Source organism: Pseudodesulfovibrio pelocollis (assembly GCF_030282845.1).
In the GTDB taxonomy this organism is placed as follows: Bacteria; Desulfobacterota; Desulfovibrionia; order Desulfovibrionales; family Desulfovibrionaceae; genus Pseudodesulfovibrio; species Pseudodesulfovibrio pelocollis.
On the sequence record NZ_JASTWE010000022.1, the window covers coordinates 1 to 55,428 of the forward strand.

Here is a 55,428-nt window from a genome sequence, read left to right on the forward strand (position 1 = left end):
CTAAAGGGGGGGCCAACGTATCCTTTTTCCAGGGCATCAAATACGATTCTTCGCGCCCTTTCGATGATAGCCTGTACAGGATCAGCGCCGTTGGCGAGCTTTAGCACCGAACGATTTCTCCAAACGGCCTTTGATTCGACCACAAAGCCTCCAGCTTAACTGCTCAATATTGATAACAAAAAGTGTTGAATTATTATTGCATACCAACGAAATAAAGTCAAAAAGTTCACGAGCGTCAAGATTGCCTTTTCTGCGCACTGTGAAAGACATTCAATATTTCAACAGCATCGCCCGTGATGCGGTAGGGAAAGACGTAAGGAGGGATGACCAGTTCGCGGGTCATGGGGATACGGCCGGGGCGGCCGCTTTCTGGGAATTGCCGGAGGCGCTGGCAGCCGTGCCAGATGCGGCGGGCTTCGGAGCGCATGGTTTCGGAATCGGCCCGCTCGGCGAGGTAGGCGCGAACCCGATCAAGGTCCTGGAGCGCGGCCGGGGTCCAGCGGATGTCAGTCGGCATCAACGTTCAGGCCCCACCTGGAGAAGGCTGCCTTGACCTCTGCGTCTGTGGCGAAGTTCCCGGCATCGGCCTGGGCGACGCTTTCGTTGATCCGGGCCACCTGCCATGCCTGCTCTTCGAGAAACTGCTCCAGGGCGCTGGCCACGAGGAACGACTTGCTGCGGTTGGTGGCCTTGGCAAGCTCGCTCAACTTCTGGGCGGTCTCGGCCGGGATGCGGGCGGTAACGGTACTCATGGGTGACTCCTCTCATACAATGTACACAGTGTATACATTGTGGTCAACGCCCATCCGCTTCGCTGATTCGGGGTGGATGTTCGTTGAGCCCAGTGCAAAACGCCTGCGTATTGCCGAGTGTGGCTGCCCTGTCTTTCCCGGGTCAGCGGCTGACCGAGAGCAGGCCGTTGAGGGCGGCCATGACGGCCTGGGCCTTGACGGCCTCGCGGGTGCCAGTGAAGGTGTAGAGCCGGGAGCGGGTGCCCGAGGGCCAGGCCCAGGCCATCCAGACCGTGCCCACGGGCTTGTCCGGGGTTCCGCCGGTTGGCCCGGCGATGCCGGAGATGGACACGGACACGTCCGCGCCCACGGCCGCGAGCACGCCCCGGGCCATGGCCAGGACCACGGGCTCGGACACTGCGCCGTGTTCGCGGAGCAGGGCCGGGTCCACGCCCAGCAGCTTTTCCTTGACCGGGTTGGCGTAGGCGACCACGGACCCGGCGAACCAGTCGGAGCTGCCGGGCGTGTCGGTCAGGGTGCTGGCCAGCAGGCCGCCGGTGCAGGATTCGGCCGTGGCCAGCAGGCTGCCGTTGGCGCGCAGGTTTTCGCCGAGTTCGGTTACGGCAAGGGAAATGAGGCGGGTGTCCATGGACGTCCTCCTGATGGGTTCGGACATGGTGGCGTGCTCCGGGTTTTACAGGATGGCGGCAACGGTTGCAATCCTTGCCGCAAGGCCAGTATGATGCGCCAAGGAGAGCCCATGACCGTCACCCCGTCCGAACTGTTCGCCCTGGCTCTGAGCCGCCATCGGCAGCCGTGGAATTTCACGGTCCAGCTCGCGGCTCTGGCGTGCTTCGCCCTGGCCCTTCTCCTGCACAGCTTTCTGCTCTTTGCCGCTGGCCTGATTCTGCTGGGCTTCGGATTCTTCGAGCTGGACCTGCCCGAGATGCCGCAGGGGCGCTGGCGCAGGCTGGTGCATGCGGCGGTGGAGTGGGAAAAGAACTGGTCGGTCCTGCCCTGGACCTTCCGCAAGGTGGCTCGGCTGTGCTTTGTCCTGCTCCTGACGGGTTTGCTGATCTGGGCCTTGTGGACCCGCGATCTGGCCGTGCTGGCCCTGTTTGTCGCCTTCGCCTATCTGGCCCGCGTGGTGGCGGAGAACCGGGCCGGGGGCATCGACCCCTAGCAGACTGTTGAAAAACGGCGATCTGCTGTCGTTAAGTGACTGTAGGCGAGTCTTCGAGCCGTACAGAGAACTTATTCAAAAAGTTCACAAATCCGCAGGACAGCGGATTTGGACGTCGGCTCCTGCCGACGCCCCGAAGGGGTGAGCCCCAGGACGGGGCGAATCAAATCCTCGCGTACAGGAAGTACGCTTCGGCCTTGACCTTGTTTCGCGCCTAGCATCTCACCATTTTTGAACAGTCTGCGATTATGAGATTGTCAACGGCTGGCAGAGACATTCCTCGCGGTCCGCAGGGCAAAATCGTGGACGGACGCGGTGGCGGCTGGTAGGGTGGGGCGACCCAAATTCATCGGAGGAATTCATGAGCGACGACACCAACGCCTGCAAGCAGTGGCTGAACGAAGTCACCTGGGACATGATTCACGAGGACGCCGTCACCCTGTACCTGGAGTGGGGCAACAACAACTACCGCGACGCCATGCGCTCGCCCGTGACCACGAGCGGCGAGTATTCCATCTACTTTGCCGTGGATACCTGGGAAGAGCCCAAGGTGGTGCTCATGCGCATGGACAACTACGGCTCCACCATCCTCTGTTCCAAGAAGCTCCCGCCCGCCCTGGCCAAGGAGCTGCACGACGACATCAAGGGCATCAAGGGCATCCTGGAGCTGCCGCCCTACGTCAAGGAATGGCTGATCAAGGAACTCGAAAAATAGACCGGCCCGTCATTTGCCCGAGGGCCGCTCCGGCGACGGGGCGGCCCTTTGCCGTCCATGCCTCCCTGTTCGGCGACAACCCGGTTTTCCCCTTTTCAGCCGGGCCGCCTTGGAGTATGGCAATGGGTCTTGGCGGGCACTGAGGCCCGCGATCACGACATCATCGGAGACCAGCCATGCATATACCAAAAGGATACCGCTTCGCCGCCGTCCAGGCGGGGCTCAAGAAGCCGGGCAAGTTCGACCTCGGAGCCATTGTCAGCGATGTTCCGGCAGTGGCCGCGGGCGTGTTCACCACCAACAAGTTCAAGGCCGCTCCGGTCCTGCAATGCCGCGAGATGCTGGCCGACGGCCGGAAAATGAGCGGCTTCCTCGTCAACTCGGGCCAGGCCAACGCCTGCACCGGCGACCTAGGCCGCGCCAATTGCCGCGAGACGCTGAATCTGGCCGCCCGGGCGCTGGACGTTCCGGCGGACGAGCTGCTGCCCGCCTCCACCGGCGTCATCGGCGCGCAGTTCGACCTGGCCAGGTGGGAGGCGGCCATGCCCGCCCTGGCCCAGAGCCTTGAGACCGGCACGCCCGAGCTGGTGGCCCGGGCCATCATGACCACGGATACAGTGCACAAGCTGGCCCATGCGCGCTTCGGGATGCCCTCGGGCGAGGTGCGGCTGCTCGGCATGTGCAAGGGCGCGGGCATGATCAGCCCCAACATGGCCACCATGCTCAGTTTCATCCTCTGCGATGCGGACATCTCGGCCGAGGCGTGGCAGACCATGCTGGCCGATTGCGTCAACCTGACCATCAACCGCATCACCGTGGACGGCGACATGTCCACCAACGACTGCGTCATGGCCCTGGCCAACGGCGCGTCAGGGGTGGCCATCGAGAGCGAGGACGACTACATCGCCCTGCGCAAGCATCTGCTGGGCGTGCTGGAAGAACTGGCGTACAAGATAGTCATGGACGCCGAGGGCGGGACCAAGGTGGCCTTCATCCAGGTCTCCGGTGCCAAGAGCGACGCCGATGCCGAGAAGGTGGCCCGGGCCGTGGGCAACTCGCCCCTGGTCAAGACCGCGCTCTTCGGCTCGGACCCCAACTGGGGGCGCATCGTCTGCGCGGCAGGCTACTCGGGCGCGGCCTTCAAGCCCGAGGATCTGGTCCTCAAGATCGGCGGAATCCTCGTGTTCCGCAACGGCACGCCCGAGCCCGGCGACATGGACGGCCTGCTGAAACCGATCATGCAGGAGCGCGACATCGTCATCCACATCGACATCGGCGACGGCCCGGGCAGCACCCTGCTCCTGGCCTCGGACCTGAGCCGGGACTACGTGTCCATCAACGCGGACTACCGGTCCTAGACAGGCTGTTGAAAAATGGCAATCTGCGTCGTTGCTTCAAAAGGTTCAAATCCTCGCGTACAAGGAGTACGCTTCGGCCTTGAACCTTTTTCGCGCCTAGCATCTCACCATTTTTGAACAGCCTGTTGGTTCTGACGTTTCAACGGCCAGATGGGCTGGCATGGGAGTTTTGAATGGCTGACATGGACGGACGCGACAGGCTGAAGCGGCTGGCGGATTTCCTCTTCGAGTGCGGCATGCTCAGGAAGACGCCGCGCACGGGCTATCAGTTTCTGGGCACGGGCAGCGAGAACGTGGCCGAGCATTCGTTCCGTACCGCGGTCATCGGCCATGTGCTGGCCCGGATGGCCGGGGCCGACGTGGCCCGCACCACCTATCTGTGCCTGTTTCACGACCTGCACGAGGCGCGCACTGGCGACTACAACTACGTCAACCGCATCTACAACTCGTCCACGCGCACCCTGGCCCTGGAGCACGCCCTCAAGGGCACCGGCCTTGAGGAGGACGTGCTCGGCTACTGGAAGGAGCTTGAGGAGACCGCCACCCTGGAGGCCCGGCTGGCCCAGGACGCGGACCAGCTCGACTTCATCCTCAACCTCAAGGAGCAGGCGGACCTGGGCAACCCCTACGCCGCCAAGTGGCTCGAGATCGCGGTGCAGCGGGTGCGCACCCAGTGGGCTCGCGAGCTGGCCGAGACCATCGCCGTCACCGACCACTCGGACTGGTGGTTCCTCGGCCCGGACCCCTCCTGGTGGGAGCGCAAGAACGGCAGCAAGGACAGGAAGTGACCTCTGGGAGGATGTCACGATTTTTCTCTCTTTCGTTGCGTTTGCCTTGCCGTTTCCAGATATTTTAGGTAAAGACCCTAATCCACGATTTTCATGCGGGTTTCGCGTTATTCCGAGGTGTGATACGGGGAAATCTTCGGGAAACCACAATCCACAATAAAGAAGAGGGCCCCTGCGGGGATGCCCCCGGGGGTGGAGTAGTAGATGGCCGAAAAGGCTCAGGGCGGTGTGTTTTTCCTGGCCCTTCCGGGTCGGGCGTTCGGGAGGGTGCTGAGCGAGTTGGGGGGGACTTTCCTGTTCTTCCTGCAAGCTGTCGCGCTCATGTTCGCCGGATGGGGCCAGTTTGCCAAGACGGTTCGCCAAGTGTACTTCATCGGCGTCCAGTCGGTCACGGTCATCGCGCTCATAGGACTCTTCACGGGCATGGTCATGGGCATGCAGCTTTATTACGCCCTGTCGGTCTTCGGAGCCGACGGCTTCCTGGGCACGGGCGTGGCCCTGTCCATGGTGCGCGAGCTGGCCCCGGTGCTGACGGCCATCATGCTCACGGGCCGGGCCGGGTCGGCCATGACCGCCGAGATCGGCGTCATGCGCATCTCCGAGCAGATCGACGCCCTGACCATCATGGACATCAACCCCATGCGCTATCTCGTGGCCCCCAAGATGGCCGCCTGCCTGATCAGCTTCCCCATCCTGACCGCCTTTTTCAACCTCATCGCCCTGTGGGGCGGCTGGCTCACAGGCGTCAAGCTGCTGGGGGCCAACGAGGGCGTGTACTGGTCCAGGGTCCAGGGCTCACTGGACTGGAGCGATATCGAGGGCGGGTTCATCAAATCGCTGGTCTTTGCGGTCCTGGTCTGCACCATCTGCTGTTTCGAGGGCTACAATACCCACACCCGCTCGGGCCACGCAGGCCCCGAGGGTGTCAGCCAGTCCACCACCAGCGCGGTGGTCAAGTCCTGCGTCGTCGTTCTCGCGGCCGACTACATCCTCACGTCGCTGCTTTGGTAGGGGGGGCATGGGCAACGCACCGAGCATCCGCCTTGAGGGGCTGAGCATAGGATACGGCAGCACCGTCGTGGCCAGGAATCTGGACATCGAGTTCCCGGGGGGCAAGCTGTCCATGGTCGTGGGCGGTTCCGGCTCGGGCAAATCGACGCTGCTCAAGCACATCCTCAAGCTCCAGCCCACCAAGGAGGGCAGGGTGTTCATCGGCGGCCACGACATGAGCGGGCTTTCCGCCCGGGAGCAGCGGTGCATCCGCCAGCGCACGGGCGTGCTCTTTCAGGACGGCGCGCTGCTCGGCTCCCTGCGCCTTGGGGACAACATCGCCCTGCCGCTGCGCGAGCACACCCGGCTGACCGAGGGCGAGATCATGCGCATCGTGAACGATCGGCTGGCCATGGTCGGCCTTGATCACGCTGCCAACCTGTTCCCGAACGAACTTTCCGGCGGCATGCGCAAGCGGGCCGGTCTGGCCCGGGCGCTGGTCATGGACCCCCAGGTGCTTTTTTGCGACGAGCCCACCTCGGGGCTCGACCCGGTCATGTCGGCCGAGCTGGATCAGTTGATGCTTGAGATGATGTGCCAGTTCGACATGACCATGGTGGTGGTCACCCACGACCTGCGGAGCATGCACGCCCTTGCGGATTTCGTGGTGGTGCTCGGCGACGAGCGGTGTCTGTTTCAGGGCACCATCGAGGACCTGGACGCCACCAAAGACCCCTATCTGCGCCGGTTCCTGGATCGCTCGGCCGGGGAGCGGGCCACCTCGCGCCTGACCCTGCCACCCATCAGCCAGGACAAGATGAAACTCGACTGCGCCGACATTCTTGGCGCAAAAGCCACAGGCCGAAAGGATGGACGATGTTCAAACTGAATAAGGAAACCGCCGTCGGACTCTTCGTGCTCGTCGGGCTGATCGCCATCACCTACATGAGCATCAAGCTGGGCAACGTCCAGCTCTTCACGGACAGGTATTACTCCGTGCACGCCAATTTCTCGGATATTTCCGGCCTCAAGATCAACGCGCCCGTGCAGATGTACGGCGTGGACATCGGCTACGTGAAGACCATCTCTCTTGACCAGGATAAAGGCATGGCCAGCGTGACCATGATGATCGACAGGCAGGTCAGGCTGACCGACGACGCCATCGTCGGGGTCAAGACCAGCGGGCTGATCGGCGACAAGTTCCTCAAGATCGCGCCGGGCGGCCTGGGCGACCCCATCGAGGACGGGGGCTCCATCTTCGACACCAACCCGGCCATCGACCTTGAAGACCTCATCAGCAAGTTCGCCTTTGGCAAGGTGTAAACGCTCCAACGCAACAGGACGGAAATATGCTTTTCAAGCGACTGGTTCTTCCCATGTTCCTTGTCTGCCTCCTTGCGGCCCCGGCCCATGCGGACGTCTCGCAGACGCCCACCAGCCGGGTCAAGGAGGGGGTGGACCTGCTCATCTCCGTTTTGAGCGACCCCAAGGCCGAGGACCCGGCCCATCGTGACGAAATGGTCCAGAAACTGCGCGCCGAGGCGGAAAAGTTCATCGATTTCAAGCTGGTAACCATGTATGCTGTGGGCAGACCCTGGACCACCATGACCCCGCAGATGCAGGACGACCTGACCGAGGCCTTCATTCAGCTGCTTGAACGTTCCTATCTGAAACAGATTCCGTCCTACGGCGGTCAAGACGTGAACTACACGGGCGAGCAGGTGGAGGGCAACCGGGCCAAGGTATTCACCGAGCTGGTGGACAAGGACAAGAAAATAATAGTTGAATTCCGGTTGAGAATCGTTCAAGAACAATGGATGATTTACGATGTGGTCGCCGAGGGCGTGAGCCTGGTGGCCAACTATCGGAGCCAGTTCTCGCAGGTGCTGAACACCGGAACCCCCGAGGACCTGTTGAAGCAGATACGCGACCGGATAGAGAAACTGGACAGCGGCCAGGACGACGGAAGCCAGGGCGATGGAAGCCAGGTAACGGCCGAACCGCAACAGGGATAGATACGACATGACCGCACGGATTGCAGTCTGCCTCATGGTCACGGCCCTTCTCCTGATGGGAGGCGGGGCTGTTTTTGCGTCGGATACCGACCGGAATGGCTCCCTCAGCGTGGCCCAGCTGACCGACATGCGGGGTGCCGGGGCCGCGTCCGACGCCAAGGCCGCCGAGGCATCCGGCGATTACGACGACTTCGACGATTTCGACGAATACAGTGATGCCGAAGGGCTCGTGGCCGACCCGTTCAAGGGGTGGAACATGGTCTGGTTCCACTTCAACGACGCCATGTACCATGGCGTGTTCAAGCCTGTGGCCACCGGGTACGCCTGGGCCATTCCCGCCAAGCCGCGCCAGTGGGTGCGCAACTTTTTCACCAACATGCTCTTCCCGGTCCGCTTCGTGAACAACGTCTTCCAGGGCAAGTTCGACGCGGCGTACATGGAAACCTCCAAGTTCATCGCCAACACCAGCTGGGGCCTGCTCGGCTTTGCCGACGTCACCTCGGGCATGAAGCGCAACTGGGCACCCGAGCGGCCCACGGCCGACGGCTTCGGCCAGACCCTGGGCAAGGCGGGTTTCGGCCACGGCGTGTATCTGGTCTGGCCCTTCCTCGGTCCCAGCTCCATCCGCGAATCCGTGGGCTGGGTGGGTGACACCTTCCTTGACCCGCTGACCTACGCCGACCTGAACTTCATCGAGTACGTCGGTATCCGCGCGTACAAGAATGTCAACCAGCTCTCCCTCGAACTCACGGGCAACGAGTACGAAACCCTGACCGATGGGGCCATCGACAAGTACGCCGCGGTGCGCGATGCCTACATCCGGTTCCGGGCCAAGAAGGTCAGGGAATAGTTCGAATCCCCATGAAGATAGCGGTCATTTCCGACACCCACCTGGGCGAAGCGCCCGCGTGGCTCGATCGGGTTTACGAGCAGTGGCTCGGCCCGGCCGATGTCCTTGTCCACTGCGGCGACATCACCTCCTACCGGGTCTGGGCATACCTCTGCCGCCACGAGCGTTTCCTGTGCGTGCGCGGCAATTGCGACTGGGACGCCCTGCTGGCCCAGGAGCTTCAGCCCATGCTCACGGCCACCGTCGGCCCGCTGACCGTGGGGGTGGCCCACGGCTGGGGGCCGCGCTCCCAGGTGGCCGCCACCGTGACCCACGCCTTTGGCCCCGGCCACGACCTGATCTGCTACGGTCATACCCACCGCCGCGACTGGTCCGTGGTGGACGGCGTCCGGGTGGTCAACCCCGGCTCCCTGGGCGAGTCCGGCTCCCTGGCCCAGATCACCGTGGCCGATGACGGGACCATGGACTGCCGGTTCATCGACGCATTCTGAGATCTCACCGCTTCCACTTATCCTGTTCCTGCCACCCCTCTTTTCAACACATCGCCGCCCGCCCGCCGGGCCGTATCGCCTGGTCGCAACAAGGCCACGAATGTGCCGCGCAGGAGTGCGCATCAAGGGAGCCGTCTGAAAAGCCCGGTTGCACTTTTGTTTCGGTAATGGCATGGATTTGCTGTGCTGAAAAAATTGAAATGTCTCTTCGTTGCGGGAGTTTTTGGCCTGCTGGCCTGTTGCCTGCTTTCGGCCCGGCCGTGCCTTGCGCGGGAGCCGGGCGAGCTTGTTTTCGGCATGTCCGCCCCCTTCACCGGGGTCAACGGCGAAATGGGCATCGAGTTCTATCGCGGGCTCATGGCCTACATCGAGCACTTCAACCGGGACGGCGGGGCCTCGGGCTGGACCATCCGGGTGCTGCCCGCCAACGACGGCTACAACCCCCAGCCCTGCTTCACCAACACGGTGGAGTTCATCTCCCGCGACGATGTCTTTGCCCTGTTCTCCTATGTGGGCACGCCTACGGTCGCGCACATCCTGCCCCTGCTCCAGATATTCAGCCAGCGCCACACCTATCTGCTCTTTCCCCTGACCGGGGCCCAGCCCATGCGCACCGAGCCCTTTGGCCGCCACGTATACAACCTGCGCGCCTCCTATTTTCAGGAGACGGCCGGGCTGGTGGACAACCTGATGGGTGTGGGGCGCAGGCGCATCGCCGTGTTTTACCAGAATGACGCCTACGGCCGCACCGGCTGGGACGGCGTGCGCCGCGCCCTGGAGAGGCACGGCGAGCGCATCGCCTCCGAGGCGGCCTATGCCCGGGGCGATTCCTTTGACCACGACTTTTCCGCCGAGGTGGACCTGATCATGGCGGCCCGGCCCAACGCGGTCATCTGTATCGGCACCTACGCCTCCCAGGGCGCCTTCATCCGCGCCATGCGCGACAAAGGCCACGACATCCCGGTGGCCGGGGTGTCCTTCTCGGACAGCGACAAGATGGTCGAGCTGCTGATGCTCGAAGAACGCCGGTCCGGGCGCAGGTACACGGACAACCTCATCTGTTCGCAGGTGGTGCCCTGCTACGAAGACACAAGCCTGCCCGCCGTGCGCTTCTACCGCGAGTTGATGGACAGCTACCGGGGCGCGCCCCTGGCGGCCGGACAGGGCTACAGCCCCAGGCGCTTCAGCTATGTCAGCTTCGAGGGGTTCCTCAATGGCGTCATGCTCGGCGAGATCGTGCGGCGCATGGCCGACGACCCCCGGCGCGGGCGCATTCCCGAGGTCATGGAATCCATCATCGACCTGGACATCGGCATCGGCGTCAACGTCAATTTCGGACCCGGACGCCAGCAGGGGCTCGACGCGGTCTATTTCACCACCGTGGTGGACGGGCATTTCCAGCCCATCCGCGACTGGACGGAGTGGCGGGAATGAAAGCTCCCAAGCTCTTTTTGAGGCCGCTGCTGTTCATGGTGGTGATCTTCGGGCTGATCTCGGTGGTCACCTCGGCCACCTCGGCCCAGCGGCTCAAGCGCGAGATGACGCGCGAGTACGAGTCCAAGGCCCTGGCCCTGGCCGGGAGCGTGGCCGAGTCGGATCTGGCCACCATCCTCAGCCAGGACGCGGGCAGCGTGCAGGCGCGCATCGACAGGTACCGGCGCATCGCCGGGGTGTCCTACGTGCTGGTGGCCGACGAGCGCGGCGAGATCATGGCCCACACCTTCGTGCCCGGCGTGCCCCGGGTGGTGCGCGAGATGGTGGCTGGCTCGGCCGGGCTGCCCGGCGACGAGTATGTGCTGCGCGACATCGTCCACGAGGGCAACCGCGTTCTGCACGTCACCCGGCCCATTCTCTCGGGGCTGGCCGGGGCCGTGCATATCGGCATGGATTCCGAGACCATCGCGGGCCATATCCGCGAGGCCGTGTTGGAGCAGCAGGTGGTGACCCTGGTCCTGTTCGGGGCCAGCCTGCTCATTGCTTTCATCTTTGTCCTGAATATCTCAAAGCCTCTCAAGCTGCTGGCCGAGTATGCGGGCCGCGTGGCGGCCAAGGATTTCGACAGTGTGCCCGAGATAGACTCGCGCGACGAGGTGGGGCAGCTGGCCCGGGCCATGCGCTCCATGGCCGGGCACATCGCCGAGCAGGTGAACAGCCTCGAGGAGCGGGTGCGCGGCAAGACCCGGGAGCTTCAGGAGGCGCGCGACGCCCTGCGCCAGAAGGTGGACGAGCGCACCAGCGAACTGCTGCGCGCCAACACCCAGCTCAAGATCGAGATCGCCGAGCGCAAGGTCATCGGCGATGCGCTGCGCAAGGCGGAGAAAAAATACCGCACCATCTTCGAGAACGCGCTGGAGGGCATCTACCAGACCTCGCCCAGCGGGCGTTTCCTGAGCGCCAACCCCTCACTGGCGCGCATCCTGGGCTTTGCATCTCCGGAGGAGCTGATGGGCTCGGTCTATGACATCGGCACCCAGATGTACATGGAGCCCGGCCGCCGCAAGGAATTCCTGCGCCTGATCGAGGAGACCGGCGAGGTCAAGAACTTCGTCTCCAAGGTGCGGCGGCGCGACGGGCGCATCATCTGGATATCCGAGAACGCCCGGCGCATCACCGACAGCGACGGCGTGGTCATCTGCTATGAAGGGTCGGTGGAGGACATCACCCTGCGCAAGAAGGCCGAGGACCAGCTCAAGCGCCAGGCCTTCCACGATCCGCTGACCGGGCTGCCCAACCGCGCCCTGTTCCTGGACCATCTGCGCATGGCCATGGAGCGCGGCAGGCGGCGCAAGCACCTGTTCGCGGTCATCTACATGGACCTTGACCGCTTCAAGGTCATCAACGACTCCCTGGGCCACGAGACTGGCGACGAGCTTTTGCGCAGCGTGGCCCGGGTGGTCGAGAAGTGCGCCCGTTCCGTGGATACCGTGGCCCGTTTCGGCGGCGACGAGTTCGCCATCCTCATCGAGGAGATATCCGCGCCCAGGGACGCCATCGCCATCGCCCGGCGCATTCTCGATGGCGTGCGCCAGCCCTTCACCATCGGCGGCAACGAGGTCTTCACCTCGGCCTCCCTGGGCGTGGTGCTCAAGACCGACGGCTACGACCGGCCCGAGGCCCTGCTGCGCGATGCGGACACGGCCATGTACCGGGCCAAGGAGCGCGGCAAGTCGAGCTTCAAGGTCTTCAACCAGAAGATGCACGATCAGGCCCTGCGGCTCATGGCCCTGGAGACGGACCTGCGCCGCGCCGTGGATCTGGGCGAGTTCGAGGTGGCCTACCAGCCCATCGTCTGTCTCGACACCCGGCAGATATGCGGGTTCGAGGCATTGGTCCGCTGGCGGCATGCCGAGCACGGCATCATCATGCCCGGCGACTTCATCGCCCTGGCCGAGGACACCGGGCTCATCTACGCCATCGACAACTTCGTGCTGGCCGAGGCCTGCGGGCAGGTCAAGCAGTGGCAGATCAGCTTCGGCCCCCAGATGGGCGAGCTGCTGACGCTGAACATCAACATCTCGGGCAAGCACTTTGGCCAGCCCATGCTGCTCAGCCAGGTGACGCGCGCCCTGGACGACTCGGGCCTGCACCCCAGCGCCCTGAACATCGAGATCACCGAAAGCGCCCTCATGGACGACCCGTCCATGGCCGAGGAGGTGCTCAGGCAGCTCAAGGCACTCGGGGCCAGGGTGTGCATCGACGATTTCGGCACCGGGTATTCGTCGCTCTCCTATCTACAGCGCTTCCCCATCGACGTGGTCAAGGTGGACCGCTCCTTCATCGACGGGGTGGAGGGCAAGCAGGACAGCCAGGCCATCGTGCGCACGGTTTTCTCCCTGGGCAAGTCCCTGGGGCTCAAGGTGGTGGCCGAGGGCGTGGAGACCCCGGCCCAACTCGCCTTCCTGGAAAACGAGGGCTGCCGCTATGTTCAGGGTTTTCTCTTCTACCGGCCCATGTCTGCGGCCCAGGTGGACGAACTGCTGGCTGGCGGCTCCATCGGCTCGTGACCTGACCGGCATGGCGCCGGGCAGGGCTTGGCGACTCGAAGTTCTTCTCATCGCGGGCGAATCGATGTATGCTGGGCGCAGGCCCGGCTGGGCCTGGCCACAACAACAAGAAGAGCGACAAGCCATGACCACGACAAGTCCCGAAGGATTCATCGAGGGCGTGTTCTCCATAGAGCGCATGGCCCGGATCGGCACCGGCTCCACGGCCAAACGGGTTCGGCAGACGGCCCTGTACTTTGCCCGGCAGGTGGACGAGACCACGGTGGAGATGCAGGGCCTCAACCAGAAGAACGTGCCCTACGGCCCGGTGGAGCGCATAACCAAGGATCAGCTGCTGGCCGACTATCTGCCCATGCCCCAGCTCTTCAAGGAGGTGCTGGGCAACCTGCGCCAGGTGCAAAAGGCCGTGGCCCGGGGCGACAAGTTCCGCAAGCGCGGGGAGAACTTCACCGCCGAATACGAGTACGCCAACGCCTTGAACCTGGACGAGCGCAACGTGCGCGCCAACTTTGGCATCGGGCTGTGCCTGCTGGCCCGCGACGAGACGGACAAGGCCAAGCAGGTCTTTGACCGCATCCTGGGAATCGAGTCCGCCTTTGCCGACGAACACAAGCACCTCTTCAACGAATACGGCATCGAACTGCGCAAGAAGAAGCTCTTCGGACAGGCCGTGGACTATTACCGGCGCGCCATCGAGCTTTCGGACGCGGACGAGAACCTGTGGTACAACATGGCCCGGGCCCAGTTCGAGCGGGGCGACTTCACCAAGGCCCTCGAAGGGGTGACGCGATGTCTTGAACTGGCCCCGGATCATGCCGAGGGCCGGAAGATGCTCGATTACATGACAAGAAAGGACCTGGGCTAGGGGTTTGCCCCGGCTCGGTTCATGGAGTAAACGTGGCGGCCATCAAGGCTTTTCTCATCGCCGGGACACACAGTGGCTGCGGCAAGACCTCGGTTTCGCTTGGCATCATGGCGTCGCTGGCGCGGCGCGGCCTGCATGTGCAGCCCTTCAAGTGCGGCCCGGACTTCATTGATCCCGGCCACCACGCCCTGGCCTGCGCCCGAGGCGGCCAGCCCGTGGCCAGCCACAACCTCGACGGCTGGATGCTGGCAAGCGAGACCAATCGTGACATATTCAACCGCTACGCCGCCGGGTGCGACGTGGCCGTGGCCGAGGGGGTCATGGGCCTGTTCGACGGCATCTCCGGCACTGGCGATGAGGGGTCCACGGCCCAGCTGGCCAAGATCCTCGGGCTGCCGGTCATCCTGGTGGTGGACGCGCGCTCCATGGCTCGTTCCGCCGCTGCCCTGGTCTCGGGCTACGCCCGGTTCGACCCGGCCGTGCCCATCGTCGGGGTGGTCTTCAACCGGGTGGGCGGCGAATCCCACGCCGAACTGCTCAGGGAGGCCATGACCCTGCTGCCCGATGTCCCGGTCCTCGGCTGCCTGCCCCGGGACGAGTCCTTGGCCGCGCCCTCGCGCCACCTGGGGCTGGTCACGGCCGGAGACGACCAGGAGGGGCCGGACCGCTACCAGCGGCTGGCCGATTGGGTGGACTCGGGCATGGACATGGACGCGCTGCTGGCCGGGCTGCCGGCGGTGGAGGCCGTGCCCCCCTTCGAGCCCATACCCGAGCTTGGCACCGTGACCATCGGCGTGGCCCGCGACGCTGCCTTCTGCTTTTATTACGAAGAGAACCTGCGCTTGCTGCGCGAGGCCGGTGCCCGGCTGGCCGAGTTCTCGCCCATCGAGGACGAGCATCTGCCCGCAGGCATACAGGGGCTGTATCTCGGCGGCGGCTATCCCGAGCTGTACTCCTTCGAGCTGGGGCAGAACACCCGGCTGCGCCGGGAGATCAGGGAGTTTTGCGAGGCCGGGCATCCGGTCTACGCCGAGTGCGGCGGGTTCATGTACCTGATGAATGACCTGGCCACGGGCCGGGGGCGCTACGCCATGGCCGGGGTCTTTCCCCTGCGCGCCGAGATGGACGAGAACCACCGCGCCCTGGGCTATCGCGAGATATCCACCCGCGCGACCACGCTCCTCGGCCCGGCCGGGGTGACGGCCAGGGGCCACGAGTTTCACTATTCCTTCATCCGCGAGGGGCTGGACGACCCCGTGCTGACCCCGGTCTACACCATGCGCGGCCGCAAGGGGGTCATCGACAGTCCCGAGGGGTTTGTCGCGGGCAACACGCTCGGCTCCTATGTCCATCTCCATTTCGGCAGTTGTCCGTCCCTTGCCGGTGCCTTTGTCCGGGCTTGCGGTGGCGTGACCGGGGGGACGTCAGGGGAGGGCGCGGATTCCGGCCCCGGTCCCTTGGGCCCTGAACCCGGCTGGACCGGCTAACGGGCCACGCGCCATGCAGAGTGCCCATCATCCCCGAGACGCTGCGCGGCCAGACCCTGCATCCTCGCGCTCCCTGTGGGCCTGGGCCTTCTACGACTGGGCCAATTCCGGCTTTGCCGCCCTGGTCCAGACCTTTGTCTTCGCCGCCTTCTTCGCCCGGGCCGTGGCCGAGAACGAGACCGTGGGCACGGCCCTGTGGGGCAACATGATGGGCGCGGCCGGGCTGATCATCGGCCTGGGCGGCCCGCTGCTCGGCGCGGTGGCAGACCGCAGCGGGCGGCGCAAGCCCTGGCTGGCGGTCTTCACCGCCCTGTGCATCGCGGCCACGGCCTGCCTCTGGTTCGTCCGGCCCGACCCCTCCTATATCTGGCTGGCGCTGCTGCTGGCCGGGCTGGGCACCATCGGCTCGGAATACGCCATGCTTTTCTACAACGCCATGCTGCCCGGGCTGGCCAGCCAGGAGGCCATGGGCCGCTGGTCGGGCTGGGGCTGGGGCCTGGGCTACGGGGGCGGGCTGGTGCTGCTGATCATCGCCCTGTACGGATTCGTGGAGCCCGACGCCTGGTTCGGCCTGCCGCGCGGCGAGGCCGAGCATGTCCGGGCAGTGATGCCCCTGACCGCCCTGTGGTATCTGGTCTTCTGCCTGCCCCTGTTCCTGCTCTGCCCGGATGCGCCGTCCAAGGGCGTGAGCCTGGGCCGGGCCGTGTCCGAGGGGCTGGCCCAACTGCGCGATTCGCTGCGCCGGGTGCGCGAGTACCGCGACATCGCCGTGTTCCTGCTGGCGCGCATGCTCTACAACGACGGGCTGACCACCATGTTCGCCTTTGGCGGCATCTATGCGGCGGGCACCTTCGGCATGACTCCGAGCCAGGTCATCATCTTCGGCATCGGGCTGAACATCACCGCAGGGCTCGGGGCGGCGGCCTTTGCCTGGCTCGACGACCGGGCCGGATCGCGGGCGACCATCATCGTCTCCCTCATCGGGCTGATCGTGCCCGGCACCTGCATGCTGCTGGTGGAGAGCCAGACGTGGTTCTGGGTCTTTGGTCTGAGCGTGGGCATTTTCGTGGGGCCGGTCCAGGCGTCGAGCCGCACCTATCTGGCCCGGCTGGCGCCCGAGGCGGTGCGCGGGGAGATGTTCGGCCTGTTCGCCCTTTCGGGCAAGCTGACCTCGTTTGCCGGGCCGCTGCTGGTGGGCTGGCTGACCCTGGCCTCGGGCAGCCAGCGCGTGGGCATGGCCTCGGTCATCGTGCTCTTCGTGCTCGGTCTTGTCGGCATGATGTTTGTGGCCCCGGTCCATTCACCCAAGGAGGAATGATGGCAAAGGAATTTCGATTTGCCCTCACGGATGAGGAGCAGGGCTTCCTGCGCGATCTGGTGCGGCTGTCCATCGCCTCGCGCCTGAACCCGGCCAGCGAGCCCGGCGAGCCACCCGAGCCGCCCAGTCCGACCCTGCGCGAGCGGCTGGGGGCCTTTGTCACCCTGAAGCTCGGCGGCTCGCTGCGGGGCTGCATCGGCAATGTGCGCGGCACCGGCGAACTGTATCGCACGGTGTGGGACATGGCCCGGTCCGCAGCCTTTGAGGACCCGCGTTTTCCGCCGCTCACGCCCGGCGAGTTCGAGGCAGTGGAGTACGAGATTTCCGTGCTCGGCCCCATCGAGTCCTGCCCGGATTCGGCCCTGGTGGAGGTGGGCCGCCACGGGCTGATCATGTCGCGCGACGGCCGCTCGGGGCTGCTGCTGCCCCAGGTCCCGGTGGAATGGGGCTGGGACCGCGAGACCTTCCTGGCCCAGACCTGCGTCAAGGCGGGGCTGCCGCGAGACGCCTGGCGCGAGCCGGCAACCACCATCCTCTGGTTCGAGGCCGTGATTTTCTGAACCCTGGCGTGAGATGAGGCGGATTCTTCTGTCGACAACAAGACGTTGGACACGGTATATTGATCATGTCCTTCCTTTCCACGGACCGGGAAGACGCGGCGTCAGACAGGACACGGACGGATACGACCAAATGCTGATCGGCGGACGGCGAGAGGCCAGAATGGACTTGGTGCTTCACGAAATCATGGCGGCTGACCCGCCGCGAGACCGGGACCGGAGGCGGCCCGCATGATCAGGAAGGTTCCGGTGGAAGAGCTGCGCCCTGGCATGGAGGTGGTCAAGCTCTCAAGCGAGATCTGGGAGCATCTGCCTTTTCTGTACACCCGGCCGGGGGTGATCGAGTCTCGGAGCCAGGTGGAGCGCATCCGCGCCGAGGGCTATCTGCATGCCTTCATTCAGGTGGGCGAAGGGGGCGAGGCCATGGATCGGCGGCTCGACGGGCTGCTGGCCGGGCCGGATTCCCTGCCGCCGCCCAAGCCCCGGGTGCCCTTCGAGCAGGAGATGGAAGTGGCCCGCGTCACCTACGACAGGGCCATGCACCACGCCAAGCGCATCATCCATGACGTCAAGCTCGGCCGAAAGGTGGACTACGAGGCCTCGGTGGAGACAGTGGACGCCATCGTCAACTCCGCCATCCGCAACCCCGACACCCTGCTGTGCCTCTCCAAGCTCTCGGACTACGACGACTACACCTACGCCCACTGCATCAACGTGGCTGCCATCGCCGTGGTCTTCGGCGAATACATGGGCCTGGGGCGCGAGGAACTGGTCAGGCTTGGCCTTGCCGGGATGATGCACGACCTGGGCAAGACCGCCGTGCCCTCGCGCATCATCAACAAGCGCGCCCGGCTCACGGATGTGGAGTTCGAGGAGATCAAGCGCCACCCGGAATACGGCTGCGACATCCTGGTCCGCCAGCGCGAGGTGACAGACGACGTGCTCGAAGCCGTGCGCGACCACCACGAGAAGTTCAACGGCTCGGGCTACCCGGAGCGGCTGGTCAACAGGGACATCGCGCCCTTTGCCCGGATCATCAGTCTGGCCGACGTCTACGACGCCCTGACCAGCGACCGCTCCTACAAGGACGCCATCCTGCCCAACAAGGCCCTGGCCATCATGTATGGCATGCGCGGGCAGGATTTCGACCCGGTGGAGGTTCAGATGTTCATCAAGTGTCTGGGCATCTTCCCCTCGGGCAGTCTGGTCAAGCTCAATACCGGCTTCTACGGCGTGGTCTACGAGTCCAACCCGTCCCTGCCCCTGATGCCCAAGATCAAGATCATCCTCGACGAGGACCTGCGCCCCATTCCGTCCGAGCTGGTGGACTTGGCCGCAGCCCAGGCCCTGGGCAACCGGAACCTCGAAATCCTCGAATGCGCCGACCCGGCGTCCTATCGCCTGAATCTCAGACCGTACCTGACACGCAGTGGATGAATGAAATGAAGAGAAAACACGAAACAGGGCGGTTGGCCGCAATCGGCCCCACGGTGTCCGGCCGGTCCGGCCGGGCCCGATGCCTCGTGGCGGGGAGGCGGGCATGATGGATACCGACACCTGGCTTCTCCTGGGCGCCGGGACCGCTGCCCTGCTCATGGTCAAATGGTTCGTGGGCAGCCGCAAGGTCACGGTCTACCGCATCAGCCCCGGCTCCCTCAATCGCTCCAAGAATGTCATGCTGCGGGTTCTGCCCCTGGTGGAGGACGGGGCTGAACACCCCCTGGACGAGACCTGTCTTCCCTGCGACAAGACCACGGTCAAGAGCGCGGCCAAGATTCTGGCCTATCATTTCTGGAAGGAGAAGCAGCACGAGGAGCTGGACCGGATCAAGCAATGCTTCATCGCCCTGTCGCGGTTTCAGAACAGGGATCTCGACCCCGAGGCGCGGGAGCGGTTGCAGAGCCGTGAGCGGGCCCGGCTGGCGAGCGAGATCGAGTGTTTCCTGACCAACGCCATGGCGCGCAGGAAGTAGCCGCGCCTGCCCGGCCGCGCAATGGGTGGTGCGTCGGCCGTCTGTCCTTCCTTTCCCATCAGACGCCTGTGGCGTCAGTCGTCTTTCCCCTGCTTTTCCATCGTCTCGCGCCGCATGGCGTCGAACCGCTCCCTGAGTCGGGCCATGATGTGGTCGTAGCCGCCCGGGGCGTGGGGCACCATGCAGCCGGTGCAGTCCTTGATCCCTGACTCAAGCAGCCTGCCGTTACCCCCGCAGTCGCTCAGGAAATAGAGCGGGCAGAAGCAGAAGAGGCAGTTGAATTCGTCGGGCCGGTCAGTGGCGTGGCAGGGGAAGTACCGGCACTCCCGGTTGCAGAAGAAGCGGTGACTGTTCGGCTCGGTCACTTGAAGGTCACCTGCCGCGCCGGTTTTTCCCATGCGTCGTCGTCCGGGAATCGGGAGAAGGGGAAGGGCCGGTCGTTGTCGTTGAGGGTGGTGTAGCGCATGAGCCGGTAAGCGTAGCCCGAGAGGGCGTTGCAGAAGCGGCGCAGGGGCTCGCTGTGCCGCTTGGCCACCAGCAGATAGACGAATTGGAAGAGGGTGGCGATCTGGATGAGCAGGCCGGTTACCTCAAGAAAGATGAGGCAGGCCAGGGTGACCAGGAGCCGCTTGAGGATGTCGCCGCGTCCGGCGGTGGTCGGGATGGTCGGGTCAGCCATGGGGCCTCCGTTGTTTGGGGTTGGCGTCGAAGGAGAGCCTACGCCAAAGGGAGAGGCCCGGCAAACAGCGCGGGGCTATCCTATGACGATCTCGCTGGTCCGGGCGTCCCAGGAGATGGTGGCCGCCTCGGTGCGCCGGGAGATGTCGAGCTTCTTGGAGCCCATGACCACCACCACGCCGGGATGAATGAGCCGGTGGACCCTGATTCTGATTCCGGCCAACTCTTCCTGGCGGGCCAGCGTGCGCTGGTTGATCTCCTCGGACACGGCCTTGCGCCGCTTGATCAGCGTCACCCGGTGCTTGAGGACCTCGGCCACTGCCGCCCGCTTTTCGGGCCGGGTGCGGGTCAGGATGGTCTTGGGCGGGTCGTGGCCCAGGGCGTCGTCGATCTTGCGGATGGCTTCCTTGAGCCGCTTGCGCTCGGCGCGCAGGGTGTCATCGTCGTCGTGTTGTATCTGGATGCCCACTACGGTGTTCACGCCCAGTTCCGAGCCCAGTTCCTTGATCTCCATGCCCTTGCCGGTGATTATTTTGCCCCCTTGCACATGGCCCTTGCCCCGGGTGCCCAGCAGGCGCCCCTCGGCGCGGATGTCCGAGTTGGTGATGTCGTTGGTGATGATCACGTCGCCGCCCGCGCGGATGCGGGCGTTGGTGGCGTAGGCGCAGGATACCGAGCCTCCGGCCCGCACGGTGCCGCCGTCAGGCATGAGGATGCCGCCCGAGACCTCGACGTTGCCGCCCGCCGAGACCGTGGCGCTCTCGATGGACCCGGCCACGATGACGTGCTTGGGCGCAGAGACCGAGAACCCGGCGTGGATGGAGCCGAGAATCTTGACCGAGCCGTACTCGATGATGACGTTGCCGGTGCCAAGGTCCACGTTGTCGTTGATCAGGAGACACTCCGTGGCCGAAAGGATGTTGTCCTCCAGCGACAGCACCCCCTTGGCCCTGGAGATGAAGGTGATCTCGTCGTCGAGGACGTCGATGTTCTCGCCCCGGCGGACCACCATGGGCTTGCCCCGGCTGGCCGGGATGGTCTTGCCGTAGATGTCGATACCGCCCTCGCCCGCGCTGGGCGGGTGCAGCCTGGCCACCACCTGCTCTGCCTCAACCATGGGATGGGTTCCCCGGTCGCGGAAATCCAGGCGGCCCGACTCGTCCTCGGTTCCGGCCAGTTCGCGGGTGGAGACCAGCAGTTCAAGCCAGCCGTCGCGCCCTGGCGACGGGACCCTGCCCGCCACCACCACCTGATCGGGCACGGGTTGGCCTTGGTCCCTGGCCCGGCCGAGCAGGGCCTTGAGGCGGCCCAGGTCGATGTCGATGACCACGCCGAGCTCTCGCAGCTCCTTTTCCACCCGCTCGGCCGAGATGGGCTGGCCCCGGAAATCCTTGTGGTGCAGCGTGGCCTTGACGGTGGTCAGGTCCTCGCTGATGTGCGTGAGCGGGTCCACGGCGAGGGTTCCCTCGCGCAGCCGGGCCATGCCCCACACGGTGGAGACGTAGGCGTTGGTCAGGGCGTCGAATTCCACGTTCTCGCCCATGGTCACCTTGATGTCTTCGGGCTCGAAGTGCTCTCTGGGGTGGATGACGCGGCCGTCGATGGTCTCGCCGTCGCTGGCGTGGCACGGCGGGTGCTTGCGGGCAAAGCGGTCGCCCGGAAAGACGGGAAAGTCGAGATTGCCCAGGGCCACCAGCGAAGCGTGGCGCGGCTCCTGGACCTCGACGCCGCGCACCAGCACGATGCGGCGGATTTCCTCGTCGCGCTGGATGGAGTCCACCACCTCGCGCGCGGCCTGCTCGTCCACGGGCAAGCGCACCCCGGCCTGGGCCACCTGCCGCTTGAGCAGCTTGACCGACGGCCCCTCGCCCCCGCCCTGGGGCGGGAAGTACCGGCTCACTCCGAGCTTCATGCCGTCCTCGGACAGGGCGAAACGGAATTGGGCGTCGCGGCGTTCAGCCATCACTCCCCCCCGTCGCGCCGGGAAACGACGCGGATAGTCACGGTATCAGGGCCGGGTGGGTGGTCCGGTTCCGGGGGTGGGGTGCGGGTGTTTGCGGTCAAGTGTGCCCCTGTCTTCTGCAAAATGTCGCTGACGAGTGTGTAACTTTCGTAACATACGGTGCGAGTGCATGGCAACTTCGCACCGCATCATCGATTGGTCGGGCCGGAGCGCGAGAGCCGCCAGTAAAGCTCCTCCAGAGTTGCCGCCAGGTCGGCGTAGATGCCGCCCGGCTCCGGGGGCAGACCGAACAGGGCGCGCCGCTGCTCGCGCAGACCCTGTGCGGACACGGCGTCGGGCGCGGAGTGGAACATGGTCATGGACAGCCGCTCGGCCAGCAGATAGCCGGACAATCCCCGGGCCAGCAGGGCCATCAGGGTTCCGAAGCCGCGCGCGCGATGGTCCCAGAAGGCCAGGGCCTCGTCGCCCGGCTGGCGGGCCATGGCCTCGCAGATGAGTGAATACAGGGCGTTGATGCCTGCGCCGGGCAGGCCGCGCCGCCAGCCCAGGAGCCAGGGCGTGCGCCAGAAGAGCAGAAAGTGGCTGGTGCCCGTGGCGATGACCCGCTCCATGGCCCGGCGTGCAGCCATGAGCACCGGATCGTCCCAGACCACGGGCAGGGCGGCCACATCCCAGGCCGGGACCGGCCCGCCTGCCTGTCCATGCCCGCCAGCCAACGCCTGATCGAGAATGTGGGCCAGCCAGCGGTTGGCCTGGGGCGAGGCGGGCGTCTCCAGGTGGGCGTAGCTCAGGATGACCCGGCCCGCGCCGAAATCATTGGCCGTGGCGCAGGGCGTGCCTTCCATGAAACCGGGGTCCAGGTGGATGCCGTAGAGGTTTTCCCAGTCGTTCATGGTCCCCTGGGGCAGGGTGGACAGGTTGAGGTCCGCCACCCAGAAGTCCGGCCCGGGCCTGCCGTAGCGGGCCAGCACCGTGACCGAATCGTCCACCGGATCGAACCGGCCCGGCCACCAAACCGGGAGCAGGGGGTCCGCGTCGGGCCCGAGCATGTCAGGCGGCACCAGGGGGGCGCTCCGGTTCAGGGAGGCATGGACATGGCCGGAGAGGAAGTGGTGGAGCCGGTTGGTGTACCCCTTGCGGGTCCAGGGGGAGAGGCCGAGGCCGTAAGGGCCGGTCAGGGCCAGCCCGGCCCCGCCGCAAAAGCCGAGGTAGGTACCGCCGCCATGCACGAACTCGCAGATGGCGTCCATGCCGCGCAGCCCCAGCCTGTCCGCCTTGCCCTTGGCCCGGCCTCCGGGCACGATGAGCAGGCGCGGTACCTCGCCGGACTTGCCAGCGAGCACGCCATCAGCTATCTCGGAGCCGCGCACCAGACGATGGGGAATGCCCCACGCCTCAAGGGCGCGCGCGGCCATCAGGCCCCAGAAGTGGGACTCGTCCCAATATATGTGTATGCTTGACATAATCGGCTCCCTCGACAAGGGTAGTCCGCACGCTACCAACCGGCAGGCGCGACCGCAAGGGGAGAAGAACGAATTTTGGATATCCGGGGGAAACTTTTGAAAAGTTTCCCCCTTGCATCCAGTTTCGCCTTTTGCAACCAGGCATTTCGCGCCACCGTGGCAGCATCGATATCGAACCCCCTCCACGCCGCCGTCCGCCTCTTTGATGACGGCCAGCCCGACAGGCGGCGTGGCACAAAAAGTTTTGGAGGGTCCAGGGAACCTTTTTCAAAAGGTTCCCTGGCCGCCGGAGGCAAATCATGGCCCGCAGGGAACTGGCCAAGGCATACGAGCCTTGGGATGTCGAGGAAAAATGGGAACGCCGCTGGGAAGCGGACAAGACCTTCACCCCGGACCCGGACGGGCCGGGCGAACCGTATTCCATCGTCATCCCGCCGCCCAACGTCACCGGCGTGCTGCACATGGGCCACGCCCTGAACCTGACGCTCCAGGACATCCTGTGCCGCTTCCACCGCCAGCAGGGGCGCAACGTGCTCTGGGTGCCGGGCACGGACCACGCGGGCATCGCCACCCAGAATGTGGTGGAGCGCCAACTCAAGGAAGAGGGCAAGAGCCGCCACGACCTCGGGCGCGAAAAGTTCATCGAGCGCGTCTGGGAGTGGAAGAAGGAAAAGGGCGACCACATCCTCGGCCAGATCAGGCGCATGGGCGCGTCCGTGGACTGGACCCGCGAGTGTTTCACCTTTGACGACCAGCGCGCCCGGGCCGTGCGCGAGGTGTTCGTCGAGCTGTACCGGCAGGGGCTCATCTACAAGGGCGACTACATCATCAACTGGTGCAACCGCTGCCACACCGCCCTGGCCGACGACGAGGTGGAACACGAGCCCAAGCCCGGCCACCTCTACCACATCAAGTATCCCCTGGTTGACGGCTCGGGCCACCTCATCGTGGCTACCACCCGGCCCGAGACCATGCTCGGCGACACGGCCATTGCCGTGAACCCGGAGGACGAGCGCTTCAAACACCTCATCGGCAAGGAGGCCGTGCTGCCCCTGGTGGGCCGCAAGCTGCCCATCATCGGCGACGCCTACGTGGACGTGGCCTTTGGCACCGGCTGCCTCAAGGTCACGCCCGCCCACGACATGAACGACTGGGAACTGGGCCGCAAGCACGACCTTGAAGTGCTGGCCATCCTCGACGAGGACGGCAACATCAACGAGAACGCGCCCGAGCGCTATCGCGGCCTGCACAAGGAAGAGGCGCGCACCATCATCATCACGGACCTCAAGAACGAGGGCTTGTTCGTGGGCGTGGACGACCACGACCACTCGGTGGGCGCGTGCTACCGCTGCAAGTCGGTCATCGAGCCCCATGTCTCCACCCAGTGGTTCGTGTCTATGAAGCCCTTGGCCGAGAAGGCGCGCGCCGCCGTGCCCGCACAGACGCAGATTTTCCCCGAGCACTGGACCAAGACCTACTACGAATGGCTCGACAACATCCGCGACTGGTGCATCTCGCGCCAGATCTGGTGGGGCCACCGCATCCCGGCCTGGACCTGCGAGAAGTGCGGCGCCCTGACCGTGTCCATGGACGACCCGAGCGCCTGCGAATCCTGCGGCAGCCGCAACATCATCCAGGACGAGGACGTGCTCGACACCTGGTTCTCGTCCGCCCTGTGGCCCTTCTCCACCTTGGGCTGGCCCGACAAGACCCCGGAGCTGGCCCGGTACTATCCCACCTCCTGTCTGGTCACCGGCTTCGACATTCTCTTCTTCTGGGTGGCGCGCATGATGATGATGGGGCTCCAGTTCATGGAGCGGGTGCCCTTTGACCATGTCTACATCCACGCCCTGGTCCGCGACGAGAAGGGCAAGAAGATGTCCAAGTCCACGGGCAATGTCATCGACCCCCTGGACATGATCGAAAAATACGGGGCCGACGCCCTGCGCTTCACCCTGACCAGCTTCGCGGCCATGGGCCGGGACATCAAGCTCTCGGAGGCGCGCATCGAGGGCTACAAGCACTTCATGAACAAGATCTGGAACGCGGCCCGGTTCGCCATGATGAACCTGCCCGACGAGATTCCGGCGGTGCCGCTCGATCAGGCCCAAAGCCTCGCCGACACCTGGATTCTGCACCGGCTGGAGGAGGTCAAGGCCACCGTGGCCGAGGCCACCGCAGGCTACCGCTTCAACGAGGTGGCCCAGACGCTGTACAAGTTCATCTGGTCCGAGTTCTGCGACTGGTACCTGGAGATGATCAAGCCCGCCCTCTACGGCGAGGACGAGGCGGCCAAGGCGGCCACCCAGCGGGTGCTGTGGACCGTGCTCTCCGAGACCATGGTCCTGCTCCATCCGGTGGCCCCGTTCATCTCCCAGGAGATATGGTCCGTGCTGCCGCGCCCGGCAGGCGATGACCGCTCCGAGGACATCGCCACCCTGCCTTTCCCGGCACCGCGCCCCGAGTGTCTGAACCCGGACGCCATGGCCCGCATGGAGTTGTTCATGGGCGTGGTCTCGGGCATCCGCAACATCCGCACCGAGCTGCTCATCGAGCCCGCCAAAAAGCTCGACCTGCTGGTGCGCACGGCAAACGACGCGGACAAATCCGTGCTCGAATCCACCCTGGACCTGATTCGTTTCCTGGCCCGGGTCGAGAACGTGACCATCGGCCCCGAGGTGAAAGGCCCCCGGGCGTCGGGCGCGGCCGTGGTCCAGGGCAACGAGCTCTTCGTGCCCCTGGCTGGCGTGGTCGATTTCGAGGCCGAGCTGGCGCGCCTGGACAAGAACCTGGCCAAGCTCGACAAGACCATGAAAGGCGTGTCCGGCAAGCTCGCCAACCCCGGCTTTGTCAACAACGCCCCGCCCGAAGTGGTGGAGGGCGAAAAGCGCAAACTGGCCGAGATGGAAGAGGAACAAACCAAGCTCGCCCAGCTCAAGGCCCGCCTTGAGAGCGTGATGGGGTAGAAAAAACGAAGCCCCTCGTTGGAGGGGCTTCGTATTGAACCTTGAGGACATCACCGGCTTGGAGCCGGGAGGGGTTTCTCTCAAGGACAGCGAAGAAGATATAACAACGATGCGCATGAAAGGCAAGCACCCGGACAATGTCTGATCAGCTACCGACGCAGGGACGTCTTCAGGAATTGGTCAGCGGGTTGTCTGTCGAGCGCCTTCAGCCGTACAGATTGCCCAGAGACATCAGCCCGGACGAGGGTGAATACGATTGGCTTCTTCGGTACATATGGAATATCAAGCTGTGCGAATCGTTGTACCCTGGACTTCAGAACCTTGAAGTCGCGCTGAGAAATGCTATTCATAACACCCTTTCCGAGGCATACGAAACAAGGTTCTGGTTTTTGAAAGAGGGCTTGCTGAAAGTTGGCGAACGCGAGCAGATAAGCCGGGTCGAACGACTTCTCCCGCCAGGGAAAAAGAAGATTGCCGGGAAGTATATCGCTGAATTGGGGTTCGGTTTTTGGATTTCACTTTTCCACAAGCGGTACCATGATTCACTGATGCCCAAGATCATGAAGGCCGCTTTTCCCCGCAAGGCGCATCCTTTGAAAAGATCGCAGGTGGTGAGGGAGCTTGAAGCCATACGCAAATTGCGCAACAGGGTGTTTCATCACGAACCCATCTGGAACAATCCACGCCTTGCGGTTCTGCATAATCATATTTTGCAGTATGTCGCTTGGCTCAACTATGAGTTATTCATTGTCACCAGAGGAGTGGACGGGTTTGAAGCCATCCACCAGTCCGGTACAGCGCCGTATAAAGAAATAATCGCGGAAATCGGTTAACCGCGCATGTCAGGAGAGCATACCATGGCAAACGTCTTTCTCGTCGGAGCCGGTCCGGGCGATCCCGGGCTGCTCACCTTGCGGGCCAAGGAGATCATCGAGACCTGCGATGTGATGATCTACGATTATCTGGCCAATGCGAATTTTCTGAAGTGGTGCAAGCCCGACTGCGAGATCCTCTATGTGGGCAAGAAGGGCGGGGACCACACCCTGCCCCAGGACCAGATCAATGAACTGATCGTGGACAAGGCGCGCAGCGGCAAGACCATCTGTCGGCTCAAGGGCGGCGACCCGTACGTGTTTGGGCGCGGCGGCGAGGAGGCCGAGGAACTGGTGGAGGCGGGCATCGACTTCGAGGTGGTGCCGGGCATCACTGCGGGCGTGGCCGCCCCGGCCTATGCTGGCATTCCGGTGACGCACCGCGACCACACCACCAGCGTCTGCTTCATCACCGGCCACGAGGACCCCACCAAGGGCGAATCCGGCAACAACTGGGCCGTGTACGGCCAGTCCAATTCCACGCTGGTCTTCTACATGGGGGTCGGCAACCTGCCCATGATTGCCGAGAATCTGATGAAGAACGGCCGGGCCGCAGACACCCCGGTGGCCCTGGTGCGTTGGGGCACGCGCTGCAACCAGCAGTCATTCGTCTCCACCCTGGAGAACGTGGCCGCCGACGCGGCCGAGCGCAAGTTCAAGGCTCCATCCATCATCATCGTCGGCGGGGTGTGCTCCCTGCACGACAAGCTTGGCTGGTTCGAGAAAAAGCCCCTGCTGGGCAAGGGCGTGGTGGTCACCCGCGCGCGCGAGCAGGCCAGCGGGCTGGTGGACATCCTGCGCGGCCACGGGGCCTGCGTGCATGAGTTCCCCACCATCGCCGTGGAGCATCTCGACGACTACGCCGAGGTGGAGACGGCCATCCTGCAACTGGCCCGCTACCAGTGGGTGGTCTTCACCTCGGTCAACGGCGTGAAATTCTTCTGGGAGCAGCTTTCGACCATCGGCCTTGACTCGCGCATCTTCTGCGGCATGCAGATCGCGGCCATCGGCCCGGCCACGGCCGAGGAGCTGACGGCGCGCGGCATCATCCCGGACTTCGTGCCCGACAAGTATGTGGCCGAGCATGTGGTGGAGGGGCTCCTTGCGCTGGGCATCCAGGGCCAGGACGTGCTTATTCCGCGCGCCAAGGTGGCCCGCGAGGTCCTGCCCGAGGAGCTGAAGAAGGCGGGGTGCAACGTCACGGTCCTGCCCGTGTACGAGACCCGGCTGGTCCAGCAGTCAGGTGATGAGATAGTGGCCGCCCTGGACAAGGGCGCCATCCAATACGTGACCTTCACCTCGTCGAGCACGGTGGAGAACTTCTTCGAGCTGATCCCGGCTGACACCCTGCGCCAGTACCCGGACGTGACGCTCGCCTCCATCGGGCCGGTCACGAGCAAGACCCTGGCCCGCTTCGGCTTTACCCCGTCCATCGAGCCCGAGGACTACACCATCCCCGGGTTGGTGGCTGCCCTGGTGGGCACCGTGACAGCGGACAAGGGCTGATCGGGGCGCGGCCCCCTCGTGCAATAAAAACCGGTCATGCGGCCTGTGCCGCCAAGCGTTTTTCAGGAGTGCCCATGTCGTTGCCCATCGCCGTCCTTGTCTCGGGAAGCGGGTCCAACCTGCAGTCCATCATCGACCGTATCGAGGAGGGCGTGCTTGATGCCGAGGTCCGGCTCGTGGTCTCCAACAAGCCCGGGGTCTTCGGGCTGGAGCGGGCCAGGAAGCACGGCATCCCCACCAGGGTGCTGACGCATACCGACTACGCCTCGCGTGAGGCGTTCGACGCGGCCATGGCCGAGGTTATCGTGGCCGCGGGCGTGGACCGGCACGGACTGGTGGTCATGGCCGGGTTCATGCGCATTGTCACCCCGGTCTTTCTCTGCGCCTTTCCGCACCGGGTGGTCAATATCCATCCGGCTCTGCTGCCCGCCTTTCCCGGCGTCCACGGCCAGGCCGACGCCGCTGCCCACGGGGTCAGGATTTCCGGCTGCACCGTGCATTTCGTGGACGAGAAGATGGACCATGGTCCGATCATCATCCAGGCCGCCGTGCCCTGCCAGCAGGGCGAGGACGGCGAGGAGCTCGGCCCGCGCATCCTCAAGCTCGAACACCGCATCTACCCCCAGGCCATCCAGTGGATCGCCGAGGACCGGCTGACCATCCGCGACCGCCATGTCGAGCTTCGGGTATCGGGCCGCCCCAGGGCCGAACAACCCCGGGCCGCCGATGTCGAACCGCCGACCAATGCCTTGGTCTGGCCCCCCCTTGAGGCGGGATTCTGAGCCGGGCAGGCCTGCTCCAAAAGGACTGCATGAAAGATTTCCTCAGATTCATCGTTGGGTTCCTGCCCTGGATTTCCTTTGGCGTCCTCGCAGGCCCTTCCCTGCTGCGTCTGGAAATCGCCATCCTTGTCAGTTTGGCTCTCACAGTCATTGTCGGCTTCGGGCAGCTGAAAAAAGGCTTCATCCTTACATGGGGCACGCTGCTGTTCTTTGCGGCTATCGCCGTATTGGTGATTCTCATGAAAAATGTCTGGACCATGACCCACATGGGGTTGCTGGCCCCATCGGGCATGGCCGCCATCGCATGGTTCTCGCTTGCGATAGGCAAGCCGTTTGTGGCGCAGTTTGCTCGTGAGAACGCCCCGGTGGACCGCTGGAATCACCCGCAGTTCATTGCGAGCTGCCGTTATTTGACCATCGTCTGGGGTTGCCTGTTCCTCGTTTCCACGGCTTTGGCTTTTGCCAAATATTTTCATGTTGTTGCGGACTGGGCCAGCACCGTGCTTTCCATCGCCTCGGTGGTCTTCGGAATAGCCTACACGGAATGGTACAAGAAAAAAGCCAGGGAAAACGCCAAGTAAAATAGCCAGATACTGGTATCCAGATTCCCTTTTCAGCCAATCTGAGTGGGCAATCCGCTCAAGCCAGCCTTTCCCCGTCAAAATCAAAGACCGCGTGGTCAACCTCGCACCGGCTGCCGGAAAAGGCGCGGGCCGCCCCGGCCGCTTCGGCCTTGAGCCGGGCGAGCAGGGTGGGCAGGGCCGGGTCAGGCCGCAGCAGGTCGAGCACCTGCCGGGCGGTGTTGGCCGTGCGCACAGTGGGCAGGAGGCCGGGGGCGCAGCCCGCCTCGGCGCAGCGGTCGGCCAGCCGGGCGAAGTCCACGGGATGGCTCTTGGCGTGGGTGGAGGCCAGCCCCTGAGCCTGCTTGACCAGCTTGCCGAAGAACAAAGTCCACGTCACCCGGGCGAAGCCGCGCTGCGCCGCAGCATCCATTGAGAATTCAAAAAAATCAGCAGCCTGTATCAGGGCCGTGGTCGAGGTGTCGGGGTGGGCGTCGAGGTAGAGCCGCTCTGAGCGGCGGCCCGTGGTAAAGACGGCGTGGGTGAGGCCCAGGGCGCGGGCCACGTCGAGGCCCTCGGCCACTGTCGCCTTCCAGGAGTCGTGGGAGTATGGCTTGACAATGCCCTGGGTGCCGAGAATGGAGATGCCGCCGACGATGCCGAGGCGGGGGTTCATGGTCTTGGCCGCCAGCCGTTCGCCGTCCGGCACCTCGATGACGACACGGACGCGACCCGCGAAATCCGGCCCGGTCACGGCGCGCACCCCGGCCTTGATCTGGCGCAGCGGCTCCGGGTTGATGGCTGGTCTGCCCACGGCCACGGGCAGGCCGGGCAGGGTGGTGACGCCAACTCCTGCGCCGCCTTCTATCTCAACAACCATGTATTCAGCGCCGGATTGATGCAATTCGACCAGTGCCTGAATGTCGCAGCCGTGGGTGGCGTCAGGGTCGTCCCCGCCGTCCTTGATCACGGTGACGCGCACCGTGTCGCCGTGGGGCTCATAGCAGGCGATGGGCACGTCGAGGTGGCCTCCCGGGGGGAGCGGAACCGCGACGCTGCGAGGCCGCGCCCCGGTGCGCAGGAAGACCACCCCGGCCATGGCCGCGGCCGTGGCGCAGGTGCCAGTTGTGCGGCCCGTGCGCAGACGGCCCGAGTGTTGGCGGCCCGTGTTTTGGTGGTTGGTCATGACCTTTTTTCGATGCGCTCCGGCCCTGAATAGATATGGGTGCCCGCCTGGGTCGAGATGTTCTGGATCATGTTGCGGAACAGCAGGACATGGAAGGGATACATGGCAAACCAGTAGAGGAGGCCCGCCAGCCCCTTGGGCAGGAAGCGCGCGGTCATGGTGATGTCCACTGCGTTTTCCCAGTGGGTGTCGAGCCGGAATTCGAGCAGGGCTTCGCCCGGCAGCCGCATCTCGGCCAGCAGCAGCAGCCTGCGCCCCGGGTCGCTGGCCAGTACGCGCCAGAAATCCAGCGCGTCGCCCACGCGCACCGTGTCGTCCCGGCGCGGTCGGCCACGGGACATGCCCGGCCCGGCCAGCATCCGGTCGATGAAGCCGCGCAGCCGCCACAGCGGGTCGCCATAGTACCACCCCTGCTCGCCACCGATGCGCTCCACCAGCGCCCAGACCTTGGACGGGTCGCCCTGGAGCCGGGCCTTGTATCCCATCTCGTAGCTCGCGCCGCCCGCGTAGGCCGGGTCGTCCCCGGAGGCCCATTCGGGCAGGCAGGCGCTGCCCACGTCAAAGAGACAGGTCTCCACCTTCTGGTGCTCGGTCTTGTCCAAGGCGCGGCGGATGGCCTCGCCACAGGAGATCAGTTCCTGGGGCACCAGTTCGCGGATGGCATCGTCGCGGCAGATGACCTCGTTGCGCAGCCCCTCGATCAGCGAGCGGGCCAGGGACATGGGCACCGGGGTGATCAGGCTGACCCAGAAGGACGAGAGCCGGGGCGAGAGAAAGGGCGTGGCCAGGATGCGCCGCCTGGGGATTCCGGCCACTTCGGCGTAGAGATGGAACAGTTCGGCGTAGGAAAGGATGTCCGGTCCGCCGATGTCCAGAGTCAGCCCGGAGGTGGCCTCGTTTTCGAGGCAGCCGACCAGGTAGCCCAGGACGTTGCGGATGGAGATGGGCTGGGTGCGGGTCTTGACCCAGGTGGGGGCGAGCATGACCGGCAGCCGGTCGGCCAGATAGCGCACCAGCTCGAAGGAGGACGAGCCCGAGCCGATGATCTGGGCGGCGCGCAGAATGGTCACCCGCGACGGGGCCAGTGTGAGGATGCGGCCCACCTCGGCCCGGGAGCGCAGGTGCTTGGACAAGGGATGGTCGTCGATATCCTCGCCCAGTCCGCCGAGGTAGATGATGCGCTCAAGACCGGCGCCCTGGGCTGCGGCCACCATGTTGTAGGCCGCGTCGCGCTCCTGCTCGGCGAAGTCGCGGCCGGGCTGGGTCATGGAGTGGACGAGATAGAAGGCGGCCCGGCAGCCCCGGCAGGCTTTGCGCAGGCTCCAGGCGTCGTGCATGTCGGCACGCACGATCTCGACATTGGGGTTGTCGGCCCACTGGCGGGCGCGGATCTTTTCCACGCTGCGCCCGGCGGCGCGGACCGTGAATCCGCGTTCGAGCAGCAGGGGCACGAGCCTGCCGCCCACATAGCCGGTGGAGCCGAGCACGAGAACCGGGCGGGTGTCCATCAACTGCCTCCAGTGGCTGGCGCTAGGAGGCTGTTGAAAAACGACGATCTGCGTCGTTGCTTCAAAAAGTTCAAACCCTCGCGTGCAAGAAGTACGCTTCGGTCTTGAACTTTTTTTGCGGCTAGCATCTCACCATTTTTGAACAGCCTTCATTTTTTGACCTTTTCAACGGTAAGTTAGTCCTTGGGGGTGCGGGTGTGGAAGCGGTATTCGCCGTCGCGGATGACCCAGCCCCGGTCGTTCATGCACTGGCTGTACACCTTGTACTGCCGGTTCTTGTCCAGGGGATACTGCTCGCCCGCGATCACGTCGCAGGCCCGGGAATCCTGGTCGAACCGGACACTGGCCTCGTGGGAGTCCTTGATGTCTGGGTTCTCCCACTGCTTGGCGCAGCCTGCCATGAGCGAGGCGGCAGGTAGGACGAAGAGCAGGGCGGCCATCAGGCACAGGGGGCGGAGAATGCGGCGCATGGGGATTCCTTTGGCGGTTATTCGCCCTTTATTCGTCCATTATTCATCTTTGAGCTCGCGGCTCATGAGGTCCTTGACAGCGCAGGCCGGGTCTTTGTCTTCATACAAAATGGCGTGGACCTGTTCGGTGATGGGCAGTTCCACTCCCAGCTTGCGGGCCAGATCGTGCAGGGCCTTGGTGGTCTTGACGCCCTCGGCCACGGCCTTCATCTGGCCGACAATGGCGTCGAGCTTCATGCCCTGGCCCAGTTTGAGGCCCACCTGCCGGTTGCGCGAGAGGTCGCCGGTGCAGGTCAGGACCAGATCGCCCATGCCCGAGAGGCCCATGAAGGTGCGGATCTGCCCGCCCATGGCCTGTCCCAGGCGGCTCATCTCGGCCAGCCCGCGGGTGATGAGGGCGGCCCTGGCGTCGTGGCCGAAGCCCAGGCCGTCGGAGATGCCTGCGGCGATGGCGATGACGTTCTTGACCGCGCCGCCCAGCTCCACGCCGCGATAGTCGGGCGTGAAGTAGACGCGAAAGGCCGGGGTGGAAAAGGCGGCCTGCAACTCGTGGCCCAGCTCGTGGTCCTCGCAGCCCAGCGACACGGTGGTGGGCATGCCCGCGCTGACCTCGGCGGCAAAGGAGGGGCCGGAGAGGGAGGCATAGCGCGGATGCTTGCCGTCCAGCGCCTGGGCCACCACCCGGCTCATGGGGGCCAGGGTTGAAAGTTCTATGCCCTTGGAGGCGCAGACCATGACCGGGTTGTCGGGCAGGATGTCGCGAAAGCCCTCCAGGGCCGGGCGGATGAACTGGCTGGGGATGACCAGCAGGAAATAGTCGGCCCCGGCAAAGGCGGTCTTGGGGTCGGATTCCACGGCCAGGGCGTCGCTCAAGCGCACGCCGGGCAGGAAGGTGGCGTTTTCGCGCGTGTCGCGGATGGCGGCCACCACCTCGGGCTCGCGCGCCCACAGGGTGGTGCTCACCCCGTTTCTGGCCAGCATGTCGGCCAGGGTGGTGCCCCAAGCTCCGGCACCGAGAACGGCTATCTTCATGGAGAAACTCCTTTTGTGCGTGATGGCCCATGAGCATACGTGTGGCCGCCGCCGGTGGCAAGCCCCGAGCGAACAGGCTTGGCCCCGGTTGCATCATCGGGCGCGGGCGGGTATAGAGCACAGCCATGGCAATACGATTCACCCAGACAGAAGAGCGTATTCTGGCCCTGGCGGGCACCGACCTGCCGGACACCGAGCAACCGTTCCTGAGCATCGCCGAGCAGGCGGGCGTGGACGAGCAGACCGTCATCGACCTGCTGGCCGATCTCAAGAAGCGCAAGATCATCCGCCGCTTCGGGGCCACCCTGCGCCACCAGAAGGCGGGCTACGGCCACAACGCCATGGTCGCCTGGCGCGTGTCCCCGGAGAGGGCCGACGAGGTGGGCGAGATATTCGCCGCCCGGCCCGAGATCAGCCACTGCTACATCCGCCGCACCTACCCGGAGTGGACCTACAACGTCTACACCATGATCCACGGCGAGCGGCCCGGCCAGACCGACGAGGTGGTGGCCGAGTTGGAGAAGATCACCGGCATAGACGACCATTGCACGCTCAAGTCGCTGAAGGAACTCAAGAAGACCTCGATGGTCTATTTCAAATAGGAGCCGCCCATGGATTCCAAGTCGCTTTACGCCAAGGCCAAGACCCTCATGCCCGGCGGGGTCAACTCGCCGCTTCGGGCCTGCCGCTACGTCAACGCCGAGCCTGTCTTCATCGACCGCGCCAAGGGGGCGCGCATGTGGGATGTGGAGGGGCGCGAATACATCGACTACGTCCTGAGTTGGGGGCCGATGATCCTCGGCCACCAGGACCCGGCCGTGTCCGAGGCCGCCCACCGGGCCGTGGACAAGGGCTCAAGCTACGGCGCGCCCTGCCTGGGCGAGATCGCCCTGGCCGAGAAGATTTCGCAGCTCATCCCGTCCATGGAGATGATGCGCATGGTTTCCTCCGGCACCGAGGCAACCATGTCAGCCCTGCGGCTGGCGCGCGGCTATACGGGCCGCAGCAAGTTCGTCAAGTTCATCGGCAACTACCACGGCCACGCCGATTCCTTTCTGGCAGCGGCGGGCAGCGCGGCGGCCACCGTGCCCGGCACCCCGGGCGTGCCCGAGGAGATCGTCCGCCACACCCTGCTGGCCCATTACAACGACCTTGCGGCCGTGCGCGCCCATTTCGAGGCCAGCGGTTCCGAGATCGCCTGCGTCATCGTGGAGCCTGCCGCGGGCAACATGGGGCTGATCCTGCCTGCGGACGGATTCCTCCAGGGCTTGCGCGATTTGTGTACCGAATACGGGGCGCTGCTCATCTTCGACGAGGTCATCACCGGATTCCGGCTGGCTCCGGGCGGGGCGCAGGAGCGGTTCGGCATCACGCCCGACCTGACCACCCTGGGCAAGATCATCGGCGGCGGGTTCCCGGTGGGCTGCTACGGCGGTCGCCGCGAGATCATGGAGCACATGGCCCCGGTGGGCGGCGTGTTCCAGGCCGGAACCCTCTCGGGCAACCCCGTGGCCATGGCCGCCGGGCTGGCCACCCTTGAGCGGCTTGAGCAGTGCGACTACGCCGGGCTTGAGGCGCGCACCCAGGCCCTGGCCCGCGAATTGGCGGCCATCATGGAGTCCAAGGGCCAGGCCGTGTCCCTCAACGCCATCGCCTCGGCCTTCACCATGTATTTCTCCAAGGGGCCGGTGACCAACATGATCGAGTCCGGCAAGTGCGACTCGGCCGCCTACGCCAGCTTCTGGCAGCAGATGCTGGCTCAGGGCATCTACCTCGCGCCCGCCGGGTTCGAGTGCGCCTTCACCTCCTTTGCCCACACGGACGAGGATTTCGAGAAGACCCTGGACGCGGCCCGCAAGGTCCGCTTCTGACCGGGGGCGGCCGCCTGTTCCGGTTCGCCGGACCGGGAGCCGGGGAGCGCGGACCATGCCCGAGCCTGTCAAGATCGCCGTCTACGCCCTGACCGGGCAGGGATACCCCCTGGCCGTGCGCCTCGCCCGGGAGATGGGCGGTGTCCTCTTTGCCACCCCCCGGCTGGCCCGGGGGGCGGATGTACCCTTTGATTCCCTGCCTGATCTGGTGGGCGGCCACTTCCATCGCTTCGACGGGCACGTGTTCGTGGCCGCTGCGGGCATTGTGGTGCGCTGCATCGCGCCGCATCTGCGGGGCAAGGAGGTGGACCCGGCCGTGGTCTGCCTCGACCAGGGCGGCCGGTTCGCGGTCAGCCTGCTCTCGGGCCACCTGGGCGGGGCCAACGATCTGGCCTCCCGCTGCGCGGCCATCAGCGGCGGGCAGGCGGTGATCACCACGGCCACGGACTGCGCCGGGCTGCCCTCGCTGGACCTGCTGGCCCGCGACCGGGGCATGGCCATCGGCAACCTCGGCCGGGTCAAGGCGGTGAATGCGGCCCTGCTGCGCGGCGAGGCGGTCCAGTTGCACGATCCGGGCGGGTATCTGCGGGCAGAAGATCCGAAATATTTCAGAGTAGTGGACGATCCGGCCCGGTGGCGGCAGGGCGAGCCGGGGGTCTGGGTCTCCTGGCTCCGGGACTGCCCGGACGAGGCGGCGCTGCGTCTGTATCCGCGCGCGCTCATGCTCGGCGTGGGCTGCCGCCGGGGCGTGAGCGGGGCGGACATCTCGGCCCACATCCGCGAGTCGTTCCGGGCGGCTGACCTCTCGTTCCTGAGCATCGGCGGCCTGGGCAGTGTCGAGGCCAAGGCCGACGAGCCGGGCCTGCTCGACGCGGCCGAGGGGCTGGGCGTGGTGCCCGAATTCTTTGCCGCCGACCGGCTGGGCGCGGTGACCGTGCCCAATCCCTCGTCCGGGGTGCTCCAGCGCATGGGCACCCCCTCGGTGGCCGAGGCGGCGGCCATCCTGCTGGCCCGGGGCGGCCCGCTGATCATGGAAAAGACGCCAACAGACAAGGTCACGCTGGCCGTGGCGAGGAGCGAATCATGCTGACAGCCGTGAGCCTCGGGCCTGGGGACGCGAGCCTGCTGACCCCGGCGGCCCGGGAGGCCATCGCCGGAGCCGACGTGGTGGCCGGGTACAAGGGATACATCGATCTGGTGCCTCCGGAACTGCTGGCGGGCAGGGAGGTGATCTCAACCGGCATGATGGGCGAGGTGGAGCGCGCCCGGGCGGCTGTGGAGGCGGCCCGCGCCGGGCGGCGCACGGTCATGGTCTGTAGCGGCGACGCGGGCATCTACGCCATGGCCGGGCTGCTGCTGGAAATCCTGGAGGCCGAGGGGCTGCTCGACACCGTACCTTTCGCCGTGGTGCCCGGGGTGCCCGCCTTTGCCGCCGCAGCCGCCCTGCTGGGGGCACCGCTCATGCACGACTTCGCCTCGGTCAGCCTGAGCGACCTGCTCACCCCGTGGGAGGTCATCGAGAAGCGGCTCAAGCTGGCGGCTGAGGCGGATTTCGTCATCGCCATCTACAACCCGCGCTCCAGGAGGCGGGACGACCATCTGGCCCGCGCCCTGGCCATCATCGCCGGGAGCCGCGCCCCGCAGACCCCGGTGGGCGTGGTGGGCCGGGCCTACCGGCCGGGCCAGAGCGTGACCCTGACCACCCTTGATGCGGTGGACACGGCCGGGGTGGACATGCAGACCGTGCTCCTGGTGGGTAACTCCGCCACCCGCGCGGCGGGCGGGCGCATGCTCACCCCGCGCGGCTACCACCGCAAATACGCCATGAACCGGGGCGGGCAGGAAGAATGACCGGCCGGGGTGCTTGCCCGGGACCATGTCGGGCCGGGTGTGCGGCCGATGTGGAAACCCCTTGCCTTGCGGGGTGATTTTCAGGTAAACCCAAGCGTCTACGATGGCATCCCCCGCTTGACAGGGGGGGGATACTTATTTATCCCGCACAGTAGAGAGTGTGACGGTTTCTTATTCATGCAACAGGAGGAAGTAGGTACATGAAAAAATCTCTGATGATCTGTCTTATGGTCGCCGCGTTGGTGTGCGTTTTCGCGCTGCCCGCGGTTATCGCCGGTGCCGCGGTGCCGGAAACCGTGACCATGAGCGCCCCCGAAGGCTCCGAGATGACCCGGTCCGCAGTGGTCTTCCCGCACAAGGCCCACGAGACCCTGGGCATCGACTGCTTCGTGTGTCACCACACGAACGATTCCAAGGACTCCATCACCGGCTGCTCCGTGGACGGTTGCCACACCGACAACAGCAAGGAAGCCAAGAAGGACCCGACCGGTTTCTACCAGGCCTTCCATGGCAAGTCCGACGCCTCTTGCCTGCAGTGCCACAAGAACGAGAAGAAGGCCGGGAAGAATCCCCCGGTGGCTTGCAAGGACTGCCACAAGTAGTCTGACGGCCGATCCCAAGGGGAGCTGTCCACGACAGCTCCCCTTTTTCAAACTCCCGCCTTCCGGAGGTATCAATGACCCCGGCTCCACCGCCCTCCCACAAAGACGACAGCGTCGATGTCAACGACATGCTGAACGCCGGCAAGCCCGAGCACGAGGGGCTGGACCCGGATTCGCTTGATGCGGATTTCGAGCAGGAGCTTGAGGATCTTTTTTCCGATGACCTTGAGGAGGAGCAGGCGGCGGGCGACGAGGACGACGGCGAGCCCATCGTGCTCGACGAATACGTCACCGTGGAGAACGACGGCATTGACGAGGACATGGACATGGCCCCTGGTGCCGGGAATGACACCGGGGATGACGACGAATTGATGCTTCTGGACGATCTGGCCGACGACGATGGCGAGGTGCTGCTCCTTGACGACATGGCCGCCGATGTCGACGATGACCCGGCCGATGCCGTGACCAAAGCCCTTGCCGATGCCGAGGACCAGGACATGGCCGCCCTGCTTGAGGACATCGCCGAGGCCAACGAGCCCGAGCCGGAGTCCGCCGAGGACGATGAGGTCATCGAGCTGGACGACCTGCTGGACGAGCCTGCCGAGGACCTGGATGATCTTGACGCCCTGTTGGCCGAGGCCGGGGACGAGCCCGGGAACGAGACCGGAGACGACGACATTCTTCTGCTCGACGAGGTGGTGGCCGAGCCGGACGCCGAGCCGGACGCCGAGCCGGACATGGAGCCGGACGCCCTGGACGCGGCCCTGGCCGAGGAGATGGATTCGGACGCAGCCCAGGCCCAAGACATTCCCGTGAGCGAGGCCGTGCCCGCAGAGGCGCTGGACCAGCTCATGGACGATCCCGAGGCCGACTCGGCAGACGACGGGCTTTCCGACCTGACCGGCCTGGACGCCCTTGAGGACGACATGGAGGACATGGACAGCCTGCTGGACAACGTCGAGGTGGATGTGTCCGACGTGATGGGCGATTCCATGACCGCCGACATTGGTGCCGACATGGGTGCCGACATGGACGACGACATGGGCTCCCTCTCTGATGCCGATATTTCCGACATGGACCTGCCCGAAGTGGACATGTCAGGCGTGGGCCGGCCCGGACCGGCGGTAAGCGCCGCAGCGGCAGCCATGGCGGGTGACCCCGATGTGGATGCCATGGACATGGACGGCATGGACCTGGGCGACGAGCTTGCCCGCGAGGCCATGCCCCCCGACGCCGGGCTGGACGTGTCCGACGACGTGGACATGGACCAGCTGCTGGCCGATGTGCGTCCCGAGGCCTCGGCGATGGGCGAGGCCTCCCTGCCCGAACTCCAGGCCAAGGTGGCCCGGCTCGAAGCCCGCGTGGCCGAGTTGGAAAGCCGCATCCGTCAGGAGATAGCCAACCTGCTTCCGGCCGAGGCCGCCCGCATCATCCGCGAGGAAATCTCGGCCCTGGCCAGCGAACTGGAAGACTAGCCGCGCAGCGCAATCCGCCCCTGACACGGTTCGAGGTTCCCTTTGATTTCGGTCCGGACGGCCAGCCAGGCCGTTCCGGGCCGCATTGTTATTGTCCGTTTTCTCAGCCCTGCCCCGAGCCGAGCCTTGCGCGGCCGCATTCCGTCAGTATACTGTTGAACCGCTTCCGGCGTCCAGAATGGTCCTCCAGGCCGGGAGCAGGGTGTCGAGGCTGTTGGCCAGCAGGCGCATGAAGCGGACCTCCAGGTCGATCATCGACCTGTCGTCGCGGCGCAGCCATTCCGAGAGCCAGGCCATGCGCAGGGCCAGGACCGTCTCGGGCAGCAGGGCCAGGGCCGGGGGCGGCAGGCATTCCTCGTCGCGCAGGGTGCACAGCAGGGCAGGGGCCAGCCCCCGGACTAGGGCGGCCGGGTCCTCCATGCCCACGCAGCCAAGGCAGTTGGCCGCGTCGTAGAGCACGGGCCGATGCCCGGCAAACTCCCAGTCGATGACCGCAGCCACGCCGTGGCCATGCCAGATGACGTTGCCGGGGTGGAAATCGCCGTGGCAGGGCGCGGTGTCGAGCCCGGCCCACGCCTCGGCCAGGGGCGCGATGGCGGCCATGACCGGGGTCAGGGTGCGGTATAGATTCGGCTGCCGTTGCCCGATGGTCGTCATGAGCGCGTCAATGTAGGCGGGCAGGGAGAAGCCCGACTCACCGTCGAATTCGTGCGATCCGGTTCCGGCCCGGCGCAGCGCGCCCAGAAAGCGGCCCAGGTGGACGCCCCGCTGCGGCTGGTCCACATAGTCGGGCTGGGGGAGCGGGTCGCCCGGCACAAAGGGCGAGAGTTGCCAGTGCGCGCCCTGGCCGTGAACCACGATCCGGCCGTCCGGTCCGGTCAATGGGGCCGGGATCGGCAGCCCGGCCTGCCGGAGCCGGTGCAGGAACGTGCCGATGCGCTCGCGCCGCGCTACGCTGGCCGGGCCGAGCCGTTCAAGCACCAGGACACGCCCTGCGGCGTCCTGCACTGCGGCCCGGGCTTCGCACCGCTCCGGGCTGCCCTGTAGGGGGATGTCTGGTCGGTCGTGGCCCGGCGTCAGGCCCCAGAGGGTCAGGTGGCCCGCTTCGGGGGCCGGGGCCGGGGCCGGGAAATGGTGCATGGGGTTCTCCTTGTGAGGCGGCGCGTCAGTCCACTGTAGTAGGGGGCGGCGAGCCTCGCGTCAACGTGGCGACTGTTCCTCGCAATTTCCTTTCTCCACGCTCTGTGCTCTCAATTCCCGTTCCGGCGTCATCTTCGGGAACGTGCGCGGGCTCACGAGGGTTTTCCTTCGTGGGGAACTCATGTATGCTGAAGGTTCGTGGCTGAGTTCAGCCGCACCCCCAAACGCGAGTCAGGAAATCATGGCATTGAGAGTGAGCAAACGGCGGCCCCTGGTGGCCCAGTCCGAGATACGGAGCATGTCCATCGAGTGCGCCCGGGTCGGCGGCATCAATCTGGCCCAGGGAGTGTGCGATCTGCCCGTGCCCGAAGTTGTCGTGCGCGGGGCGGCCGAGGCCATGGAGCGCGGTCACAACATCTACACCCGCTTTGACGGCCGGGCCGAGCTGCGCCGGGCCATCGCGGCCAGACAACTGCGCGACACCGGTCTGGACGCGGACCCCGAGACCCAGGTGGTGGTCTCGGCCGGGGCCACGGGCGCGTTCTACTCCGCCTGCCTCGCCCTGCTCGACGAGGGCGACGAGGTGGTGGTCTTCGAGCCCTACTACGGCTACCACATCGTCACCCTGGCCTCGCTGGGCATCAGGCCGGTCTTCGTCACCCTGGCCCCGCCAGACTGGGAATTCGCCGCCGCCGATCTGGAGCGCGTGGTCACGCCGCGCACCCGGGCCATCATCCTGAACACGCCCTCCAATCCGGCGGGCAAGGTGTTCAGCCGCGAGGAGCTGGCCCTGGTGGCCGACTTCGCCCAGGCCCACGACCTGTTCGTGTTCACCGACGAGATATATGAGAGCTTCGTCTTCGACGGGCTCGCGCACATCGCCCCGGCGACCATGCCCGGCATGGCCCGGCGGACCATCACCATCTCCGGCCTGTCCAAGGTCTTTGCCATCACCGGCTGGCGCATCGGCTACGCCCTCTGCGACCCGGAATGGGCGCTGGCCATCGGGCATTTCAGCGATCTGGTCTATGTCTGCGCCCCGGCCCCGCTGCAACTGGGCGCGGCACGCGGCCTCGATGAACTGGGGCCGGGCTATTACCGGGGCGTGGCCGAGGACCATCAGCACAAGCGCGATCTCTTTTGCTCCACCCTGCGCGAGATCGGGCTGACGCCCCATGTGCCAGCCGGGGCCTACTACACCCTGGCCGATGTGTCGCGCCTGCCCGGCGACACGGCCAAGGCCCGGGCCATGCACCTGCTTGCGCGCACCGGCGTGGCCTGCGTGCCCGGCTCGGCCTTCTATCAGGGGGACACGGGCGAGACCCTGGCCCGATTCTGCTTTGCCAAGGAAATGAACATACTTGAAGACGCCATGCGCAGGCTGAGGAAGCTCACGTCATGACAGAGAAGGAAAGAAAGGATTTCAAGCGGCACGCCAGCGAGGAGATCGAGTCCATCAAGGCGGAGATTCCCCGGCTTGAAGCGCTGCTCGTGCCCGTGGCCCCGGACAACGCCATCGGCCGCATCTCGCGCATGGACAACATCGTCAACCAGTCCGTGGCCGAGGCCCAGCTCTCCAAGGCCCGGGTCCGGCTGGCCCGCCTGAATGAAGCCCTGCGCCGCGTGGACGACGACGAGGACTTCGGCCTGTGCATCGCCTGTGGTGAACCCATCCCCATGGCCCGGCTCAAGGCCATGCCCGAAACCCAGTATTGCGTGGAGTGTGCGGAGTAGGGGGCAAAGTTGATCGGATGGTTCAATAATCAATCCTTGGAAAAATCAGGGATTAACTGGCTCCATATCCTTGTCATTGACAGAAATGTTTTCAGCGAAAACAATAGAATGTGGTTAATCGGAATCCAGCACTCTAACAAGAGAACTCTATGAAGCCGCCAGCACTTACCGATGCACAGAAAATCAGATTGTCAATTCTTAGGAAGCAACTGCTTGAATCTTGTGCAGTAGGTGATGTTGTTGCAGGGAGGAAGGCGATAGCTGATCTCAAACCGCTTCTGATTAGAACTGGTCATCACACAAAATATCATGAGCTGCTTCTTCATTACTGTGAGACGTTAATTCTAAAAAAAGAATATCAGGCTGCAGACAGCCTTCTCTTAGGTATACTTAAAAATACAAATGATAATACAAGAATTCACCAAGAGGCAAGCGTTTTGCTCTCTATATGCAAGCTGCATAATGGCGATATTAAGTCATCAGAATTATATCTAAGAAATGCTCTGCACTCCACGGCGATCAAAGGTCTTGAACGTAGAAAGGAATTCTTACACTGGATATCAAAACGATTTGAAGAAGAGTCGTTGCTGGTTTCCTTTGGAGAAAACCCGTTTGAGATAAATACCGATGCAATTGTCGCCGAGATTCAAAACAATTTTATATCAAATGTAAGCGCTAAACAGCTATTGGAAAACATAGGCAATAGTGTTCCGCCAAAGTCTATCGACTTTATGAAGAAAATATATGAGATGGCCAAGAACCAGCTTCCACACAACGAAAAACCTATGCTTCCCCCTGCACTGGGTTCTTCAGATTCTTGCGAGGTTGGGAAAAGGGTATTCGATGGAATATCAAGAAGAATCTGGATGAAAATCTGTCCTCGGAACAGCGGTATGCGGCAGTCCCTTTCTTGCTTACAGGATCCGAAAATTGTTAGTATTGCAATCTTGACGGAGATTGCAAGTCAAGGCTATGGGCTTCCAGTTAATACAATGCTTGCAAGCCTTACTGCGTATATTTTGAAGATATCATTAAATAAATATTGTGACGAGTTTAAGCCGGAGCCTTTAATGCGCCAAAGATATAAGCGCGAGGGGCGTAATAGTTGATCGCCCAAGCAGCACTCAATTAGCTCCCGACTCCACACAGCCGTGGTTGTTGTCGTCGAACGCCGTGTCTGGTACTTCGGACACGGCTTTTTCATTAGTCACCCAAGGAGCGAGGGCATGAGCCAGCACAAGAAATACGGGTTGGAAACCATGGCCGTATGGGCCGGGGAGGACAAGGTGTCCGGGGGCGAGGCCACCCAGGTGCCGGTGGTGCACAGCGTGGCCTTTGCCTATGACGACCTGGACGAGTGGCTGGACGTGTCCCTGGGCAACCGGCCCGGGCACATCTACACCCGCAACACCAATCCCACGGTGGCGGTGTTCGAGGAAAAGGTGCGGGTGCTTGAGGGGGGCGAGGCGGCGGTGAGCGCGGCCAGCGGCATGGCCATCATCTCGGGCGCGCTCTTTGCCCTGCTGGGTTCGGGCGACCGGGTGGTCTCGGTCAAGGACACCTACGGCGGCACCAACCGGCTCTTCACCGAGTTCCTGCCCCGCCAGGGCGTGGCCGTGACCCTGTGCGAGACCACGGACTTCGCGGCCATCGAGGCCGAGGTGGCCAAGGGATGCCAGGCCCTGTACCTGGAGACGCCAACCAACCCGACCATCAAGATTCTCGACCTTGCGCGGCTGGCGCGGGCGGGCCGGGCGGCCGGGGCCGTGGTCATGGTGGACAACACCTTTGCCACGCCCATCAATCAGAATCCGCTGGCTCTGGGCGCGGACCTCGTCCTGCACAGCGCCACCAAATACCTGGGCGGCCATGCCGACGCCCTGGGCGGGGTGGCCGTGGGCAGCAGGGAGCTGATCAGGAAGATCTACGCCTACCGCGAGATAGCGGGCGGGGCGCTGCACCCCATGTCCGCCTATCTGTTGATCCGGGGCATGAAGACCCTGCACCTGCGCATCGAGCGGCAGAATGCCAATGCCCTGGCCATCGCCCGGTTCCTCGAAGCCCATCCCGGCGTGGAGCGGGTATTCTATCCCGGCCTTGAGTCCCACCCCGGGCACGAGATCGCCCGCAGGCAGATGCGCGGCTTTGGCGGCATGCTCAGCTTCGTGACCAAGGGGGGAACCCTCGACGACGCCGGGCGCGTGCTCTCGCGCCTCCGGCTCGCCCGCCGGGCGGCCAACCTCGGCTCGGTGGAGACCATCGCCGGAATCCCGGCCACCACGAGCCATGTGGAATGCACGGCCGAGGAGCGCCGGGCCATGGGCATCCCCGAGAGCCTCATCCGCTACTCCGTGGGCATCGAAAACGTGGAAGACTTGAAGGCGGACCTGGACCAAGCCCTGTGTTGAGGGCGCGGCCCTTTGCCCCCGCTTCCCGGCGGGCAAGGCTTGACTCCGGCCCGGTTCTGGCTTAACAAACCACCTCTTTGCCCGCGCTGGACGGGTGCTTTGCGCGTGGATAACGGGGATAACCCGGGAGAGAGGACACTTGTTCGAGAGCCTGCAAGAGAGACTTGGCAACGCCTTTCAGAAATTCAAGGGCCAGAAACGACTTGACGAGGACAACGTCAGAGAGGGACTGCGCGAGGTGCGTCTTGCGCTCCTTGAGGCGGATGTCAACTTCAAGGTGGTCAAGGGCTTTGTCGATCAGGTGAAGGAGCGCGCCCTGGGCGAGGAGGTCATGAAGGGCCTCAACCCGGGCCAGCAGATCGTCAAGATCGTCAACGAGGAGCTGACCGAATTGCTGGGCGGCGAGCAGCAGGGGCTGGACCTCGCGGCCAAGCCGCTCAAGCTGATGATGGTCGGCCTCCAAGGCTCGGGAAAGACCACCTCCTCGGGCAAGCTGGCGCTCTACCTGCGCAAGAACCACGGCCGCAAGCCGTACCTCGTGCCTGCCGACGTCTACCGCCCGGCCGCCATCGACCAGCTCAACACCCTGGCCCGGCAGCTGGACGTGCCCGTGTACCCGTCCACCACGGACATGAACCCGGTGGACATCTGCCGCGACGCCATGGCCAAGGCCGCGGAACTGGGCTGTGACCTGATCCTCTTCGACACCGCAGGCCGCCTGCACATCGACGAGACGCTCATGAACGAGCTTGAGAACATCAAGCAGGCGTGCTCGCCGCAGGAAATCCTGTTCGTGGCCGACGCCATGACCGGCCAGGACGCGGTCACCGTGGCCGAGGCGTTCAACGACAAGCTCGGCATCACCGGCGTGGTGCTGACCAAGATGGACGGCGACGCCCGAGGCGGCGCGGCCCTGTCCATCAAGACCGTGACCGGCAGGTCGGTCAAGTTCGTGGGTGTGGGCGAGAAACTTTCGGAGATCGAGCTTTTCCATCCCGACCGCATCGCCTCGCGCATTCTCGGCATGGGCGACATGATGACCCTCATCGAAAAGGCCCAGTCCGAGATCGACGAGGACGAGGCCAAGGTCATGGCCGAGAAGATGGCCAAGGCCGAGTTCGATTTCGAGGATTTCCTCGGCCACATGCGCAAGCTCAAGAAGCTGGGGAGCATGGAGGGGCTGCTCAAGATGATTCCCGGCATGGGCAACGTCATGAAGCAGCTGGGCAAGGATGCCCTGCCCGAGGACGAGATGCGCCGCACCGAGGCCATCATCTCGTCCATGACCCGGCAGGAGCGCCGACAGCCCGCGATCATCAGCCAGAGCCGCAAGGAGCGCATCGCCAAGGGCTCCGGGGTCAAGGTGGCTGACGTCAACGTGCTCATCAAGAATTTCAAGCAGATGAGCAAGGTCATGCAGGCCATGATGGGCGGCGGCAAGAAAAAGGGCAAGTTCGGCCTGCCCAAGCTGCCCGGCCTGGGCGGCGGGGGCATGCCCGACATGAGCGCCCTGGGCGGGATGCCGGGCATGGAGGCGTTGGGCATGGGTGGCGCTGGCGAGGAACCAGCCAAGCACACCATCTCCAAGAAGACGCTCAAGGAGCGAAAGAAAAAGAAGCTCAACAAGCAGGCCCGCAAGAAGAAAAAGAAATAGGGACAAAAAGACGACGTCGTCTTTCCACGGATAATCATCTTGCCAATATGTAGGCAAAAACGTATTACAACACTATTGGGGGTATAAGTACCATGGCTATGAAAATCAGACTGACCCGGATGGGTGCCAAGAAGCGTCCCTTCTACCGCGTGGTGGCTCTTGACAGCGCCGTGCGCCGCGACGGACGCCCTGTGGAGTACCTCGGATACTACAATCCGATGGTCGAGCCCGCCGAGGTCAACCTCGACATGGAAAAGATCGAGAAGTGGCTTGCGCAGGGTGCCGAGCCGAGCAATACCGTTCGTTCCCTGCTCAAGAATGCCGGCAAGTAGCACCGTGCTTCTCTCGTCCGGCTTTCCGTTCGGCAGCTCATGTTCAGGGCGCGAAAACCAGCGCCCACACCGGAGGAAGACGTCATGCTGAAAGAGATGATCGAGTACATTGCCAAATCGCTGGTGGACAATCCGGATGAAGTGCGCGTGACGGAAGTGGAAGGCGAGCAGACCTCGGTCATCGAACTCAAGGTGGCCAAGGAAGACCTCGGCAAGGTGATCGGCAAGCAGGGCCGCACGGCCCGCGCCATGCGCACCCTGCTCGGAGCCGCCTCTACCAAGATCAGGAAACGCTCGGTTCTGGAAATTCTCGAATAGAGCCCGGCGACCCCGCCGTCAGCGGGGCGCGCCGTGACCACGGTTTCCCCGGGGCATAGCTCCGGGGCACAGGAAAAGCTCAAGGCCCGGGCGCACCCAGGTGCGCGGGGCTTGAGCTTTTCGCGGCATGGCCTTGGTCGCGGCCTCCTTGTGCCATTGGCCCGGCGAGCGGCCGGGCATGGGGCGCAGGCCAAACCGGACGGTGAGGACATGAAACAGACCGGATTCGTGATTGTTGGTCAGATCGTCAAGCCCCACGGCATCCGCGGGGAACTTTGCGTCAAGAGCCACGCGCAGTCCCCGGAGCTTTTCGGGCAGGTGCCGTCCATCCATTTGCAGGAGGGAGCCAAGCCGCCCACAGCCCACACCGTGCTTGCCTGGCGCGAGCACAAGGGGCAGGTGCTGCTCACCCTCAAGGGCGTGGCCGACCGCGACGCGGCAGAGGCCCTGCGCGGCCGCGAGGTGCTCGTGCGCGAGGCCGACCTGCCCGACCTGGACGAGGACGAACACTACCTCTACCAGCTCATGGGCTGCCGCGTGACCCTCGAAGACGGCACGGACCTGGGCGTGCTTGAACACTTCTTCGAGACAGCCGAGCAGGACACCTGGGTCATCGTCAACGAGGCGGGCATCGAGATCCTGCTGCCCGCCGTGCCCGAGTTCGTGCTCGACGTGGACCTCGACGCCGGGGTCATCGTGGTCGCCCCGCCGGAGGGGCTGCTCGATCTCTACCTCAACCCCGAGCCGCCAAAGGCCAAGCCCGACCGCCCCAAGCGCGCCAAGAGCGGCAAAAGGGCCAAGGCCTCATGAATTTCCACATCGTTTCCATCTTTCCGCACTATTTCGAGAGTCCGCTCTCCTCGGGCCTGATGGGCAAGGGCGTGGAAAGCGGGCTGGTCGCCATTGATCACATCGACGTGCGCCACTTCGCGGGCGGCATCCACAAGTCCGTGGACGACCGACCCTTTGGCGGCGGCCCGGGCATGCTTCTCAAGCTCGACCCCATGGTCAAGGCCCTCTCGTCCATCGCCTCCCCGGGCCGCATCCTCATGCTCTCGCCGCGCGGCGCGCCCCTGACCCAGGCCCGCGTGCGCCAACTGGCCAGCGAGGAAGACATCACCCTCATCTGCGGCCGTTACGAGGGCATCGACGAGCGGCTGCTGGACCTCTTTCCCATCGAGCTGGTCAGTGTGGGCGATTTCGTGCTCAACGGCGGCGAGGCCGGGGCCGTCTGCCTCATCGAGGCCGTGGCCCGGCTCCTGCCCGGGTTCATGGGCCACGCCGATTCTGGCGACGACGAGAGCTTCTCCTCGGGCCTGCTCGAATACCCGCACTACACCCGCCCTGACGAGTTTCAGGGGCTGGCCGTGCCCGAGGTGCTGCGCACCGGCGATCACGCCAGAATCGGGCAATGGCGGCGCGAACAGTCGCTGGAAGCCACCCTGAGGGACCGGCCCGACCTGCTGCCCGAGGCCCGGCTGACCGTGGAGGACGTGGACCACCTGCGCTCCCTGCGCCGTACCAGGCTGGGCCGCAACCTGTACATCGCCCTGGTCCACTACCCGGTGCTCAACAAGTTTGGCGAAAAGGTGGCCGTGTCCGTGACCAACCTCGATCTGCACGACATGGCGCGCGTGGCCCGCACCTACGGCCTGGGCGGATTCCACGCGGTCACACCCATTGAGGACCAGAAGGCGCTGGCCCGGCAGCTCCTCGCCCACTGGCGCGACGGCGCGGGCAAGGACACCAATCCTGACCGGGCCGAAGCCTTCTCCACGGTCAGGGTTTTTGACGATATCGAGGTGGCGGTCCTTGACATCAAGGCCCAAACAGGGCAATGTCCCCGCCTCGCAGCCACGTCAGCACGGCTGGACCGCGCCCCGGGCGCAGAGCCTGCGCTGACATATCGCAACGTGCGGAAATGGCTGGAAGAATCGCCGGTTTTGCTCGTCTTCGGCACAGGCCACGGCCTGGCTGAGGAAGTGCTGGAAAAAGCCGAAGGCGCGCTCAGGCCCATCCGGTATCTGGACGATTACAACCATCTGTCGGTCAGGAGCGCGGTGGCCATCACCGTTGACCGCCTCATGATGGATGAATACTAGAATAAATTTTCCGTTCACAAGGAGAATGACCATGGACATCATCAAGCAGATCGAATCCGAACACCTCCGTCTCGACATCCCGGAGTTCAAGGCCGGTGACACCGTCAAGGTCCACTATCGGATCGTCGAGGGCGAAAAGGAACGCATCCAGGTTTTCCAGGGTGCCGTGCTGCGCCGCCGTCGGGGCACCACCAACGCCTCTTTCACCGTGCGCAAGATCTCCGATGGCGTGGGCGTGGAGCGCGTGTTCCCCACCAACTCCCCGTTCATCGACAACGTCGAGATCGTCTCCGAGGGCAAGGTCCGCCGCAGCCGCATCTACTACCTGCGCAACCTGCGCGGCAAGGCCGCCCGCATCAAGTCCAAGCAGATCTGGGAATAACCCCGATCCCGCGATAGAGACACCCAGCCCGGAGCGCGCCAGCGCTCCGGGCTTTCGCGGTTTGCGGGCAGGGCAATGCGTTCTGGGGTGGGGCGTGGAAGGCAGGAAGAGAAAGGGCCGTCGCTGGCGCTCCTCCAGTTTTTTTAATGCCCTCCCGGCGGGGTTACTTTCTTTTGCTGGCCCAAAAGAAAGTAACCAAAGAAAAGGGCCTTTCTATCTTGGCCGCCTGCACTCCACGGCCAAGAATCTGATCCAATCGGGGCTGCTCCCGAATCAAGTCGCCGAAGCGGCTCCGTGATTCGAAGAGCCGCAGCCCGCGCTTGGTCAGCTTCTAGGCCTTGGGAGGCTTAATGGCTGGTGTTTACGGAGGACAAAAAATCACGGTCGCAGAGGGCGGGATGGGTCTGCGATCGCATCATCACTCTTCTTTATATCTACGCTGATCACATCATTTTTGGTTTTGCTTACGCTAGCCGGGCAATGGGCGGGAGCGTCGCAGCGCCAGTTCGTCGGGGCGCGTCTGGGGCGAAACCCGGCGGAGGCGGAGTCTTCGACGCCGACAACTGTTTCGCCAGCGGCCCGACGTTACTGGCGCGCGGCGCGGGAGACCCGATCACAGGTCTTTAAAGAGCGACTTTTGCTTCCTTTTGGGCGCTCCGGTCCAAAAGGAAGTCGGCCCGAAGGGACGAAACCCGTCCCATAAAAAACCGCCAAAGGCGGCTTCCTCATCTCTTCCCTCTTTCCTCTTTCCCTTTCCCTTGCCCTTTCTCCTTCTCTTTTTCTGCCAAATGAGGCACATCCCCCTCATGTCCCTCACCCTGCAAACCCAACACCCGCAAGCCTCCATCGCAGGCATTGACGAGGCCGGCCGTGGCTGCCTCGCCGGGCCGGTGGTCGCCGGGGCATGCATTCTTCCGGAAACCTACGACCTGCCTGGTCTGACCGACTCCAAGAAGCTCACCGCCGCCAGGCGCGAGACACTCTACCCCCTCATCAGGGAGCAGGCCGTGGCCTGGGCCGTGGGTGTCTCCTGGCCGGGCGAGATCGACCGGGTCAACATCCTTCAGGCCACCTTCCTGGCCATGGGTCGGGCCGTGCGCGCCCTGAAGGTGTCCCCGTGCTTTCTGCGCATCGACGGCGACAAGACCATCCCGGTCCACGCCCTGGGGCTGTCCGTGCCCCAAGAATGGGTGGTGGGCGGCGACGGCACTGTTCCGGCCATCTCGGCGGCATCGGTGCTGGCCAAGACCTTTCGCGACCGGCTGATGATCAAGCTCGGGCAGCGGTATCCCGGCTATGGGCTGGAAAAACACATGGGCTACGGGACACAGGTACACCTGGAGGCCATCATCAGGCTCGGTCCGTGCCCCATGCACAGGCTGACCTTTCGGGGCGTTCGGCCCGAGCCTGCGCCGCAGCGGCAGGCCAGTCTGATTTGAGTCCGGGGTCTTGCCCGCGCTGGCGTCCCACACCCCTCTGTGCTAGCTTGTCCCCCATGGAAATGCCGAACTTTGTCACACCCGCCAGACGGCGCGGCGACCTCGGCGAGGACGCGGCCGCCCGGTATCTGGAGAGCCAGGGTATGCGCGTAATCGAGCGCAACTGGCGCTATCGCCAGTGGGAGCTGGACCTGATCTGCCGCGACGGCGACACGCTGGTCTTCGTGGAGGTCAAGACGCGCGCGTCCGGGTCCATGAGCACCCCGGCCGATGGGCTGGGCCGGGCCAAGCGGGCGCGGCTGGTCAAGGCGGCGGCCCGGTACCTGAGCGCCAAGGGACTGTGGGACGAGCCGTGCCGGTTCGATCTGGCGGCCGTGGTGGACACGGGCGCGTCGCTGGATGTGGAACACACCGAAAACGCCTTTGATGTGACGGGGATGCGATTGTGAGCGGGGCGGGAAAACTCTGGGTGGTGGCCACGCCCCTGGGCAATGCGGACGACCTGTCGCCGCGCGCCCGGGACATTTTGACCGAGGCGGACATCATCCTGGCCGAGGACACCCGCCGAGCCGGGCTGCTCTTCAAGCGGTTGGGGCTGGCCCGCCACGGCAGGCTGGTCAGCTTCTTCGAGCACAACGAGGAAAAGCGGCTGCCCAAGGTGCTCGGCTGGCTGGGGGAGGGCATGGCCGTGGCCCTGGTCTCTGACGCCGGGACGCCGCTGCTCTCGGACCCCGGCTTCACCCTGGTGCGCGCCTGCCGCGAGCAGGGGTTCGCGGTTTCGCCCGTGCCCGGGCCGAGCGCGCCGGTGGCCGCCCTGTCGGCCTCGGGGCTGCCGCCGCTGCCCTATACCTTCCTTGGGTTCACGCCGCGCAAGAAGAGCCAGACCGAGGCGCTCTTCCTGGCCCATCGCGACACCGGAGCGACCCTGGTCTTTTTCGAGCGCAAAACGCGCCTTGCGGGCACCCTTGAGATCGCGGCCGACATCCTGGGCGACCGGGAGTTCTGCGTGGCCCGCGAGCTGACCAAGGATTACGAGGAATTTCTGCGCGGTCGGCTGGGCGATCTGACCGGCATGGACCCGGAGTTGCGCGGCGAGCTGACCGTGATCATCGGTCCGGCCACGGACGGGGAGAAGACCGACGAAGCCGGGATAGCCCGGCTGGTGGCCGAGGAGGGCGCGGCGGGCGGCAGGCCCAAGGAGATCGCCCGCCGGGTGGCCGGGCGCGCTGTCGGCTGGACAGCCAAAGAGGTCTATGCCACCATGCGTCCCGCATGAGCCTCAACACCGCATACCGCAAGGTTCTGGACGGCCGGTCCCTTTCCGACGCCGACATCCGGTTCCTGGTGGAGTTGCCCGATGAGCGCGTCCCGGAACTGACGCGCCTGGCCCACACGCTGCGGCTGGCCCGGTTCGGCGACCGGGTGGAGTTGTGCGCCATTGTCAACGCCAAGTCCGGCGGCTGCACCGAGGACTGCGCCTTTTGCGCCCAGTCTGTGCGGAGCCGGGCGGACAGCCCGCGCCACGGACTGCTCCCGGCAGGCGAGATTGAGGCGGCGGCTCGGGCGGCCCGGGCGCACGGCGCGACCCGTTTCGGCATCGTGGCCAGCGGCAAGGATGTGGGCGCGAAAGATTTCGAGGGATTTGTCGCGGCGGTCGAGGGCGTGGCCGGGCTGGGACTGGCCCCGGACCTGTCGCCGGGCATCCTGGATCAAGCGCAATTGAAACTGTTGAAAAATGCCGGGTTGCAGGGGTATCATCACAACCTTGAGACCTCGGCCTCGTTCTTTCCCAGCATCTGCACCACCCACGGGTACGACGAGGACGTGCGGGCGGTGCGCGCCGGGCTGGAGGCCGGGCTGCGCGTCTGCTCGGGCGGCCTCTTCGGCCTGGGCGAGGGCTGGGACGACCGGGTGGAGCTGGCCCGGCTCCTGGCCTCCCTTGGGGTGGACTCGGTGCCGATCAATTTCTTGCAGCCCATCCCGGGCACCCCGCTGGCGGGGCGCGAGGTACTCGCCCCGGCCGAGGCGCTCAAGGTCATCGGGCTGTACCGGTTCCTGCTGCCGGACGCGGCCATTCGGCTGTGCGGCGGGCGGCTCTCGGTTTTCGGCCCGGACGCAGGGCGCGATGTGCTCGGCTCGGGCGCCAGCGGCCTGATGATCGGCGACTACCTGACCGTGCGCGGCGGCGATGTGGACCGCGACCTCGCGGATATCCGGGCCGCGGGCCTCAGGCCCGAGACCATCACCATGGACAATTAACCTGAAAGAAGACACATGCCCAAGGATTCCCTGACCGATCTGCACCAGCTTGTCTGGACCGCGCTCCTGGCCGCCACCATCGGCGCGAGCGCGTATCTCATCGTGCCCATCGGGCCGGTGCCTATTTCCATGCAGCCGCTGTTCGTCTTTTTGACGGGGTTTGCGCTTGGCCCCAAGCGGGGGGTCATGGCCGTCGGTCTGTATCTTCTGGCCGGGACATTGGGACTGCCCGTGTTCGCGGGCGGCAGGTCCGGCCTGGGCCACCTGTTCGGCCCCACCGGAGGATACATCTTCGGCTGGTTGGCAGCAGTCTGGCTATGCGGGCTGGCCCGGCAGCCGGACGGGACCGTTTCCTGGATGCGCGGTGGCGGCTTCGGACTGGTCGCGCTGCTGGTGCTTTATTCCATGGGCGCGACCTGGCTCAAGTTCGCCCTGTCCTTGAGCTGGCACAAGGCATGGCTGGTGGGCGTGGCGCCCTTCATTCCCTGGGACGCGCTCAAGCTGGCCGCAGCCCTGGCCGCAGCCAGATACATGACGCGCATCGGGCTGTTGCCCGGGCGCAGGTAGACGCCCGGCGCGGTCCGGCCCGGAGCACGCATGAGCGTCATGAGCGAAAGAAGCCTGACAAGCCTGCGACAGGACACCCTGGTGGTGGCCTGCCTGCGCAGTTTCATGCGCTGCTACATGGCCGGGGCGGGCTTCAACACGCGCGGCATGCAGAACATCGGGCTGGTCTACGCCATGCAGCCGGGGCTGGCCGCCATCCACTCGGAGCCGAAGCAATACCGGGCGGCCCTCAAGCGCTATGTGCGCCACTTCCAGTCCCATCCCTTCTGGATGCCGTGCCTTGTGGGCATCTATCTCAACGTGGAAAAGTCCATTGCGGCCGGGCGGTTTCCCTCGGCCATGCTCTCCAAGGTCAAGGACACCACGGCCTATTCCCTGTCGGCCATCGGCGATTCGGTCTTTGCCGGGAGCCTGCTCATCTTCTGGGCGCTGCTGACCATCTGCCTGCTGCTCACCGGGCACACGGCCGCGCCGCTGGTGCTTGGCATCTGTTTCTTCACGGGGCTCCAGGCCTTTCGCGGCTACACCTTCGTCTGCGGCCTGCGCCAGGGGTTCCGGTTTCTGGAGCGGCTCAAGCGGTGGGACCTGATCAACTGGGGGCGGCGCATCAAGTACCTCAACGCAGGCCTGCTGCTGTGGCTGTGGGCCATCATCTGGCCGCGCCCCCTTGACCGGTGGGAGTGGCTGGCGGGCACGGCCGCGCTGATGCTCTTTGCCCGGTTCGTGCGCACCGGGGTGCTCTCGCGGGTGCTGGCTGCCGCGGTTTTCGTGATCGGCATTGAGCTTTTCCCCACGATGGAGCGGCTGGTGCGGGAATTTTTGAGCTTGTGATTTTTGGTACAATCCGACATAGAAAGAAGTGTCAAACAAGCAGGTGGTCATGACCGAATCAAACCAGAGCACGGGCGAAGAACAGGGGGAGTATCTCTCCCGGCAGGTGGTCGTTGCCAACGAACACGGGCTCCACGCCCGCCCGGCCGGGAA

General features: G+C 64.9%; 58 protein-coding genes (1 of these 58 only partly in view). 46 read left to right on the forward strand and 12 right to left on the reverse strand.

Annotated features, from left to right (window positions below):
* Window positions 1-235 precede the first annotated feature (235 nt).
* From QQS14_RS09030 to QQS14_RS09040, 3 genes are all read right to left on the reverse strand, one after another.
* On the reverse strand, window positions 236-517 hold the full coding sequence (locus tag QQS14_RS09030; RefSeq protein WP_285906656.1) for a type II toxin-antitoxin system RelE/ParE family toxin: 282 nt from the start codon (window positions 515-517) through the stop codon (window positions 236-238).
* Window positions 507-752: a CopG family ribbon-helix-helix protein gene (locus QQS14_RS09035; protein WP_285906657.1), complete on the reverse strand. Its 246-nt coding sequence runs from the start codon at window positions 750-752 to the stop codon at window positions 507-509. The genes QQS14_RS09030 and QQS14_RS09035 overlap by 11 nt, the downstream gene beginning before the upstream one ends.
* A gap of 142 nt (window positions 753-894) precedes the next feature.
* Window positions 895-1,380: a CinA family protein gene (locus QQS14_RS09040; protein WP_285906658.1), complete on the reverse strand. Its 486-nt coding sequence runs from the start codon at window positions 1,378-1,380 to the stop codon at window positions 895-897.
* A 111-nt stretch (window positions 1,381-1,491) separates the two neighbouring features.
* On the opposite strand from QQS14_RS09040, the gene QQS14_RS09045 reads away from it, so the two are divergent.
* From QQS14_RS09045 to QQS14_RS09130, 18 genes are all read left to right on the forward strand, one after another.
* A complete protein-coding gene (locus QQS14_RS09045; protein WP_285906659.1) occupies window positions 1,492-1,914 on the forward strand; it encodes a hypothetical protein in 423 nt (140 codons plus the stop codon).
* Window positions 1,915-2,275: 361 nt separating this feature from the next.
* Entirely contained in the window at window positions 2,276-2,629 is a 354-nt protein-coding gene (locus QQS14_RS09050; protein ID WP_285906660.1) for a DVU0772 family protein, read from the forward strand.
* Window positions 2,630-2,805: 176 nt separating this feature from the next.
* Window positions 2,806-3,987, forward strand: a complete 1,182-nt coding sequence (argJ, locus tag QQS14_RS09055) for a bifunctional glutamate N-acetyltransferase/amino-acid acetyltransferase ArgJ (RefSeq protein WP_285906661.1) — start codon at window positions 2,806-2,808, stop codon at window positions 3,985-3,987.
* 173 nt (window positions 3,988-4,160) lie between these two features.
* A complete protein-coding gene (locus tag QQS14_RS09060; protein ID WP_285906662.1) occupies window positions 4,161-4,775 on the forward strand; it encodes an HD domain-containing protein in 615 nt (204 codons plus the stop codon).
* Between the two features lie 204 nt (window positions 4,776-4,979).
* The gene (locus QQS14_RS09065) at window positions 4,980-5,786 is read left to right on the forward strand and encodes an MlaE family ABC transporter permease (protein ID WP_285906663.1); all 807 of its coding nucleotides are present in this window, start codon (window positions 4,980-4,982) and stop codon (window positions 5,784-5,786) included.
* Window positions 5,787-5,793: 7 nt separating this feature from the next.
* Complete coding sequence (locus QQS14_RS09070; RefSeq protein WP_285906664.1) at window positions 5,794-6,654, forward strand: ABC transporter ATP-binding protein; 861 nt, start codon at window positions 5,794-5,796, stop codon at window positions 6,652-6,654.
* Window positions 6,642-7,088, forward strand: a complete 447-nt coding sequence (mlaD, locus tag QQS14_RS09075; protein ID WP_285906665.1) for an outer membrane lipid asymmetry maintenance protein MlaD — start codon at window positions 6,642-6,644, stop codon at window positions 7,086-7,088. The genes QQS14_RS09070 and mlaD overlap by 13 nt, the downstream gene beginning before the upstream one ends.
* A gap of 26 nt (window positions 7,089-7,114) precedes the next feature.
* Window positions 7,115-7,780: a Tgt2/MlaC family protein gene (locus tag QQS14_RS09080; protein WP_285906666.1), complete on the forward strand. Its 666-nt coding sequence runs from the start codon at window positions 7,115-7,117 to the stop codon at window positions 7,778-7,780.
* 7 nt (window positions 7,781-7,787) lie between these two features.
* Window positions 7,788-8,630, forward strand: coding sequence for an MlaA family lipoprotein (locus QQS14_RS09085; RefSeq protein WP_285906667.1), 843 nt, complete (start codon window positions 7,788-7,790; stop codon window positions 8,628-8,630).
* Window positions 8,631-8,641: 11 nt separating this feature from the next.
* Window positions 8,642-9,121 (forward strand): metallophosphoesterase family protein, encoded by a 480-nt coding sequence (locus tag QQS14_RS09090; protein ID WP_285906668.1) that lies wholly within the window; start codon window positions 8,642-8,644, stop codon window positions 9,119-9,121.
* A 183-nt stretch (window positions 9,122-9,304) separates the two neighbouring features.
* Entirely contained in the window at window positions 9,305-10,555 is a 1,251-nt protein-coding gene (locus QQS14_RS09095; protein WP_285906669.1) for an ABC transporter substrate-binding protein, read from the forward strand.
* Window positions 10,552-13,125 (forward strand): EAL domain-containing protein, encoded by a 2,574-nt coding sequence (locus QQS14_RS09100; protein WP_285906670.1) that lies wholly within the window; start codon window positions 10,552-10,554, stop codon window positions 13,123-13,125. Before QQS14_RS09095 ends, QQS14_RS09100 begins: the two co-directional genes overlap by 4 nt.
* 124 nt (window positions 13,126-13,249) lie before the next feature.
* The gene (locus QQS14_RS09105) at window positions 13,250-13,990 is read left to right on the forward strand and encodes a tetratricopeptide repeat protein (RefSeq protein WP_285906671.1); all 741 of its coding nucleotides are present in this window, start codon (window positions 13,250-13,252) and stop codon (window positions 13,988-13,990) included.
* A gap of 32 nt (window positions 13,991-14,022) precedes the next feature.
* Window positions 14,023-15,477 (forward strand): cobyrinic acid a,c-diamide synthase CobB, encoded by a 1,455-nt coding sequence (locus QQS14_RS09110; protein ID WP_285906672.1) that lies wholly within the window; start codon window positions 14,023-14,025, stop codon window positions 15,475-15,477.
* Window positions 15,478-15,490: 13 nt separating this feature from the next.
* A complete protein-coding gene (locus tag QQS14_RS09115; RefSeq protein WP_285906673.1) occupies window positions 15,491-16,795 on the forward strand; it encodes an MFS transporter in 1,305 nt (434 codons plus the stop codon).
* Window positions 16,795-17,355: an AmmeMemoRadiSam system protein A gene (gene amrA / locus QQS14_RS09120; protein WP_285906674.1), complete on the forward strand. Its 561-nt coding sequence runs from the start codon at window positions 16,795-16,797 to the stop codon at window positions 17,353-17,355. The genes QQS14_RS09115 and amrA overlap by 1 nt, the downstream gene beginning before the upstream one ends.
* A 228-nt stretch (window positions 17,356-17,583) precedes the next feature.
* Window positions 17,584-18,789: an HD-GYP domain-containing protein gene (locus QQS14_RS09125; RefSeq protein WP_285906675.1), complete on the forward strand. Its 1,206-nt coding sequence runs from the start codon at window positions 17,584-17,586 to the stop codon at window positions 18,787-18,789.
* Between the two features lie 103 nt (window positions 18,790-18,892).
* Window positions 18,893-19,324, forward strand: a complete 432-nt coding sequence (locus QQS14_RS09130) for a hypothetical protein (protein WP_285906676.1) — start codon at window positions 18,893-18,895, stop codon at window positions 19,322-19,324.
* Between the two features lie 74 nt (window positions 19,325-19,398).
* Here QQS14_RS09130 and QQS14_RS09135 read toward each other — a convergent pair whose 3' ends face one another.
* The 4 genes from QQS14_RS09135 to QQS14_RS09150 form a co-directional block, all read right to left on the reverse strand.
* Window positions 19,399-19,689: a cysteine-rich small domain-containing protein gene (locus tag QQS14_RS09135; protein WP_285906677.1), complete on the reverse strand. Its 291-nt coding sequence runs from the start codon at window positions 19,687-19,689 to the stop codon at window positions 19,399-19,401.
* The gene (locus QQS14_RS09140) at window positions 19,686-20,003 is read right to left on the reverse strand and encodes a DUF4389 domain-containing protein (protein ID WP_285906678.1); all 318 of its coding nucleotides are present in this window, start codon (window positions 20,001-20,003) and stop codon (window positions 19,686-19,688) included. The genes QQS14_RS09135 and QQS14_RS09140 overlap by 4 nt, the downstream gene beginning before the upstream one ends.
* 75 nt (window positions 20,004-20,078) lie before the next feature.
* Window positions 20,079-21,965, reverse strand: coding sequence for a flagellar assembly protein A (locus QQS14_RS09145; protein ID WP_285906679.1), 1,887 nt, complete (start codon window positions 21,963-21,965; stop codon window positions 20,079-20,081).
* A gap of 188 nt (window positions 21,966-22,153) precedes the next feature.
* Window positions 22,154-23,428, reverse strand: a complete 1,275-nt coding sequence (locus tag QQS14_RS09150; protein WP_285906680.1) for a BPL-N domain-containing protein — start codon at window positions 23,426-23,428, stop codon at window positions 22,154-22,156.
* A gap of 299 nt (window positions 23,429-23,727) precedes the next feature.
* On the opposite strand from QQS14_RS09150, the gene QQS14_RS09155 reads away from it, so the two are divergent.
* The 5 genes from QQS14_RS09155 (at window position 23,728) to QQS14_RS09175 (ending at window position 30,135) form a co-directional block, all read left to right on the forward strand.
* The gene (locus QQS14_RS09155; protein ID WP_285906681.1) at window positions 23,728-26,394 is read left to right on the forward strand and encodes a valine--tRNA ligase; all 2,667 of its coding nucleotides are present in this window, start codon (window positions 23,728-23,730) and stop codon (window positions 26,392-26,394) included.
* 137 nt (window positions 26,395-26,531) lie between these two features.
* Window positions 26,532-27,227 (forward strand): Abi family protein, encoded by a 696-nt coding sequence (locus QQS14_RS09160; RefSeq protein ID WP_285906682.1) that lies wholly within the window; start codon window positions 26,532-26,534, stop codon window positions 27,225-27,227.
* A gap of 24 nt (window positions 27,228-27,251) precedes the next feature.
* Complete coding sequence (cobA, locus tag QQS14_RS09165) at window positions 27,252-28,772, forward strand: uroporphyrinogen-III C-methyltransferase (protein WP_285906683.1); 1,521 nt, start codon at window positions 27,252-27,254, stop codon at window positions 28,770-28,772.
* Window positions 28,773-28,846: 74 nt separating this feature from the next.
* Entirely contained in the window at window positions 28,847-29,554 is a 708-nt protein-coding gene (gene purN / locus QQS14_RS09170) for a phosphoribosylglycinamide formyltransferase (RefSeq protein ID WP_285906684.1), read from the forward strand.
* A 29-nt stretch (window positions 29,555-29,583) separates the two neighbouring features.
* The gene (locus QQS14_RS09175; RefSeq protein ID WP_285906685.1) at window positions 29,584-30,135 is read left to right on the forward strand and encodes a DUF3159 domain-containing protein; all 552 of its coding nucleotides are present in this window, start codon (window positions 29,584-29,586) and stop codon (window positions 30,133-30,135) included.
* Window positions 30,136-30,193: 58 nt separating this feature from the next.
* On the opposite strand, the gene cbiD is transcribed toward QQS14_RS09175, so the two are convergent.
* From cbiD to QQS14_RS09195, 4 genes are all read right to left on the reverse strand, one after another.
* The gene (gene cbiD / locus QQS14_RS09180) at window positions 30,194-31,300 is read right to left on the reverse strand and encodes a cobalt-precorrin-5B (C(1))-methyltransferase CbiD (RefSeq protein WP_285906686.1); all 1,107 of its coding nucleotides are present in this window, start codon (window positions 31,298-31,300) and stop codon (window positions 30,194-30,196) included.
* The gene (locus QQS14_RS09185) at window positions 31,297-32,808 is read right to left on the reverse strand and encodes an SDR family oxidoreductase (protein ID WP_285906687.1); all 1,512 of its coding nucleotides are present in this window, start codon (window positions 32,806-32,808) and stop codon (window positions 31,297-31,299) included. Before QQS14_RS09185 ends, cbiD begins: the two co-directional genes overlap by 4 nt.
* Window positions 32,809-32,984: 176 nt before the next feature.
* A complete protein-coding gene (locus QQS14_RS09190; RefSeq protein WP_285906688.1) occupies window positions 32,985-33,278 on the reverse strand; it encodes a hypothetical protein in 294 nt (97 codons plus the stop codon).
* A gap of 39 nt (window positions 33,279-33,317) precedes the next feature.
* The gene (locus QQS14_RS09195) at window positions 33,318-34,310 is read right to left on the reverse strand and encodes an NAD(P)H-dependent glycerol-3-phosphate dehydrogenase (protein WP_285906689.1); all 993 of its coding nucleotides are present in this window, start codon (window positions 34,308-34,310) and stop codon (window positions 33,318-33,320) included.
* A gap of 125 nt (window positions 34,311-34,435) precedes the next feature.
* Here QQS14_RS09195 and ahbB point away from each other — a divergent pair, with 125 nt between their 5' ends.
* The 6 genes from ahbB (at window position 34,436) to QQS14_RS09225 (ending at window position 40,109) form a co-directional block, all read left to right on the forward strand.
* Window positions 34,436-34,912, forward strand: a complete 477-nt coding sequence (gene ahbB / locus QQS14_RS09200; RefSeq protein WP_285906690.1) for a siroheme decarboxylase subunit beta — start codon at window positions 34,436-34,438, stop codon at window positions 34,910-34,912.
* A 9-nt stretch (window positions 34,913-34,921) separates the two neighbouring features.
* Window positions 34,922-36,181 carry a glutamate-1-semialdehyde 2,1-aminomutase gene (gene hemL / locus QQS14_RS09205; protein WP_285906691.1) on the forward strand — a complete coding sequence of 420 codons (1,260 nt, stop codon included), beginning with the start codon at window positions 34,922-34,924 and terminating at the stop codon, window positions 36,179-36,181.
* Window positions 36,182-36,236: 55 nt separating this feature from the next.
* The gene (locus tag QQS14_RS09210) at window positions 36,237-37,271 is read left to right on the forward strand and encodes a cobalt-precorrin 5A hydrolase (protein WP_285906692.1); all 1,035 of its coding nucleotides are present in this window, start codon (window positions 36,237-36,239) and stop codon (window positions 37,269-37,271) included.
* Entirely contained in the window at window positions 37,265-38,032 is a 768-nt protein-coding gene (gene cobJ / locus QQS14_RS09215) for a precorrin-3B C(17)-methyltransferase (RefSeq protein ID WP_285906693.1), read from the forward strand. Before QQS14_RS09210 ends, cobJ begins: the two co-directional genes overlap by 7 nt.
* A 200-nt stretch (window positions 38,033-38,232) precedes the next feature.
* On the forward strand, window positions 38,233-38,634 hold the full coding sequence (locus tag QQS14_RS09220; RefSeq protein ID WP_285906694.1) for a cytochrome c3 family protein: 402 nt from the start codon (window positions 38,233-38,235) through the stop codon (window positions 38,632-38,634).
* Between the two features lie 74 nt (window positions 38,635-38,708).
* Entirely contained in the window at window positions 38,709-40,109 is a 1,401-nt protein-coding gene (locus QQS14_RS09225) for a hypothetical protein (RefSeq protein ID WP_285906695.1), read from the forward strand.
* A 144-nt stretch (window positions 40,110-40,253) separates the two neighbouring features.
* On the opposite strand, the gene QQS14_RS09230 is transcribed toward QQS14_RS09225, so the two are convergent.
* Window positions 40,254-41,249: a phosphotransferase enzyme family protein gene (locus QQS14_RS09230; RefSeq protein WP_285906696.1), complete on the reverse strand. Its 996-nt coding sequence runs from the start codon at window positions 41,247-41,249 to the stop codon at window positions 40,254-40,256.
* Window positions 41,250-41,490: 241 nt separating this feature from the next.
* On the opposite strand from QQS14_RS09230, the gene QQS14_RS09235 reads away from it, so the two are divergent.
* The 17 genes from QQS14_RS09235 to QQS14_RS09315 all read left to right on the forward strand — a co-directional run.
* Entirely contained in the window at window positions 41,491-42,651 is a 1,161-nt protein-coding gene (locus tag QQS14_RS09235; protein ID WP_285906697.1) for a pyridoxal phosphate-dependent aminotransferase, read from the forward strand.
* Window positions 42,648-42,983 carry a TraR/DksA family transcriptional regulator gene (locus QQS14_RS09240; RefSeq protein ID WP_285906698.1) on the forward strand — a complete coding sequence of 112 codons (336 nt, stop codon included), beginning with the start codon at window positions 42,648-42,650 and terminating at the stop codon, window positions 42,981-42,983. The genes QQS14_RS09235 and QQS14_RS09240 overlap by 4 nt, the downstream gene beginning before the upstream one ends.
* A 149-nt stretch (window positions 42,984-43,132) precedes the next feature.
* Entirely contained in the window at window positions 43,133-44,092 is a 960-nt protein-coding gene (locus QQS14_RS09245; RefSeq protein WP_285906699.1) for a hypothetical protein, read from the forward strand.
* A gap of 117 nt (window positions 44,093-44,209) precedes the next feature.
* Complete coding sequence (locus QQS14_RS09250) at window positions 44,210-45,391, forward strand: cystathionine gamma-synthase family protein (protein ID WP_285906700.1); 1,182 nt, start codon at window positions 44,210-44,212, stop codon at window positions 45,389-45,391.
* A 139-nt stretch (window positions 45,392-45,530) separates the two neighbouring features.
* Entirely contained in the window at window positions 45,531-47,045 is a 1,515-nt protein-coding gene (gene ffh, locus QQS14_RS09255) for a signal recognition particle protein (RefSeq protein WP_285906701.1), read from the forward strand.
* Between the two features lie 92 nt (window positions 47,046-47,137).
* The gene (gene rpsP / locus QQS14_RS09260) at window positions 47,138-47,377 is read left to right on the forward strand and encodes a 30S ribosomal protein S16 (protein WP_155934186.1); all 240 of its coding nucleotides are present in this window, start codon (window positions 47,138-47,140) and stop codon (window positions 47,375-47,377) included.
* Between the two features lie 84 nt (window positions 47,378-47,461).
* Entirely contained in the window at window positions 47,462-47,695 is a 234-nt protein-coding gene (locus QQS14_RS09265) for a KH domain-containing protein (RefSeq protein ID WP_285906702.1), read from the forward strand.
* 210 nt (window positions 47,696-47,905) lie between these two features.
* Window positions 47,906-48,505 (forward strand): ribosome maturation factor RimM, encoded by a 600-nt coding sequence (gene rimM, locus QQS14_RS09270; RefSeq protein WP_285906703.1) that lies wholly within the window; start codon window positions 47,906-47,908, stop codon window positions 48,503-48,505.
* Window positions 48,502-49,797, forward strand: a complete 1,296-nt coding sequence (gene trmD, locus QQS14_RS09275) for a tRNA (guanosine(37)-N1)-methyltransferase TrmD (RefSeq protein WP_285906704.1) — start codon at window positions 48,502-48,504, stop codon at window positions 49,795-49,797. The genes rimM and trmD overlap by 4 nt, the downstream gene beginning before the upstream one ends.
* A 31-nt stretch (window positions 49,798-49,828) precedes the next feature.
* Complete coding sequence (gene rplS / locus QQS14_RS09280) at window positions 49,829-50,179, forward strand: 50S ribosomal protein L19 (protein WP_285906705.1); 351 nt, start codon at window positions 49,829-49,831, stop codon at window positions 50,177-50,179.
* 806 nt (window positions 50,180-50,985) lie between these two features.
* Complete coding sequence (locus QQS14_RS09285) at window positions 50,986-51,618, forward strand: ribonuclease HII (protein WP_285906706.1); 633 nt, start codon at window positions 50,986-50,988, stop codon at window positions 51,616-51,618.
* A 56-nt stretch (window positions 51,619-51,674) separates the two neighbouring features.
* Complete coding sequence (locus QQS14_RS09290; RefSeq protein ID WP_285906707.1) at window positions 51,675-52,067, forward strand: YraN family protein; 393 nt, start codon at window positions 51,675-51,677, stop codon at window positions 52,065-52,067.
* Entirely contained in the window at window positions 52,064-52,894 is an 831-nt protein-coding gene (rsmI, locus tag QQS14_RS09295; RefSeq protein ID WP_285906708.1) for a 16S rRNA (cytidine(1402)-2'-O)-methyltransferase, read from the forward strand. The genes QQS14_RS09290 and rsmI overlap by 4 nt, the downstream gene beginning before the upstream one ends.
* The gene (gene bioB, locus QQS14_RS09300) at window positions 52,891-53,877 is read left to right on the forward strand and encodes a biotin synthase BioB (RefSeq protein ID WP_285906709.1); all 987 of its coding nucleotides are present in this window, start codon (window positions 52,891-52,893) and stop codon (window positions 53,875-53,877) included. The genes rsmI and bioB overlap by 4 nt, the downstream gene beginning before the upstream one ends.
* A gap of 15 nt (window positions 53,878-53,892) precedes the next feature.
* Window positions 53,893-54,444 (forward strand): biotin transporter BioY, encoded by a 552-nt coding sequence (locus QQS14_RS09305; RefSeq protein ID WP_285906710.1) that lies wholly within the window; start codon window positions 53,893-53,895, stop codon window positions 54,442-54,444.
* A gap of 30 nt (window positions 54,445-54,474) precedes the next feature.
* The gene (locus tag QQS14_RS09310; protein WP_285906711.1) at window positions 54,475-55,275 is read left to right on the forward strand and encodes a PTS system mannose/fructose/sorbose family transporter subunit IID; all 801 of its coding nucleotides are present in this window, start codon (window positions 54,475-54,477) and stop codon (window positions 55,273-55,275) included.
* 49 nt (window positions 55,276-55,324) lie between these two features.
* A protein-coding gene (locus QQS14_RS09315) for an HPr family phosphocarrier protein (RefSeq protein WP_285906712.1) crosses the window boundary here: on the forward strand, window positions 55,325-55,428 show its 5' end (the start). Its footprint extends 202 nt past the window's final position; only the first 104 of its 306 coding nucleotides appear in the window; the start codon lies at window positions 55,325-55,327; the stop codon falls past the right edge of the window.

Bases quoted from the DNA above. Each gene is read 5' to 3' on its own strand.
- QQS14_RS09030 (WP_285906656.1), bottom strand. From the start codon at position 517: ATGCCGACTGACATCCGCTGGACCCCGGCCGCGCTCCAGGACCTTGAT.
- QQS14_RS09035 (WP_285906657.1), bottom strand. From the start codon at position 752: ATGAGTACCGTTACCGCCCGCATCCCGGCCGAGACCGCCCAGAAGTTG.
- QQS14_RS09040 (WP_285906658.1), bottom strand. From the start codon at position 1,380: ATGGACACCCGCCTCATTTCCCTTGCCGTAACCGAACTCGGCGAAAAC.
- QQS14_RS09045 (WP_285906659.1), top strand. From the start codon at position 1,492: ATGACCGTCACCCCGTCCGAACTGTTCGCCCTGGCTCTGAGCCGCCAT.
- QQS14_RS09050 (WP_285906660.1), top strand. From the start codon at position 2,276: ATGAGCGACGACACCAACGCCTGCAAGCAGTGGCTGAACGAAGTCACC.
- argJ (WP_285906661.1), top strand. From the start codon at position 2,806: ATGCATATACCAAAAGGATACCGCTTCGCCGCCGTCCAGGCGGGGCTC.
- QQS14_RS09060 (WP_285906662.1), top strand. From the start codon at position 4,161: ATGGCTGACATGGACGGACGCGACAGGCTGAAGCGGCTGGCGGATTTC.
- QQS14_RS09065 (WP_285906663.1), top strand. From the start codon at position 4,980: ATGGCCGAAAAGGCTCAGGGCGGTGTGTTTTTCCTGGCCCTTCCGGGT.
- QQS14_RS09070 (WP_285906664.1), top strand. From the start codon at position 5,794: ATGGGCAACGCACCGAGCATCCGCCTTGAGGGGCTGAGCATAGGATAC.
- mlaD (WP_285906665.1), top strand. From the start codon at position 6,642: ATGTTCAAACTGAATAAGGAAACCGCCGTCGGACTCTTCGTGCTCGTC.
- QQS14_RS09080 (WP_285906666.1), top strand. From the start codon at position 7,115: ATGCTTTTCAAGCGACTGGTTCTTCCCATGTTCCTTGTCTGCCTCCTT.
- QQS14_RS09085 (WP_285906667.1), top strand. From the start codon at position 7,788: ATGACCGCACGGATTGCAGTCTGCCTCATGGTCACGGCCCTTCTCCTG.
- QQS14_RS09090 (WP_285906668.1), top strand. From the start codon at position 8,642: ATGAAGATAGCGGTCATTTCCGACACCCACCTGGGCGAAGCGCCCGCG.
- QQS14_RS09100 (WP_285906670.1), top strand. From the start codon at position 10,552: ATGAAAGCTCCCAAGCTCTTTTTGAGGCCGCTGCTGTTCATGGTGGTG.
- QQS14_RS09105 (WP_285906671.1), top strand. From the start codon at position 13,250: ATGACCACGACAAGTCCCGAAGGATTCATCGAGGGCGTGTTCTCCATA.
- QQS14_RS09115 (WP_285906673.1), top strand. From the start codon at position 15,491: ATGCAGAGTGCCCATCATCCCCGAGACGCTGCGCGGCCAGACCCTGCA.
- amrA (WP_285906674.1), top strand. From the start codon at position 16,795: ATGGCAAAGGAATTTCGATTTGCCCTCACGGATGAGGAGCAGGGCTTC.
- QQS14_RS09125 (WP_285906675.1), top strand. From the start codon at position 17,584: ATGATCAGGAAGGTTCCGGTGGAAGAGCTGCGCCCTGGCATGGAGGTG.
- QQS14_RS09130 (WP_285906676.1), top strand. From the start codon at position 18,893: ATGATGGATACCGACACCTGGCTTCTCCTGGGCGCCGGGACCGCTGCC.
- QQS14_RS09140 (WP_285906678.1), bottom strand. From the start codon at position 20,003: ATGGCTGACCCGACCATCCCGACCACCGCCGGACGCGGCGACATCCTC.
- QQS14_RS09145 (WP_285906679.1), bottom strand. From the start codon at position 21,965: ATGGCTGAACGCCGCGACGCCCAATTCCGTTTCGCCCTGTCCGAGGAC.
- QQS14_RS09150 (WP_285906680.1), bottom strand. From the start codon at position 23,428: ATGTCAAGCATACACATATATTGGGACGAGTCCCACTTCTGGGGCCTG.
- QQS14_RS09155 (WP_285906681.1), top strand. From the start codon at position 23,728: ATGGCCCGCAGGGAACTGGCCAAGGCATACGAGCCTTGGGATGTCGAG.
- QQS14_RS09160 (WP_285906682.1), top strand. From the start codon at position 26,532: ATGTCTGATCAGCTACCGACGCAGGGACGTCTTCAGGAATTGGTCAGC.
- cobA (WP_285906683.1), top strand. From the start codon at position 27,252: ATGGCAAACGTCTTTCTCGTCGGAGCCGGTCCGGGCGATCCCGGGCTG.
- purN (WP_285906684.1), top strand. From the start codon at position 28,847: ATGTCGTTGCCCATCGCCGTCCTTGTCTCGGGAAGCGGGTCCAACCTG.
- QQS14_RS09175 (WP_285906685.1), top strand. From the start codon at position 29,584: ATGAAAGATTTCCTCAGATTCATCGTTGGGTTCCTGCCCTGGATTTCC.
- cbiD (WP_285906686.1), bottom strand. From the start codon at position 31,300: ATGACCAACCACCAAAACACGGGCCGCCAACACTCGGGCCGTCTGCGC.
- QQS14_RS09185 (WP_285906687.1), bottom strand. From the start codon at position 32,808: ATGGACACCCGCCCGGTTCTCGTGCTCGGCTCCACCGGCTATGTGGGC.
- QQS14_RS09190 (WP_285906688.1), bottom strand. From the start codon at position 33,278: ATGCGCCGCATTCTCCGCCCCCTGTGCCTGATGGCCGCCCTGCTCTTC.
- QQS14_RS09195 (WP_285906689.1), bottom strand. From the start codon at position 34,310: ATGAAGATAGCCGTTCTCGGTGCCGGAGCTTGGGGCACCACCCTGGCC.
- ahbB (WP_285906690.1), top strand. From the start codon at position 34,436: ATGGCAATACGATTCACCCAGACAGAAGAGCGTATTCTGGCCCTGGCG.
- hemL (WP_285906691.1), top strand. From the start codon at position 34,922: ATGGATTCCAAGTCGCTTTACGCCAAGGCCAAGACCCTCATGCCCGGC.
- QQS14_RS09210 (WP_285906692.1), top strand. From the start codon at position 36,237: ATGCCCGAGCCTGTCAAGATCGCCGTCTACGCCCTGACCGGGCAGGGA.
- cobJ (WP_285906693.1), top strand. From the start codon at position 37,265: ATGCTGACAGCCGTGAGCCTCGGGCCTGGGGACGCGAGCCTGCTGACC.
- QQS14_RS09220 (WP_285906694.1), top strand. From the start codon at position 38,233: ATGAAAAAATCTCTGATGATCTGTCTTATGGTCGCCGCGTTGGTGTGC.
- QQS14_RS09225 (WP_285906695.1), top strand. From the start codon at position 38,709: ATGACCCCGGCTCCACCGCCCTCCCACAAAGACGACAGCGTCGATGTC.
- QQS14_RS09230 (WP_285906696.1), bottom strand. From the start codon at position 41,249: ATGCACCATTTCCCGGCCCCGGCCCCGGCCCCCGAAGCGGGCCACCTG.
- QQS14_RS09235 (WP_285906697.1), top strand. From the start codon at position 41,491: ATGGCATTGAGAGTGAGCAAACGGCGGCCCCTGGTGGCCCAGTCCGAG.
- QQS14_RS09240 (WP_285906698.1), top strand. From the start codon at position 42,648: ATGACAGAGAAGGAAAGAAAGGATTTCAAGCGGCACGCCAGCGAGGAG.
- QQS14_RS09245 (WP_285906699.1), top strand. From the start codon at position 43,133: ATGAAGCCGCCAGCACTTACCGATGCACAGAAAATCAGATTGTCAATT.
- QQS14_RS09250 (WP_285906700.1), top strand. From the start codon at position 44,210: ATGAGCCAGCACAAGAAATACGGGTTGGAAACCATGGCCGTATGGGCC.
- rpsP (WP_155934186.1), top strand. From the start codon at position 47,138: ATGGCTATGAAAATCAGACTGACCCGGATGGGTGCCAAGAAGCGTCCC.
- QQS14_RS09265 (WP_285906702.1), top strand. From the start codon at position 47,462: ATGCTGAAAGAGATGATCGAGTACATTGCCAAATCGCTGGTGGACAAT.
- rimM (WP_285906703.1), top strand. From the start codon at position 47,906: ATGAAACAGACCGGATTCGTGATTGTTGGTCAGATCGTCAAGCCCCAC.
- trmD (WP_285906704.1), top strand. From the start codon at position 48,502: ATGAATTTCCACATCGTTTCCATCTTTCCGCACTATTTCGAGAGTCCG.
- rplS (WP_285906705.1), top strand. From the start codon at position 49,829: ATGGACATCATCAAGCAGATCGAATCCGAACACCTCCGTCTCGACATC.
- QQS14_RS09285 (WP_285906706.1), top strand. From the start codon at position 50,986: ATGTCCCTCACCCTGCAAACCCAACACCCGCAAGCCTCCATCGCAGGC.
- QQS14_RS09290 (WP_285906707.1), top strand. From the start codon at position 51,675: ATGGAAATGCCGAACTTTGTCACACCCGCCAGACGGCGCGGCGACCTC.
- bioB (WP_285906709.1), top strand. From the start codon at position 52,891: ATGAGCCTCAACACCGCATACCGCAAGGTTCTGGACGGCCGGTCCCTT.
- QQS14_RS09305 (WP_285906710.1), top strand. From the start codon at position 53,893: ATGCCCAAGGATTCCCTGACCGATCTGCACCAGCTTGTCTGGACCGCG.
- QQS14_RS09310 (WP_285906711.1), top strand. From the start codon at position 54,475: ATGAGCGTCATGAGCGAAAGAAGCCTGACAAGCCTGCGACAGGACACC.